The organism is Xanthomonas sp. 3075 (genome assembly GCF_014197275.1).
Taxonomy (GTDB): Bacteria; Pseudomonadota; Gammaproteobacteria; order Xanthomonadales; family Xanthomonadaceae; genus Xanthomonas; species Xanthomonas campestris_B.
Window position 1 is genome coordinate 112,134 of the sequence record NZ_JACIFI010000004.1, and the last position, 57,671, is coordinate 169,804.

Genomic DNA, 57,671 nt, shown 5'->3' on the forward strand with positions numbered 1-57,671 from the left:
ATGGAAGGACATCCCCCCAGCGCCGCAGACGTGCGCTCCGAGCAAGACAAAGCCGCTGCTAGTGCGGACAGGGCCGCAGACGAGGCCAGCCGGCGAGCCGCTCCCAATGCTGTGGTGTCGGGCGATTACCCACCACTGCCGCAAGGCCCAGCACTAACGTCAGATGCATTGGTCGAGGCCATCGTTCGAATGGCCAAATCTTTCGAAACCAGAGCAGACATGGCCCCGATGCATGTTGCGCAAGTGTCAGGGCTTGAGGTGACGCCAGACAGTCAAGGGCGGCGAACAGGGCTCCAGGGCACACTGGGTGCGGGGCACTATGAGTTCGCTGTGTGGAAGCCTTACGCGCGTCATCCCGGCCACACCATTGAGCTCACAGTGAGGCCTTCCGAGGCTTGTGACCTGTCGTTCAAATCGCTGCATGACCCATTGGTCGCAGGAGGGTTCGGCGTGACCAAGAACGCGGTGGGCTTCAAGCCGACGGTCTACTTTGAGCGAGCGCTCGCAGACGGGCTTGGCTTGTATGTAGTCGTCAGCACGGACAAGCACGACGACCCACGTTGCGTTTCGCGGGTCAAGCTCGAAATGGAGCCGCGTGATGGCTGATCAGCGCGACATTGAACGGTTGCTCCAGAACCTGGAGCAGCAGCCGGGCCTCCCCGAAGGCGCAGTGCGTGACCTTCGAGAGGCCATCGATACATCGCCTTATTTGACTTCGGTGATGACGCAAGCCATCGACCTAGGCACCTTGCGCCGGCTGGAAGTGTCCAACCAGCCGAACGAGGGCGGGCACTACGATGACAAGACCGGCACCGTCAGCATCAATACCTCGATTTTCGAGCCGTCCATTCGTTCCGACCGCTTGGACATGTTGTCGGGAACGGTGGGGCACGAGACCGGGCATGCGCTGATGGTGCCGTCGGCGCAGGTTTCCTTGAACACCTTTGTGTTCAAGCTTGATACCGCTCTCAAGGACGGCGTCCAATACGGTGAATCGGTTGTTGATGCGACGGCGCTGTCCAAGGAATACATGGCGTCCGCTCGGCAAAACGAAGCCTTGGCCGAGTTGGTGAGCATGAATGCCGTTGCGAGCCGAGTGACGACGACCACAGGCGAGTTCAATCAAGCCGAGTTTCTGCGTCGCGTCGAGCCGACAACCGCTTGCGTGAAAGACGGAAAGCTTGAGCCGGGCATTCACTTGGACGAGCGCGGACTTCAACGAACCGGAAACAGCATTTCCAGTCCTGCAGTGGAAGCGGTCGCCGTTTGTCACTTTGACCGAAGCGATAGCAGCATGGGCAGTCAGGGCACGTCCAATTACGCCGGCTACTACGCGGGCTATGCTGTGAGTGCGGGGGCTGCGTTGCTGAAAGAGCGCGCAGGTTCGACGACTCAGGCTTTGCCGCGCCTGGGTTACAACCTCGCAGAGCTAGGCACGGATACAGCCAAACTGGAGGGAGCCGGGCTGAACTTGGGCGGGCAGGGCAAGGCGTTCGGATTTGTCGATACCTCCCACGGTCAGCAGCGCGAGGTGGAAGTGCGCCAACTGGGCCCGGCCCAGCATCGCCCGGACATTGAGCCATCCTCGGTTCGGTCTCCTTCGCAGGTCTTGGCCAACGACCCAGCCCATCACGACTTCGCCACTTTTGACCGAATTCACCAGTGGGTGCGAGGCACCGGGAATTGGAACGAGGAGGAAAGCCAGAACGTATCCGCCTCCCTCTACAAGCAGCAGGCCGAAGATTCCCTCCTGCAGCGAGTGGACCGGGTGTCTGGAGGCTTGGGAGACAATGGCGCCCAGAACGTCTTCGCCGTCTACGCGCCCTTCGGAGACAAAGGGCCGTTCTTCCATGCTCATGTCGACGGGCGCGAGGCCTCCCAGCAGCCAGCGCAGCAAAACCTCCAGCAGGCGGAGGTCATTAAGCAGGACCAGATGCGACAGCAGCAGATGGAGCAGACTCAACAGCATACTCAGCAACACGAGTCGGGACCGAGGATGACTACGTAGCCCTGCCTTGGGTTAAACTGTGCTTGCTCTGGCGATAGGCTTTCCGCCTGTCCCTCTATTCGTCACCAAGTGACTTACTCGACTCCGCATGTCTCTATTCGGTGGTCGCCGTTGGTTAAGTGTCCATGCGCCCTGCGCTAGGCAAGCCGGAGCTAAGAATAGAGGAGAGATCTTATGAAGAAATTTATTCGTAAGACCCGCCTAGTTCATGCGTTGCTGTCGTTTGGGGGCGGATTTTTCCGTTTCCTGGCAGCGCTCATGAACATGGCATCTAACTACTCATGGGCTTCGCGATGAAGAGATGGGAACACCGCTTTGAGGTAAAGCCAGGGCGATGGGTGTATGTCCCTACTCCCATGGGTAAAGCTGCGGGCGAAAAAATTCGTTCATCTGTGGCAAAGGTGTGGTCCCGCCCCAAGTTCTACTTTCACCTTCGCAAGGGCGGGCATGTGGCGGCTCTCCGGCGACATTTGAAAAATCAATACTTCTTTCGCTGCGATCTCGACGACTTCTTTGGTCGCATCAATCAATCGAGAGTTACGCGCAGCTTAAAGGAAAATTTTTCCTACGTTGATGCCAGGAAGATGGCGAGCGACAGCGTGGTCATCCGTCCTGGCACCGGCAAGACCATGCTGCCGTATGGGTATGTGCAGTCTCCGATACTGGCATCCTTCGCGCTTGACCGCAGTCGAGTAGGACGGTTTCTAAAGAAGTGCGAATCTTCCGAGGACGTGACTGTCAGTGTTTACATGGATGACATCGTCTTGTCGTCCAATGACGAAGCGCGCCTTTATGTCGCAGCCGCTGAGCTTGCCCAACTCGCGACAGATGCAGGCCTGCCACTTAATGCTGGTAAGACAATTGGACCCGCCTCGACAGTGACGGCCTTTAACGTTGAGCTCTCACATGGTCTGTTGTCTGTGACGAAAGAGAGAATTGATCGCTTCCGTGAGTCGTATGCCACAGCAAGCTCATTGCACGTCGAACTTGGAATAGTGAACTACGTGCATTCGATTAATTCCACGCAGGTTGCCGCTGTGACAACGTGACGTAACCTGTTGCGATGAGATTAGTGTGCATCGTCCGTCGTTGGTGACCTCGCTGGATTCTTTATCTTGATAGCTCCAAGCATGCGAGCTTCAACTTGGATTTCCTGAGCATGTCGCCGCTTAGCATGAAGCAGTAAGGCCCCCACGAGTTCCGCATCATCCAACTTTTGAACTCCGGCCAAGAAGACTAGGTCCGCCACGCGCTGCCGTTGTTTGATTTCCTCCCGCCTCGCTGTTTCTTGCTCCTTCGCTTCGCGGCGCTGGTTGGCTAAAAGCTCTTTCGCTTGCAGCTGTGCTAAGCGCTCGGTGGCCCGCTGAATTTGGTCTCGGTAGTGATTCGTTGCGGTCATGCGTTTCTCCTGTCGCTTGGAAATGAGTCAAGCAGGAAAACGGCCCGCGTCAAGCGTTGGGGCGGTCTCGAATTTCGTCCACCGCGAGACCCGAAAGATCTAAAAAACAAGAGCCTTCAAGAACAAGCAAGAGCGCACCTAGGTGTCACTGCGTGACACGTGCGCAAGGGTCTTCGCCCCTTGAACCCCAAGTGCTTTCAGCCCTTGCGAAAATCTGAATCCACGGCATAAACGAAGCGAACTCAACCGCTTCGGGACCCATGCTTCATGGCCATCTACCACGCCAACGTCAAAACCTTCAGTCGCGCCAAAGGGCATTCCTCGATCGCAGCGGCCGCTTACCGCGCCGGCCTGCTGCTTGAGGACGCCATCACTGGCATGCGCCACGACTACCGCCGCCGGGACGGCGTGGTCGAAACGCGCTGCATTGCTCCCGAGGACGCGCCCGATTGGGCTCTGGTCCCCGCTGAGCTCTGGCCGGCGGCAGAGGCGGCTGAGCGTCGCAAAGATTCGACGGTCGCGCGCGAGTTCGAGTTCGCGTTGCCGCACGAACTCGACGATATTCAGCGCTCCGAGCTGGCCGTGGAAGTCACCCGTGCGCTTGTCGCGCGCTATGGGTTCGCGGCCCAGGCCAGTATCCACAGTCCCGGCTCCAAGCATGGGCTGAACTGGCACGTCCACGTGCTGGCAACGACGCGGCGCATGGGGCCGGACGGCCTCACGGACAAAACCAAGGAACTGGACGGCGGGCCTTCGGGACGTGTTGAAGTGCAGTGGGTGCGCGAACTCATCGCTTCCACCATCAATGCCCACCTTGAGAAAGCTGCGCTTGAGATTCGGGTGGACCACCGCCGACTTGAGGTCCAAGCCGAAGATGCACTGGCGCGCGGCGACTTGGCCGCCGCTGCCGTGCTGTCCCGGGAGCCGGCCAAGCACGTCGGCAAGAACGGCACCGCCCTGGCCCGGCGGGGCCAGCCGTCGGAGCGTTCGGACGCAAACCGTCGAATCGAAGAAACCAACGAAGAGACCTTCCAAAAAATCATCGCCGTGTTCGAGCAAGAAGGACGCGCCATGCCGGTGCCCGACGGTCACAGCCAGGCCCAGGCCGAGCGCGAGGCTCGCCAACCTTCTGATGCGCTGTCCTTGCCGCTCAGGCGCGGGGCAGGGCACATCGAGGTGTCCCGCAGCATGGCGACCATTGCTCGCGGGCTGGGACTGATGGAGGCAGAGGAGGCCAAACCGTCGCGCGCGCCACGTTCAGTCGAGGAGCTCGCAGAGGAGGCCAGCGACGAATGGGGCGTGGCTGTTCAAGCGGATCCCCGCTTGGCTCAAACACTCCAAGCAACGCTGGACCTAATGCAGTGGATCAAGGAACGCGTGACTGCCTTCGCCGACGAGGCCCGGCTGCGTCCGGACCTCAACGAGCTGCTGCGTCGGCTGCGGCGCTTCAAGGCCGCCGCCATGAAGTTCGCCCGGCGGCTATTGGCGGTGCGCCGAGCGGAGAAGCTGCACCACATGGCCGAGAACTCATGGAACGACTTCGTTGCAAACAACCCCGAGCCCGGTCCGTCGTGGATGCAGGGGGACTGGACGCAGCGGCGTGGTCGCCGACTCAGCACCCTGGAAAGCCGGACCGCAGAGCTTGCAGATGCAAGGACCAAGGTGACCCCGGAGGAGCAAGCCCTCTGCGAGAAAGACGCGTCGGCCAGCGCGGCGCACCTGGAGGTGTGGAGCCGAGACATGCTCCAGCGCTATCCCGTCCAGCTCGACATGGCGGCCAAACCGGATGAGCAGCGCCCAAGTCCTGCCATCTCCGCTCCTCCTGCGCCTGCCCATGTTCCCAAGCCGCCGCGCTTCCACTGAAACCAAAGAGCCCCGCGGTGCGGGGCTCAATCGTCATCGCGCTCTCCGGCTCAGTGCAGGGTCGGACGCTTCTTGCTGCGGACTGGATCCAACTGTGCGTCTTTCTTCTTCCGGCCCGCTCGCCATTCCTCCACTGACGGAAGCTCTCGAACGATGAAGGCTTCCCGTGTGCGCACCGGTTGGAAGGGATGCGGAGGGGCGTGATCCAACGATTGAGCGGCGCCGCCTCCGCCTGGCGGCTTCTTCTGGCTGTAGACGATCAGTTCGCCAGCAGAGGCCCAGGCATTGCAGACATTTCGCTGGCGCACCAGCGGCTCGTCAGAGAGCGTTTGGCTCATCAGCCCGGCTAGCAGATGGCCGGCGATTTCGAGTTGCTGAGGGTGGGTGGTCATGAAAACTCCTGCGTGTGTGGGGAAGTCCTCATCCAACCAAGAATCGCCACTTCCGCAAGAGCTCGCTTCGAGCCCTGTTTCACAAATTTGAATACGGGTCAAAATTTGATGGCTGCTATGTCATAAGGAAGCAGTTAAGCCGAGTCGGGCAGTTCGGGCTTGTGTGCGCTTCAACCGTCGGTTTCCCTCTGCTGTGACAGGCGATTCTGTCAAAGTAGCTTAGCTCAAGGTGATTTCGTCGGATGAATCAGAGAAAGGGGGGAACACCAATCCCTATCTTGCTTGACAAGTCCCAAAATGGGACTATGATTGCGGCATGAGAGTCATCGCCATTGCCACGCTTAGGGACTACTGGGAGGCGAACCCCCCAGCCGAACAACCCTTGAAGGCGTGGTATGACGAAGCGAAGGCGGCCACTTGGAAGTCACCGCAGGACATCAAAAACGCTTACCGAAATGCAAGCTTCATTGCCAACAACCGAGTGGTGTTCAACATCAAAGGCAATGATTACCGATTGATCGTGGCGGTGGCTTACCGAGTCCGCATTGTTTACGTGAAGTTTATTGGCACACACGCCGAATACGATCAGATAGACGCCGTAACCATAGAGGTTGACTGACATGAACATCACCCCCATCCGCACCCCCAGTGATTACAAGGCTGCATTGAGGTCGATCTCCAAGCTGGTGGAGGCTGACCCCGCGCCCGATAGCCCGGAAGGCGAATACCTGGACGTGATGGCTACGCTCATTGAGGCGTATGAAGCCAAGCAGTTCCCCATAGATGCGCCGGATCCGATCCAGGCAATCAAGTTCAGAATGGAGCAGGCCGGTCTTGAGCCAAAGGATCTCGCCGCCTCCATTGGCAAGCCCAACCGCGTGTATGAAGTGCTCAACGGGAAGCGTGGTTTGTCCATTGAGATGATCCGAAACCTTCGCAAAAACCTGGGCATCCCTGCGGAAAGTTTGATTGGCGCCTAATCCTTAGCCCCCGCTTCGGCGGGGGCTTTTCTTTCGGACTAATTGGTGTCGAAAGACGACCGTCTGCTTGGCGTGCTCCATAATGTCGGTCGGCACGTTGTCGCAATCTACCAGCACAGCGACGTGAGATTCGTGCGGAAGTCCAGGTGTGCTCATGTGGATTGCTTCCTTGGCTTGGAAGGTTTCTTGCTCTGTGGTGGTTCTTCTAGCAAAGGGAGAAGAGTGTCCAGGCTGAGTCCATAGGCCAACACCGACAGCCCAGGCGACACGCCCCGGAGCCCGTCCAGCTTCTCCTGAGCTGTGAACGCCCTGCTATAGGTCACGTGGTGCTCGTCGTCCAGCTCGTGGCCGACCAACTGGGCGCGGAGCTCAGACACCACGCCCGCGCCTTGCAACTCTTGGATCAGGGTTTTGCGCAGCGAGTGGAAGCCTCGCTTGGCCGTGGGCCAGTTCTTGCCCACCTCGGCCAGGTGCCGGCTGAAGGCTTTGGAGATCCAGTTCCCCTGGCCGTTCTTGGCATCGGCTTTGGCCGCCGGGAACAAACGCTCCTGCCCTTTGTCCCGCGCCTGCTGGAACCAGTCCAGGAAGCCCAGGGCGAGCAGGTCGGGGTGAATCGGCACCGTCCTCAAGCTCACGTCTGTCTTCACTTTTTGGTGTTCGCCCTCGTCCGAAATCTGGATGCAGGGAAGGCCGCCGTCCTCGACCACGTCGGAGGTCAGCAGTTGGCCGACCTCTGAGGCACGGGCACCGGTATACAGGCCAATGAGGGACGCCCACCGCGCGGCGAGGGGCAGGCCCTCGAAGGCTGCGGGCGCGAACAAGGCCTGGACCTGGTGGGCGTCGTAGGCTTTGAAGCCGAACTTGCGCCGGGCGCGCTTCTCGCGAGTGGAGTAGCTCACGTGCCCGGATGCGGGATTGTCTCCACGGGGAAAGTGGCCCGAGGCCTGGGCCCATTCGAAGAACCCGCCTTTGCCGCCGATGTAGGACTGCTTGTTGGTCAGGGTCGGGGTGGAGGCGCCTTTGTCGCGCATGTCTTGATACCACCGGGCCAAGTCCGAGCGGGTAATCGTGTGTAGCTTTGTCTTCTCGCCCAGGAAGCTGGTCAGCAGTTCGACAGCGGTCCGCTTGATGGTCCAGGTCTTGGGCAGTGTGCTGCCCTTGAGGCTGTTCAGCCAGGCGTCTCGGGCCTTCCCAAGCGTGATTGATTCGAGGGAGGGTTTGGTTACCCGCTTCGGCGTGGGGAGAGGCGGCACGTGCTGTTGAATCAGCTCCCCCAACGCACTGGGCTGCGGGGTAGTGAGCGCCATGAGTTGCTGGAAGAGCGTGACGTCTCCAGGTGTGTCGATCTGCCACTGCTCGGTGATCGACCCATCCGCCGAGCGCGTCCGATTCAGCGTCAACTCCTGCGGACGTTCGGTGTCGGTCAGGCGCGCCAGAAGCGCGTCCAGGTCGTCGTCTTGGCTTTGCATGCGTCGGTCCCTCAACACAGTGAAGACCTGAGCATACCGGGCAGCAAGGGTCAACGCGCGCAGTCGGGCCTCCCGCATATCGTAAGTGTGGAGGGTGCGTTTGAAGGTCTGCCGACCCACGACGGGCTGCAAATCGACAGGCACACGCTGCCGATACGACCAGAGGCCGGAGGGGGCTCGAACGAGATGATGAGGGATGCGCATGGGTGTCGTGTGTTCCGACTTGCGCAGCTGCAGCCAGTTTTTACGCTAACAAAAAACCCCTGATTTCTCAGGGGTTTGCGTATTCTGGCGGAGAGAGGGGGATTCGAACCCCCGAAGCGCGGTTTAGACGCTTACACACTTTCCAGGCGTGCTCCTTCAACCACTCGGACACCTCTCCGTGCCTGCCGTCCGACTGGGTCGGCGGCAGGAGCGGGATTCTAGCCGCCGCGGGCGCGGTTAACAAGGCGAACGATCTCTGCGGTCGGGAGCCTGCCGCCGATGCAGGTCCTCAGGTTAAGCAAATGCGCTTGCCGGACGACCTTGGTCAGCGGGGACGGCCGGGCACCACTGCTGAACGATCAAGCTGGCGCGCCATGGCACAATATCGGTTCAGAGGAAGCTGGTTGCCCGATGTCTTATCTTGTTCTCGCCCGCAAGTGGCGCCCGAAGCGTTTTGCCGAACTCGTGGGCCAGGAACACGTGGTCCGCGCGCTCAGTAATGCGCTCGACAGTGGGCGCGTGCACCACGCGTTTCTGTTCACCGGCACCCGCGGCGTGGGCAAGACCACCATTGCGCGCATCTTCGCCAAGTCGCTGAACTGCGAGACCGGCACCAGTGCCGATCCGTGCGGCACCTGTCCGGCCTGTCTGGACATCGATGCCGGCCGCTATATCGACCTGCTGGAGATCGACGCCGCGTCCAATACCGGCGTGGACGACGTGCGCGAGGTGATCGAAAACGCGCAGTACATGCCCTCGCGCGGCAAGTTCAAGGTGTACCTGATCGACGAAGTGCACATGCTGTCCAAGGCCGCGTTCAATGCGCTGCTGAAGACGCTGGAAGAACCGCCCGAGCACGTGAAGTTCCTGCTGGCCACCACCGACCCGCAGAAGTTGCCGGTGACGGTGCTGTCGCGCTGCCTGCAGTTCAACCTCAAGCGACTGGACGAGGACCAGATCCAGGGCCAGATGACCCGGATCCTGGCCGCCGAGCAGATCGAATCGGATCCATCGGCGATCGTGCAGCTGTCCAAGGCCGCCGACGGCTCGCTGCGCGATGGCCTGTCGCTGCTCGACCAGGCCATTGCCTATGCCGGCGGCGCGCTGCGCGAGGACGTGGTGCGCACCATGCTCGGCACGGTCGATCGCACCCAGGTCGGGGCGATGCTGCAGTCATTGGCCGATGGCGATGGCGCGCGCCTGATGCAGGTGGTCGCTGCCCTGGCCGAATTTTCGCCCGACTGGAGCGGCGTGCTGGAGGCCCTGGCCGAGGCCTTGCACCGCATCCAGGTACAGCAGTTGGTGCCGTCGGTGGCGTTTGTCGGCGATGGCATCGACCCGACCGCGTATGCCGCGCAGCTGCGGCCGGAAGTGGTGCAACTGTGGTACCAGATGGCGCTCAACGGGCGTCGTGATCTGTATCTGGCGCCCAGCCCGCGCGCCGGTTTCGAGATGGCGGTGCTGCGCATGCTGGCCTTCCGTCCTGCGGCGACGGTGCCCGCCGGTGGTAGTGACGATGGACGCGGCGCCAGCACCGGCGGCGGTGCGCGATCTGCGGCAGCTGGCGTGCAGGCAGCTGCGTCGGTGACCGCCGCGCCTGCGCCCGCAGCGGTGGCGAAGCCGGCCGAGGTCGTGGAAGCGACGCCTGCTGCCGGTGCGGCAGTTCCGGTGCCGGCGCCATCGCCTGTCGTTGTGCTTCCCAGCTCGGACGCAGCGTCAGATCGTCGCGCGTCGTCAGCATCTGCGCGCAACGACGAGACGCCGCCGTGGGCAATGGATGACGCGCCGGTGCGTGCGCAAGCTGCGCCCATCTCCGAACAGGCCGCTGTTCTCGCGCCGGAGGCGGCAATGGCACCGCCCGCCGCCGCAAGCGACTCTGCAGCCCTGGTCGAGGCTGCACCCGACGCAGCGCTGGCCCCTCCCGCAGCTGTCATGGCTCCCGCACCTGCGGAACTGGCAGTGGAGCCCCCCGCTGCGGCCGTGCCGTCTACATCTGCACCGGCAACCGATTCGTCGGTTGCGCGCGATGACGGCCATATCGCCGATGCCGAGCACTGGTTGGATCTGGTCACGCGTAGCGGCTTGAACGGCCCGTCGCGACAGCTCGCTGCCAATGCTGCCTTTATCGGCCATCGCGACGGCGTGCTGCGCCTGGCGCTGGCGCCAGGCTTCGAATATCTGAATTCCGAGCGCTCCATCGCCAATCTCGCGCAGGCGCTCGCGCCGGTGTTGGGTGAAACGCCGCGCATCGTCATCGAAACCGGCAGTGCCGATGTCGAAACCTTGCACGAGCGGGCCAACCGGCAGAAAGGCGAGCGCCAGAGCGCGGCCGAAACCGCATTTATGAACGACCCGAATGTGCAGCAGCTGATTCAGCAGCAGGGCGCGCGGGTCGTCCCCGATTCCATCCGCCCTTACGACGAGTAACGACACATGCGTGGGAACATTGCCCAATTGATGCAGCAGGCGCAGAAGATGCAGGAAAACCTGCAGCGCGCCCAGGAAGAACTGGCCAAGCTGGAAGTCACCGGCACCGCCGGCGGCGGCATGGTCAGCGTGACGCTGACTGGCGCCAAGGAGTGCCGCAAGGTGCGGATCGACCCAAGCATCCTCTCCGACCAGGAGATGGCCGAGGACCTGATCGCCGCCGCCTTCAACGATGCGTCCAACAAGATCGACGCCGAATCCAAGGACCGCATGGGCTCGGCCACCGCCGGCATGCAGTTGCCGCCGGGCATGAAGCTGCCGTTCTGAGAGGCGGGGAATCGGGAGTAGGGAATCGGGAATCGTAAGAGCCAGATCGTCTTTGCCTTTGCGATTCCCCAATCCCGATTCCCGATTCCCGACCCAATGTCCTCTCTTCTCGAACAACTGATCGAGGCCTTCCGGGTATTGCCGGGTGTGGGCCAGAAATCGGCGCAGCGCATGGCCTACCACGTGCTCGAACGCGAGCGCGAGGGTGGGCGTCGTCTGGCCGCGACGTTGGCCGATGCAGTGGAGAAGGTTGGCCATTGCGCGCAATGCCGCGACTTCACCGAGTCGGACATCTGTGCGATCTGCGCCAACGCCAGTCGCGACCGGCAGCAGCTGTGCGTGGTGGAATCGCCGGCCGACCGTCTGGCGATCGAACACGCCACCGGGTATCGCGGGCTGTATTTCATTCTGCAGGGACGGCTGTCGCCGCTGGACGGCATCGGTCCGCGCGAGCTGGGGTTGGACCGGCTCAGCGAGCGTCTGGCCGCCGGTGAAGTCACCGAAATGATCATCGCCACCAATGCCACCGTGGAGGGCGAGGCGACCGCGCATTATCTGGCACAGCTTGCCCGCCAGCACGCGGTACGCCCGAGCCGGCTCGCGCAAGGCATGCCGCTGGGCGGCGAGCTGGAGTACGTGGATCGCGGCACCTTGTCGCATGCCTTTGGCACCCGCAGCGAGGTGCTTTAGAGCGGGGATTGGGGCGTCGGGATTTGGGATTCGTAGAAGCGAAAAGCGGAGGCATGCGCGGTAAGCTCTTGCCAATCCCTAATGACCAATCCCTAATCCCCAGCCATGACCGACACCATCTTCGGCAAGATCATTCGTCGCGAAATCCCGGCCAACATCGTCTACGAAGACGACGAGGTACTGGGTTTTCAGGACATCGCACCGCAGGCGCCGGTGCATGTGCTGTTTATTCCCAAGCAGCACGCCATTCCCACCTTGGACGATGTGCCGCCGGAGCAGGCGCTGCTGGTCGGCAAACTTGCACTGGCCGCAGCGTCTTATGCACGCGAGCAGGGCCTGGCCCAGGACGGCTATCGCATCGTGATGAATTGCCGCGAGCATGCGGGCCAGACGGTGTTTCATATCCATCTGCACCTGCTGGCCGGCGCGCCGCTGGGACGTTTCGGGACGCCGTGAGCGTTGCTCGGCCAGGTGCCTGAGTGCATGACGCGGCTGACCCAGTCGTCGAATCGCAGATACAAAAACGCCGCTCCCTGCGAGCGGCGTTTTTGCGTGTCACTGACGCAGGTGCCGAGTTACCACCAGCCGCCGCGACCCCAGCCCCAGCCGCCGCCCCAGCGCGGACCCCACGGGTCGCCCCACGGACCGTACGGGTAGGCCGGTACCACATCCACTTCGCGCACGACCGGCCACAGGTAGACCACGTCGGCCGCCACCTTGGGCAGCTTGTAGTCGTACTCGCCGATCTTGGTGGTTTCATAGCCTTCGATCTTGCCGATGAAGGTCACTTCGCGGCCCGGCTCGAACACCGCCGGATCGTAAAAGCCCGAACGGCAGGCCAGGAAGCGGCCATCGCTGGCATCGACGGCACTGCGGTCGGGGCGGCCACTGGCATTGAGCGGGCGCGAGATCAATTCAAAGCAGGTCTGGCCCTGGCCGGGTTTGGTCTGAATGATCTTGCCGCCCCAGCGCACGGATGTGCCGATCTGGGCGCTGGCGGTGGAATCGCTCGGACTGACCGTAGGGAACTGGCCCTGCAGCGGCTTGGGCGCCGTGGCGCAGGCTGCGAGCCCGAGCACGGCAACGATGGGAACAAGAAAACGGGTACTCATAAGAAGCTCCGGTTCACGGGCGATGCTGCAGCAAGTCTTTCAAGAGAGGGGCGCTGTCCGAATCCGCGCCAGCGTAGCGCGCGTCAGCGAAACGTTGGCTGAGTGCCAACAATGCCGTATTGGGGTGTGAACGGGCGACACGTTGCGCCCAGGCAATGGCCGGTTCGTGCGGCTCGCGAGCGAGGCCAAGCTTGCCGTAGCGACGGCCGAGCCGATGCCAGGCACGCAGCAGCGGGTCGCGCTCGCGTTCGCCGCGCGCCAGCAGCCAGCCCATCCATGCCAGGGCGCTGACCGCGAAAATGCCGAAGATGGCGGCCAGTTGCGAGGTGTCCAGGCGATCGATGCCGAACGGTTGCAACAGCCGTTGCTGGCGCTCGGCATCGAAGGACAGCACCAGATCGTTCCAGCCGCGTCGCAGCAGGTCGCTGACCTGGCCCAGGCTGGCCCACATGCCGAGTTGGGCGAAGTTGGTGCCGCCACCGGTCTGCAGCCGATCTTCCAGGGTGTCGTAGATGCGTTCCGGTGCCACGGCTGCGGTGGGGTCCACGCGTACCCAGCCGCGCCCGGCCAGCCAGACTTCGGTCCAGGCGTGCGCGTCCATGCGCCGCACCACCCAGTAATTGCCCAGCCCGTTGTAGGTGCCGCCGGCATAGCCGGTGACCACGCGTGCCGGGATGCCGGCCGCGCGCATCAGCACCACGAACGAAGAGCTGAAATGCTCACAGAAACCGGCCTTCTGCTGGAACAGGAATTCGTCGACGCTGTTGCGGCCGAGCAGTGGCGTATCCAGGGTGTAGGCGAATTCGCGGGTGATCCACTGCAGCGCGCGCTGCACCACGGCGTCGTCGTTGCTGCCGGCCTCGCTGCGCCATCGCCGTGCCAGCGTGAGCGTGCGTGGATTGAAGCCCGGCGGCAGCGCGAGGGCGCGCTTGCGCAGCTGGTCGGGGAGGTCGGTGTCGAAGCGTGCCGGTGGTGCCGATTGCAGCTCCCAGCGGGTCAGCGCACTCAACGGCCGCTGCGCGAACAGTTCGTAGTCGGGCGATAGCTCTGCGTTTGCCACGGCTTGCGTGGGGAGATCCAGCGACACCAGTTGGCGACGATCGGTGGGCTCGTAATCCAGACGGTAGCGATAGCTCTGTGGCCCGGCAGTGACCGATGCGGGTTGGCCGCGACCGGTCCAGCGCGCGCGCTGCCAGGTGCGGCCGTCGAAGTCCCACATCACCGGCCCGCGCCAGTAGCGTTGCTGCGGCGGTGGCGCCTTGCCGGTGAACTGCACGCGCAGGGCCGGGCTGTCGTCGGCCATCAGGTCGATCCATTCGCCCGGCGCCATGTTGTCCGACAAGCCAGGCCGCGACAGCGCGCGTTCGGGCACGCCCCATAGCGGAGCGCTCAGGCGCGGCAGCAACCAGAACGTGGCCAGGGCCAAGGGCACGCCGATGGCGACCAGCTTGCCGATGCCGCGTAATTGCAGGCGCAGTGCCGGCGTGGCGGTGCGATGCTCCTCGTCGGCAAGTCGTTGCATGGCAAGCAAGGCGCTGAGTACGGCCAGCAGCGCCAGGCCCATCGTTGCCGGACCTTGATCGAGCAGAAACGCGGCAAACGGGGCGAACAACGCGAAACCCAGCAGGCTGCGCGCATCGCGCAAGGTGCGCAGCTCCGAGGCCTTGATCGCCAGCATTGCCGCCAGCACCGCGCAGCCGGTGTCGCGGCCGAAGCGCATGCCGATCTGCCAGTACACCGCCGCCAGCATCGCCACCACCAGCAATAGCCGCACCGGCACCATCAGTGTGCCGCGCCAGCTCAGCACGACCACCAACACCGCAGCGAAGGCGACAGTTGCGGCAAGCAGGCCCGGCAGTTGCAGCAGCAACGGCGCCAGCGCCAGCCAGCTGGTGGCCAGCACCCAGCCGCGGCTGGCCTGGCTGATCGGGAGGGACGGCTCAGTCATGGGCAAGCAGGGCCAGGGCGCGCAGACACAGGTGATGGTGCGAGGGGCCTTGCGCTGGTCCCAACGGTGGCTGGCCCGGCAGCAGTAGCCGGTAGCGGCGCCCCTCGCGCTCGGCCAACGCGACCCAGCGCGCCAGCCGCGCGATGCGGCGTTCGTAGGGCAGCGCGTTGAGCGCGCGCCAGTCCAGCGTGACGTCGACGCCCAGCGGCTGCTCGTATTCGCGTACCAGCAAGCTGTCGCGGCGGGCGGAGTGTTTCCAGGAAATGGTGCGTGGCGCATCGCCGGCGCGATATGGACGCAGCTGATGCAGCTCTTCGCCTTGCGCGTGCAGACGGGTCTGGTTGGGTGAGCCGGCGCCTTCCGGCAGCGGTGGGCCGTGTTCTTCGGGCTTGGGATAGGCCAGCAGCGGTGTCTCCGGCCACACCCAGGACCAGGCGCGGACCAGGCCGAGCGGCTGGGTGCTGGACAGGCGGATGCGCTCGATGTCCTGCCAGCCGCGCTGTTGGGTGGGTACCCATAGATCGACGTCGGCATTGTCGTGCGCGATCAACGAGCAGAAGCTGCGGCTGTCCAGGTGATCCAGGCGCAACCCGCGCCGCAGGCGGGCATCGCGACGTGCCAACGACACCCGCATGCGCAGGGGCTCGCCGGCGACCACCGGCTCGGCCGACACCGCCTCGATGCGCAGCGCCGACAACTGCAGGTGCGCCACGATGCTGCTGGCAATTGCGGCGGTGGCCAGCAGCAGCGCCAGCAGGAGCGCCGGATTGTTGTTGTAGTTCAGCGCGCCCAGCAGCATCGCCAGCAGCAAGGCGGCGACGAATAGCCCGAAGCGGGTCGGCAGCACGTAGATGCGGCGGCGGTCCAGCACGATCGGCAAAGCCTCCGGCCCACGCGGACGCGCCAGCAGGCTGAGCCGGTGACCGATGCTGCGCAACGGCGCCCGCATCGGCCTCAGTCCACCGGCACGCTGTGCAAAAGCGCCTTGGCCAGCGCCGGCCCGGACGAGGATTCGGCTTCCGGCACCAGGCGATGACCAGCCACCGCCACGAACAGTGCCTGCACGTCTTCGGGTAGCACGTGCTCGCGCCCAAGCAGCAGCGCGTAGGCCTTGGCGGCGCGCAGCAACGCGATGCCGGCGCGCGGCGACAGGCCGACGCGCACCCCGGCATGTTGGCGGCTGCGCAGCAGCAAGGCCTGCACATAGCCGATCAATGCGTCGCTGGTATGGATCTGGCTGACCCCTGCGCGCAACGCGACCACATCGGCATCGCTGAGTTGTGGTGCGGCCTGGGCGATCAATTCGCGGCGGTCCACGCCGGAGAGCAACGCGCGCTCGGCATCGGCGCTGGGATAGCCCAGGCTGAGCCGTAGCAGGAAGCGGTCCAGTTGCGAATCCGGCAACGGAAACGTGCCGGACAGATCGACCGGATTCTGCGTGGCGATCACGAAGAACGGCTCCGGTAACGCATGGGTGACGCCATCGAGCGTGACCTGCTGTTCGGCCATGGCTTCGAGCAGCGAGCTTTGGGTCCGTGGCGGCGCGCGATTGATTTCGTCGGCCAGCAGTACGTTGGTGAAGACCGGGCCGGGATGGAACTGAAATTGACGCGAGGCGGCGTCGTACACCGACACGCCCAGCACATCGGCCGGCAGCAGGTCGGAGGTGAACTGCACGCGTTGAAAGCCAAGCCCCAGGCTGGACGCCATCGCGTGGGCGAGGGTGGTCTTGCCCAGGCCCGGCAGATCCTCGATCAACAAATGTCCGCCGGACAGCAGGGCCACGAACGCCAGCCGCACCTCCTGCGCCTTGCCCAGCAGCAGCGAGTTGACCTGGTCTTGTGCGCGCCGCAGCGATTGGCGCAGCGCATCGGTTAGCATTTCCGTGGAACGCAGCGGTGTCGACATCACAATTCCGTAGGTGAAGAGAAAAGTGCACAGGGCAATGCAAGCGGACCAACGGGCACATCGCACCTTCGTGATCCTGTGGACACTGGCGACGGCCGTCAAGCTGTTGATTGCGGCGCGGCTGCCGCTGTTCGTGGACGAGGCGTTTTATTGGCAGGAAGGTCAGCACCTGGCTGCGGCGTACTCGGATCTGCCGGGCATGACTGCCTGGCTGGCGCGGCTGGGCGTGGAAGCCGGCGGGCATCATCTGCTGGCCTTGCGCCTGCCGTTCTTGGCCATTTCTGCGCTGATTCCGTGGTTGATCGCGCATATCGCCACGCGCTGGTTCGGCTCCACGCTGGGCTGGCAGGCGGGCAGTCTGACGCTGTTGATGCCGTTGTCGGCCACGCTCGGCATCCTGGCGGTGCCGGATGTGCCGATGGCACTGGCGGCGGTGTTGTGCATGGATGCCGGCGCGCGGCTGCTGCGCGAGGTCGATGCCACCAGCGCGCTTGAGCTCGCCATCGGGTTGGTGATCGGTGCGCTCAGCCACTACCGCTTCGTCGGGGTGATCGGCATGGGCTGCATTGCGCTGCTGTGCATCCCGCAAGGGCGCGCGGTGCTGCGCGACCCGAGGATCTGGATGGCGCTGACGGTGGGCGCGGTGAGCTGGCTACCGCTGCTGTTCTGGAATACCGACCATGATGATGCGGGGCTGCGCTTCCAGTTGGTGGATCGGCACCCGTGGCGCTTTCAGGTCACAGGGCTGTGGTTCCTGCTGATCCAGACGGTGCTGGTGACGCCTTTACTGGCCTGGGCGATGGTCAAGGTCGGTCTGGCCGGCATGCGTGCCGGCGGCGGATCGCGTGTGCAATGGCGATATTTCGGATTGCTGGGTGGCATTTCGACCGTGGTGATCTTCGTGCTCGGCTTTTACAGCGACGCCGAGCGGATCAGCTTCCACTGGCCGTTGCCCGGCTATCTGGCCTTGCTGGTCGCGGTGCCGGTGATCCTGATGCGTTGGCCGCATGGCCTGCGTCGCGCCGCCTGGGTGATGGCATTGCTCGGCACGTTGGGCGCATACGGCTATTACCTGGCGGTGTCGGCGCCGTCGATTCGCGCGCATGCGGCCGGCGAAAAATACTATCCGCGCAACTTCGCCGGTTGGAACGATCTGGCGCGCGCGGTCAAGATCAAGCTGGCGCAAATGCCGCCGGGCACGCGCGTGCTGGCAGAAAACTTCAAGGTCGGCGCCGAGCTCGGCTTCCAGTTGCGCGACGCCAATATCCAGGTGCTGCGGGCCGACTTGAACGACAAGCACGGGCGTAGCGCGCAGCTGCTGCAGTGGGGGTTGCTCAGTGATGGCACGCGTACCGGTCCGCAGTTGTTGGTGCTCTCGCCCAGCGATCAGCGCTACCGCGATCTATTGAAGCGTTACCACGAAATCTGCGACATCGTCGGGCCGTTGCCGCCACCGACCGTGGTCTCGACCGATCACGGCTCTCAGCGCTTCCTGTTGTTTGCGTTGCCTGCGCAGCGCCAGCCTGGCCCGTGCGTCGCGCCGGCGATGGCGTGGATCGATACACCGCTGCCGAAAGTAAGCGTGTCCGGACAGGTGCAGGTACGCGGCTGGGCGTTCAAGGACGGGGTCGGCCTGTCGCATGTGGAACTGCTGCTCGACGGTCGTCCGGTCGCGCAGGCCGATTACGGCACGCCGCTCGATGTGCGTCCCTACTGGAAAATATCCACCGATCCGCAGCATCCGCGCGTCGGCTTCACCGCCACCCTCGACACCCACGCATTGCCACCGGGCACGCATTGGTTGGGGCTACGCCTGCACGGCCACGACGGCAGCGTCGAAGATTGGTCGGAGCAGCCGCTTGCTGTCCAATGATGTCGGGCAGTGGCGTTCGAGTGCCGAGTGGAGTGGTTTGTTCGGGTCGTTGCATCGATCAGCTGGCTGGCCAACGATGATGGTGGTGATCCTGTTTTTGGGTGGAATTCAGCTGACCGCGTTAGGCATGATTGGAGAGTATCTCGGTCGTCTGTATGACGAAGCCAAGCAAAGGCCGTTGTATCTGGTCCAGGACGTCCTTGACCAGCGATGCGATCAGTGGATTGAGAGGCAATGATCGGACCATGTCTGCCTGCTTCCGCCGCCGTGGCGCGACCGGTCATGCTGGACAGAAAAAAAGGACAAGCAATTGCAACAGACGCATAAGCATTTGGCGCGCGATACCGGTAACGGCCCTCGGGAAAGCCAAGCCCGGTATACGCTGCCGGCGGTGCTGCTGGTCGGTGCCAAGTGGATCTACCTTGTCATCGGCGTGTTGGCGATGGTGGTGCTGTCGCCGAAGGTGCTTTATGCCGATCCATGGCGCTATGCGAAAAACCTCCTGAGCCAGCCTTGGCCCTGGAACGTACTGACGGTGGATAACGGACATCGGGAGGTCCTGCCAAACCTGCTGCGTCTGGCCGAACTCAGATGGTTCGATGGCAATCAATGGTTGCAGATATCGGCAGGTGTGGCGCTGGCGTTGCTGACCGTGTGGATGTTGCATCGTCTGGTGCGTGCAGAGCGGTTGAGTGTCTCGGCGCAGGCTGCCGCTGGCCTGGTTTGTACGATGGGCATTTTCTGGCTGGGAAGCGAGCGGGCATTGGCACATGCGAATGAGTCGGTGCACGTCTATCTGATCACCATGTTTCTGGTCGCCGGTTGTTGGTTGCTTGGTCATGGCAGCAGTGTGTGGCGTGCCGTGCTGGCAACACTCTGTGGGTTTGCGGCCACCTTCTGTTTCGGTGCCGGTATTGCCACGTTCGTCGCGTTGCTGGCGATGTTGCTGCTACGCAGGGCGTCATGGGCCTGGTGGTGCATTGTGCTATCGGGCTTTGCGGTGTCGTTGCTGCTGGTCATTGGTTTTGGCGATACGCACATACACGGGGCGCGCATCATCGCGCCCATTGCGCAGCTGGATCTTGTGTTGCGTTGGCTGTCTGCGCCGTTTATCTATGCCTGTCTGCCGCTGGTCGACGTGCATGTCGCAGCGCAATTGCCAGTCGAATCGTTGAGGACGGTTGCGGTTGCGATTTCCGGTGCCTACACATCGGTGTTCGGCCCGGTCATGGTCTCGGCTTGGCCGCACAGGCTGATAGGGTTCCTGGGGGTGGGGTGTCTGATGGGCATCACCTACGCATGCTGGCGTCGGCGCGCGGAATCGGTGACGGAGCGGGTCGCGATCTCGATTGCCTGGTTCGCCCTTGCCGTCGGAGGGGTGATCGCCTTGGCGCGCCTTGTCTATTTCCAGTCTTTTCCCGAGCAATTGTTTGCCGGGCGCTATCAGCCGTGGCCGGTCCTGTTCTGGAGCGGTCTGTTGTTGTGGGTGTTCGTTCGGCACGGCAGGCTGCGCCCGCGTCGTGTCGCAGTGGCTGGTATGGCGCTGGCGTGTTGCCTGTTGCCAAGTACGGTCTGGATGGCATTGCTTGCCCAGCGCATGCAGACCGCTGCCAACATGACGGCAACCGCCGCAGCGGCAGGAGTGATCGATGTCGACGCCGTGCATGGAGAAACCGTTCTTGCGGAAGTCGCGGACGCACTGCCTGTGTTGAAAGCCGCACAGACGTCTATCTTTACGTGGCCGGAAACACGTTATCTGGAGGGCGCGCGGATGGCTGCCGACCCCGTTGCGATCGCCAATGTCGCTGCAACACCGGTGCGGAATCTGTTGCATGATGGCTCGGCGATGCGATTCGATTTCAACGCACAGACACCGGCGTCGCGCATGGTGCTGATGTGCGATAACGCCCCTGTGGGAGTGGCGACTCGTCTGGGATGGGGGGCGCAGTGGGTGGGGTGGTCGCCACGAACGGTTGCGCCGTCCTGTTTGCGCGCTTTCAGGGTAAGCGGCAGTGCCCGGTTTTAGCTTGGTCGTCGTGCTCGGCGTGGCTGGTAACCGGCGCGCGTCTCGGCACCTGGCTGCATCGCGGATGAGGTCTTGCTGGCTCCTCGATCACTGGCAATCGCGCTCAAGGCAGTTCAAACCCCGCCTGCCGCAATAGCCGCGCGAGCGCGATCAGTGGCAGGCCGACCAGTGCGGTGGGATCTTCCGAGCGAATGCTATCGAACAAGGCGATCCCCAGGCCTTCGCACTTGAAGCTGCCGGCGCAGTCCAGCGCTGGCTCGGCGGCCAGATAACGCTCGATGTCGGTCGGCGTCAGCGCTCGCAACTGCACTTCGGTCAGGTCCAGCGCATGCAGTGAATGCCCCGGGCCGGCCAGGGTCACCGCCGTATGGAAGCGCACCCTGCGGCCGGACATCGCGGTCAGCTGCGCATGCGCGTGCTCCAGCGTTCCGGGCTTGCCCAAGGCCTGTCCGTCCAGGTCGGCCACCTGGTCCGAGCCGATCACCCAGGTGTCCGGCATCCGAGCGGCCACCGCCGCTGCTTTTTCGGCGGCAAGTCGGCTGGCCAAGGCTGCTGGCATCTCGCCAGGGTGGGCTTGCTCATCGACCTGTGGCCGGGCGGTGGTGAAGTCCAATTGCAGGCGGCCGAGCAGCTCGCGTCGGTAGCCGGAGGTGGAGGCAAGAATCAGGCGTGGCATCATGGGCGCTGCGTAAGGCGGGCAGGGGAGTCTGCCAGCCTTGCCGCGGCGCGGGGTATGTGAATGCGGGGATTTGACAGGGCGTCGGCGGGTCTTTAACATTCTGCGGCTTATGTCCGCGAACGTACCCGAAATGCTGGATGCTTGGCGGATGGTCGCAGCGCGCAGGCGCTTCGATGGCCGCATCCCGCTATCTGCGATGACCCGTCTGCAAGGGAGCTTGGTCGATACCGAGGGCGAGTGTGTCTATTCGCTCCAATTCGATCAGGACGATCTGCTGAAGGTCGCTTATGTCGAACTCAGTATCGATGTGGAGCTTCCGCTGGCCTGCCAGCGCAGCCTGCAACGTTTCCTGTATCCGGTGCAAATCAGACAGCGTCTTGGTTTGATCCGTGACGAAGCCGACGAAGCTGCATTGCCAGCCGAGTACGAAGCGTTGTTGGTGCCGGAAGATGGCATGCTGCGGGCCGTGGATATGGTCGAGGACGAACTGGTGTTGTCGGTACCGGTGGTGCCGATGGCCCCAGGTAGCGAGGCCGTCGAGGCCGAGTGGGTTCCGACCCAGGAAGAGCAAGACAAGGCCAGTCCGTTCGCGGCGCTGGCAGCGTTGAAGAAACAGTAACCGCCGCTGTTAAGGGCGGAAAGACAGGTCGACGCGGGCGTAGAGCGTGCTGTTCGACTCAACAGACAAGTTATCGAACTAAAGTTGGAGCAATCCCATGGCTGTGCAGAAATCCCGAGTCACCCCGTCCCGTCGCGGCCAGCGTCGTTCGCACGATGCCCTCACCGCCAAGCAGCTGTCGACCGACCCGACCAGCGGCGAGATCCATCTGCGCCACCACATCACCGCTGACGGTTACTACCGCGGCAAGAAGGTGATTGCGACCAAGTCGTCGGCCGTCCAAGAAGATTGATTCGCGGTGCCCGCCGCGCGTCGCGCGGCCGGGTGACCCTCGCTTCTTCCGGAGCCGCCGGTCACTGCGGCTCTTGCAACAGGAAACAGTATGAGCAAGCGGATCTATTCCAGAATCGCGGGCACGGGTAGCTATTTGCCCGAAAAGGTGTTGACCAATGACGATATGTCCAAGATCGTCGACACCAGCGATGAATGGATCTTCTCGCGCACTGGCATCCGTGAGCGTCACATCGTCGCCGACGACCAGACCACCAGCGATCTGGCGTATTTCGCCTCGCTGAAGGCGATGGAAGCGGCCGGTGTCACCGCCGACGAGATCGACCTGATCGTCATCGGCACCACCACCCCCGACCTGATCTTCCCGTCCACGGCCTGTCTGCTGCAGGCGCGGCTGGGCAATGTCGGTTGCGGTGCGATGGACGTCAACGCCGCCTGCTCGGGTTTTGTCTACGCGCTGAGCGTGGCCGACAAGTTCGTGCGCAGCGGCGATGCCAAGACCGTGCTGGTGGTGGGGGCGGAAACCCTGACCCGTATCGTCGACTGGACCGATCGCACCACCTGCGTGTTGTTCGGCGACGGTGCCGGCGCGGTGATCCTCAAGGCCGACGAAGAGACCGGCATCCTCAGCACGCATCTGCATGCCGACGGCAGCAAGAAAGAGCTGTTGTGGGACCCGGTGGGCGTGTCGGTGGGCTTCGGCGAAGGCAAGAATGGCGGCGGTGCGTTGCTGATGAAGGGCAACGACGTCTTCAAATATGCAGTCAAGGCGCTGGATTCGGTGGTCGATGAGACCCTGGCGGCCAACGGCTATGACAAGCACGATCTGGATTGGCTGATCCCGCATCAGGCCAATCTGCGCATCATCGAAGCCACCGCCAAGCGGCTGGATTTGCCGATGGAGCAGGTGGTGGTCACCGTGGATCGCCACGGCAACACCTCCTCGGCCTCGGTGCCGCTCGCGCTGGACGAAGCGGTCCGCTCGGGGCGCGTGCAGCGCGGCCAGTTGCTGCTGCTGGAAGCGTTCGGCGGTGGATTTACCTGGGGCTCGGCGCTGCTGCGTTACTGACGTTTGCCTGCCTCGCACTGCAGTCCGTGCGCAGACGTTTGCGTGCAAGACCGGTGCGTGCAAGCCAGGGTCGCATCGTTGCTCGGTGCGCATGGTGCAGGGATGCGGCACCCCTGTTATTTGCCGCAGCATCGCCATTGATGCCCTTCAGCGCGCGGTGATGTCGCCGGCGGTCGAATGATCGCCTGGTTCGTTTGCTGCGCCCGGCCTACGCACTGATTCGCGACGCCATGCCGCCGGGCAGATAAGGTCACCGCATGCGCTACAAGGATGATCCAGCATTCTTCGCCTTGCTGACCGGAAGTTTCTTTCGTGTGGTCGGCCGCCAGCTCGTTGCCGACCCCGGTATTGGAGCGGATTGGCTCTATACGCAGGCGCCGTTTGCGCTGCTCGCCCACGATAAGCGCCCGGATCCGGTGTTCGTCTACGCCAATCGGGCGGCCCAGCGGGCTTTCGGTTACGGCTGGGAGGAGTTCATCGGCATGCCCTCGCGTCTGTCGGCGGAATTGCTCGATCGACCGGAGCGTCAGCGACTGCTCGATGCGGTTGCCCGCAACGGTTTCGTGACGGACTACGCAGGCATCCGTATCGCCAAGGATGGGGCGCGTTTCCCGATCGCCGACGGGGTGGTCTGGCAACTCATCGACGCCGCCGGGGAGCTGCGCGGGCAGGCGGCCGCCTTCCCGCTGTCCGCTGATGGCACTTATGCCGTTTGAGGCCCGGATCAGCACCTCATCGATGCGCGGCAGTCGCACCCTGGCCGCGACTGCCGCAGCTGTCAGGCCATTCGGGGCGACTGTCTCCGGAGTCCAGGCGCGGCCCGTCGCTGCGGCTGACATGCCGGCATTGCAAATGCTTCCGTAGGGTGCGCTGGAAATCCGGGCGTTGTCAGGCAGTCCTTGCATACGCGGCAGTACAGACGGCAGGGCGATTTCGCACGTATCATCCCGGCTCGATTTTTGCTGGCAGCAACGCGTGACCGAATCCACTCTCGCCTTCGTCTTCCCCGGCCAGGGCTCGCAGTCCCTGGGCATGCTGGCTGAACTGGCCGAGCTGCATCCGCAGATCCGCGACACATTCGCCGAAGCCTCCGAAGGCGCGGGCGTCGACCTGTGGGCGCTGTCCCAGGGCGGCCCGGAAGAGATGCTCAACCGCACTGAGTACACCCAGCCGGCCTTGCTGGCTGCGGGCGTGGCGGTGTGGCGGCTGTGGACTGCGCAGCGCGGGCAGCGTCCGGCCCTGCTGGCCGGGCACAGCCTGGGCGAATACACCGCGCTGGTCGCTGCCGGCGCCTTGTCGCTGCACGACGGTGCGCACCTGGTGCGGCTGCGCGGCCAGTTCATGCAGGCCGCTGCGCCGGCCGGGGTCGGGGCGATGGCGGCGGTGCTGGGCGCCGAAGATGCGTTGGTGCTGGAGGTCTGCGCCGAGGCGGCAGGCAGCCAGGTGGTGGTGCCGGCCAATTTCAATTCGCCCGGCCAGATCGTGATTGGCGGCGACGCGGCCGCCGTGGATCGTGCGCTGGCCTTGCTGGCCGAGCGCGGCGTGCGCAAGGCGGTCAAGCTGGCGGTGAGCGTGCCTTCGCACACCCCGCTGATGCGCGATGCGGCCAACCAGCTCGCCGAAGCGATGGCAGGACTGAGCTGGCAGACCCCGCAGATCCCGGTGGTGCAGAACGTCGATGCGTCCGTGCACACCGGCAGCGAAGCGATTCGTCAGGCGCTGGCCGAGCAACTGTACCTGCCGGTGCAGTGGACCGGTTGCGTGCAGGCGCTGGCCGCCCAGGGCATTACCCGGATCGCCGAGTGCGGCCCCGGCAAGGTGCTCAGCGGGCTGGCCAAGCGCATCGACAAGCGTCTGGACGCGCGTCCGTTGGCCACGCCTGCCGATTACGCTGGCGCGCTCGAGGCCTGGACGCACTGATTCCGACGCACCCCGGTCATCCCGATTCCCTCACTGTCCGCGGCTGCGGTCACGACGTCCCCCTTCGAGGAACAGCATCCATGAGCAAATCTTTGCAGGGCGAGATCGCCCTCGTCACCGGTGCCAGCCGCGGGATCGGCGCGTCCATTGCCGACACGCTGGCCGCCCAGGGCGCCACCGTGATCGGTACCGCTACGTCTGCGTCCGGCGCTGCAGCGATCGGCGAGCGTCTGGCCGCCCACGGCGGTCACGGCCGTGAGCTCAACGTCACCGACGCTGCGGCGGTCGAGGGCCTGATCGATGCGATCGGCAAGGAGTTCGGCGCGATCTCGATCCTGGTCAACAATGCCGGCATCACCCGCGACAACCTGTTGATGCGGATGAAGGAAGAGGACTGGCAGGCGATCATCGACACCAATCTGACCAGCGTGTTCCGCACCTCCAAGGCGGTGATGCGCGGCATGATGAAGGCGCGCAAGGGTCGCATCATCAACATCGCCTCGGTGGTGGGCGTGACCGGCAACCCCGGCCAGACCAACTACGCTGCGGCCAAGGCCGGCATCATCGCGTTCTCCAAGTCGCTGGCCAAGGAAATCGGCTCGCGCGGGGTCACCGTGAATGTGGTGGCGCCCGGTTTCATCGATACCGACATGACCAAGGCGCTGCCGGACGAGGCCAGGACCGGCTTGTTGCAGCAGATCGCGCTGGGCCACCTGGGCCAGCCGGAAGACATCGCCAACGCGGTGGCGTTCCTGGCCGGCCCGACCGCCCGTTACATCACCGGTGAGACCCTGCACGTCAACGGCGGCATGTACATGCCGTGAGCGTGCGGCGCCGGGAGGCGCTAAGTGGCTGATCGGCGGGGAGTTGTGATGCAATGCAACGCCCGGTCGCTTCCACTACACTATCCAACGCGGCCATCGCATCCTGATGGCGTTTTTTTCGTACCACCACTACTCCATCTGGAGCGATATCCCAAATGAGCACCATCGAAGAACGCGTCAAGAAAATCGTCGTCGAACAACTCGGCGTCAAGGAAGAGGAAGTCACCACCAGCGCATCGTTTGTCGATGACCTGGGTGCCGACTCGCTGGACACCGTCGAGCTGGTGATGGCGCTGGAAGAAGAGTTCGAGTGCGAGATCCCGGACGAAGAGGCCGAGAAGATCACCTCGGTCCAGCAGGCGATCGATTACGTCAAGTCTCACGTCAAGAGCTGATGCGTTTTCCTGACGGCGGCGGCGTGACTTAAGCCTCTGCTGTGTCAGACATTCCATGGGGCCGCTGATGCGGCCCTGTGTTTTTCAGCGTCAATCGCAAACCGCAAGCACCGTCCGTCGCGCGGTGAGGAGATCTGCAATGAGTCGTCGTGTTGTCGTTACCGGCATGGGCATGGTGTCGCCGCTGGGCAATGATCTGGCTACCAGCTGGGATGGAATCATCCACGGGCGCTCAGGCATCGGCCCGATCACGCAGATCGATTCCTCGCAGTTCACCACCAAGATCGCCGGCGAGATCAAGAATTTCGACCCCACGCTTTTTGTGTCCGCCAAGGACGTCAAGAAGATGGATTCGTTCATCCACTACGGTGTCGGCGCCTCGTTCATGGCGCTGGACGATTCCGGGCTGGAGATCGACGACAGCAATGCCGAACGCGTGGGCGCCATTCTCGGCTCCGGCATCGGCGGGCTGCTCGGTATCGAAGAGCAGACCATCAAATTCCATGAGGGCGGCGCGCGCAAGATTTCGCCGTTCTATGTGCCCAGCACCATCATCAACATGTTGCCGGGCCAGGTAAGCCTGATCAAAGGCCTCAAAGGCCCGACCTTCTCTGCGGTGTCGGCCTGCGCCACCTCCAACCATTCGATCGGCACCGCGATGCGCATGATCCAGCACGGCGACGCCGACGTGATGCTGGCCGGCGGCGCCGAGCGCGGCTCCTCGCCGAGTTCGGTGGGCGGCTTCTGCGCGATGAAGGCGATGTCCACCCGCAACGACGACCCGACCGGCGCCTCGCGTCCGTGGGACAAGCAGCGCGACGGCTTCGTGCTGGGCGACGGTGCCGGCGTGCTGGTGCTGGAAGAATACGAACACGCCAAGGCGCGTGGCGCGCGCATCTATGCGGAATTGGTCGGCTTCGGCGCCAGCTCCGATGCCTTCCACATGACCGCTCCCAGCGAAGACGGCGAAGGCGCGGCGCGCAGCATGGCCGCGGCGATGCGCGATGCCAAGCTCAATCCCGAGCAGATCGGCTACCTCAACGCGCACGGCACCTCCACGCCGCTGGGCGATCTGGCCGAGACGATGGCGATGAAGCGCGCGCTGGGCGACCACGCCTACAAGACCATGGTCAGCTCGACCAAGTCGATGACCGGTCACCTGCTCGGCGCGGCCGGCGGCGTGGAAGCGATCTTCTCGGTGATGGCGCTGCACACCGGCATCATTCCGCCGACCATCAATCTGGAAGAGCCCAGCGATGGCTGCGACCTGGATTACGTGCCCAACGTGGCGCGCGAAGTGCAGGTGGACGCGGTGATGTCCAACGGCTTCGGCTTCGGTGGCACCAACGGCACGCTGGTGTTCAAGCGCATCTGAGGTCGATGCGCGGGTGTTGCCGGTGGCCGCGAAGAATGTCTCGCGATCATCACTGCGCGCCAGTCGCTGGCCGCCGCGCGGGACACGTGCGCACGGCCACACCTCAAGCCGCGCCCTGATCCACCTCATCACGCGTGCCCTGCATCCACCGCAGGGCGACGCGCTTCAGCACCCCACGCCAAACCGGGCCGATGACGCTTACCAGACCCCTGCACGCGAACATCGACCTGCTGGCGCTGCATCGGCTGGCGCCGCAGCGCTATCCGGCACTGCTCGAATCCACTGCCTCGGGCACCGAGCACGGACGCTGGGACGTGCTGTTGCTTGCCGAAGGCGCCAGCCTGCGGCTTGATCCGGATGGGCGCACGCGCGACGGCAATGGATGCCTGCTGGACGGCGGATTTCTGCAGGCACTGGATGCCGCCTGGCAGGCCGCGCGCGTGCCGCACGATGCGACCAGTCCGTGGCCGTTTCGCGGTGGCTGGGCAGTGTTGCTGGATTACGAACTGGCCGCGCAGGTCGAACCGATTCTGCAGCTCCCCACGCGTACCGATGGCTTGCCGAGCGCGCTGGCCTTGCGCGCACCCGCCGCCGTGCTGCGCGATCGGGTGCAAGGCCGCTGCCTCGCGCTGGCCGAGCCGGGCCGCGAGGATTTGCTGGCCCGCATCGTCGAGGACATCGCCGCCTGCGGCGCATTGCTGCCGTTGCCTGAGTGGGTTGCGCCGGTAGCCATCGACGAAGACGCACCGGAGCGCTTCACCGATGCGGTCGAGCGCGTGCTCGATTATCTGCGCGCCGGCGATGTGTTCCAGGCCAATATCTCGCGCGCCTGGCAGGCCGCGTTTGCCGCTGCGGTCGATCCGGCTGCGCTGCATGCGCGCCTGCGCGCGGCCAATCCTGCCCCGTTTGCCGGCCTGTTCGTCGCGGCCGGGCGCGCGGTGGTGAGTTCCTCGCCGGAGCGGCTGGTATCGGTGCAGGGCGAGGTGGTGCAGACGCGCCCGATCGCCGGCACCCGCGCGCGCTTTGCCGGCGACGACGATGCCGCACGCATCCGCGAGCTGGTCGGGCATCCGAAGGAGCGCGCCGAGCACGTGATGCTGATCGACCTGGAACGCAACGACCTGGGGCGCATCTGCGCGCCGGGGACGGTGGAGGTGGACGAACTGATGGGCGTGGAAAGCTACGCGCACGTGCATCACATCGTCAGCAATGTGCGTGGTCGCCTGCGCGAAGGCGTCACCCCGGGCGAGGTGATTGCGGCGGTGTTTCCCGGCGGCACCATCACCGGCTGCCCGAAGGTGCGTTGCATGCAGATTATCGCCGAACTCGAGCGCACCGCGCGTGGCGCCTACACCGGCGCCTTCGGCTGGCTCAATCGCGACGGCGACATGGATCTGAACATCCTCATTCGCACCGCCGAGGTGGCGGGCGAGCAGGTGCGCTTCCGCACCGGCGCCGGCATCGTGGTGGATTCGGACCCGCAGCGCGAACTGGACGAAACCCGCGCCAAGGCGCGCGGCGTGCTGCGCGCCTTCGACCGGACATGAGCGCTTCAACGGGACATCACCGGCGCGCGGTATCCTGCGCGGCGCTGGGGCAATGACGAGGTGCATGTGGCGGTGACTGGCAAACGTGGATGTCTGGCCGTGCTGGGCACGGCACTGTTGCTCGTGGCGCTATTGGCGATTACGGGGCTGGTGGCGTGGCGGCATTACTTGCACTTCGCCGATACGCCGGTGACTGCGAGCGCGCCCAGCGTGGTCATCGCGCCCGGCGATTCGCTCAGGGCCACGCTGCGCAAATTGCGCGCCGCCGGCGTGGCGCACGGCACCGATCTGGAATGGCAGCTGCTCGCGCGCCAGGTCGATGCGGCCGGCAAACTCAAGGTGGGCGAATATGCGTTGGCGCCGGCCCTTTCGCCGCGCGAACTGCTCGCGCGCATGCGTCAGGGTCGGGTGATCCAGTACCGCTTCACCATCGTGGAGGGCTGGAACTTCCGCCAGCTACGCGCCGCGATCGCCACTGCCACGCCGCTGCAGCATTCCATCAGCGTCCTGGACGATGCGGCATTGATGGCGCGGCTGGGATTCGCCAACCAGCACCCGGAAGGGCGCTTCCTGCCGGAAACCTATGTCTATCAACGCGGCGACAGCGATCTGGATGTGCTCAAGCGCGCGCACGTCGCCATGGACAAAGCGTTGGCGCAGGCCTGGGAGCAGCGCGCCCCCGATCTGCCGCTCGGCTCGCCGGAGCAGGCATTGATCCTGGCCTCGATCATCGAGAAGGAAACCGCGCTGGGGTCCGAGCGCCCGCTGATTGCCGGCGTGTTCCTGCGCCGTCTGCAGCTGGGGATGAAGCTGCAGACCGACCCCACCGTGATCTACGGCATCGGCAGCAGCTACGACGGCAACATCCGCCGCCGCGACCTGACCACCGACACGCCCTACAACACCTACACGCGCACCGGCCTGACCCCGACCCCGATCGCCATGCCGGGCCGTGAGGCCTTGCTGGCGGCGGTACGCCCCGCGCCGGGGGATGCCTTGTACTTCGTCGCGGTGGGTGATGGCACCGGCGCGCATGTGTTCTCGGCCACGCTGGCCGAGCACAATGCGGCGGTGGCGCGTTATCTGCAGCGTCGCCGCCAGTCGCAATCGGAACCTGCCCCATGACCCCTGCATTTTCGCCCTGGCAGCAGCGCGGCTACGACCAGACCCTGGCCGCACTGGATGCCGGCCGGCTCGGGCATGGCTTGCTGATCTGCGGGCCGGATGGCCTGGGCAAGCGTGCGGTGGCGTTGGCGCTGGCCGAGCACGTGCTGGCCAGCTCGCCGGACCCGGCACTGGCGCAGCGCAGCCGGCAACTGATCGCGGCCGGGACCCACCCGGATCTGCAGCTGATCTCGTTTATTCCCAATCGCACCGGCGACAAGTTGCGCACCGAGATCGTGATCGAGCAGGTGCGCGAGATTTCGCAAAAGCTCTCGTTGACCCCGCAATACGGCATCGCCCAGGTGGTGATCGTCGACCCGGCCGATGCGATCAATCGCGCTGCCTGCAACGCCTTGCTCAAGACCCTGGAAGAACCCTCGCCAGGCCGCTATCTGTGGCTGATCAGCGCGCAGCCGGCACGCCTGCCGGCAACCATCCGCAGCCGCTGCCAGCGCCTGGAATTCAAGCTGCCGCCTGCGCACGAAGCGCTGGCCTGGCTGCTGTCGCAAGGTGTCAACGAGCGGGCTGCACAGGAAGCGCTGGACGCCGCACGCGGCCATCCCGGGCTCGCCGCGCAGTGGCTGCGCGAAGATGGCCTGGCGGTGCGTCGCGCGGTGGCGCAGGACCTGGAACAGATCGCCAGCGGACGTGCCGGTGCGGTGGAGGTCGCGCAGCGCTGGACCAACGATGGCCAGGCCGACCAACGGCTGCGCCACGCCGCCGACCTGGCGTTGGCGCAGGCCTCGGCCGGCTTGACCGATCCCTCGCGGTTGCACAAGCTGGCGACCTGGTTCGACGCCGCCAATCGCACCCGCGATCTGCTGCGCACCACCGTCCGCGCCGATCTGGCGGTGACGGAATTGTTGCTGTCCTGGCGCGAGGGAGAGCGTCCGGCACGTTCTAGGGGAACTCGATGAGTGCAATGAATGCACGCCAAGGCATTTTGTCGCTGGCGTTGAAGGACAAGCCGGCGCTCTACAGCGCGTACATGCCGTTCGTGAAAGGTGGCGGCATCTTCGTGCCCACGCCCAAACGCTACATGCTGGGCGACGAAGTGTTCCTGCTGCTGACCCTGCCGGACTCCAGCGAGCGCCTGCCGGTGGCCGGCAAGGTCGTCTGGACCACCCCGGCCGGCGCGCAGGGCAACCGCGCCGCCGGCATCGGCGTGCAGTTCCCCGATGGCCCGGAGGGCGAGGGCGTGCGCAACAAGATCGAGACGCTGCTGGCGGGCTTGACCACGTCGGATAAGCCGACGCATACGATGTGAGGCGCTCCAGTGCGCTGCGGTCGCGCGTCTGACTGCAGTCGTGTTGAAAGCGGCTGATCGAGGCGCGAATCGGACATTTGAACGGTGCGGGATTGATCGCCACGCCCTGGGTGCCAGGGCGGCAACGCCGCGTCCAGGCGCCGGAACGGGGGCGCTTTCGTCCGCGTCGTCGCCGTGCTGGATGAACCTGTTGACGATCGCCACAGCTGCCCTATAATGTGCGGCTCGCGTCATCGGGCGGTTAGCTCAGCGGTAGAGCATTGCCTTCACACGGCAAGGGTCACAAGTTCGAACCTTGTACCGCCCACCATCGAAACCCAGCAGCATCGAGGGTTCAGCGCGAGAAGAAAAGCCGGCCATGCGCCGGCTTTTTGTTGTCCTGCATCGTCCTGCAAGAGGGGCGAGAATGTCAGCTGGACTTTGCCTTTTGCCTATCCCGAGATGAAGTGACGCAGTTGGGTCGCACGCCGCAGCGCGCGCCAGTGGCATTCCTGCGTGAGAACGCACCAGCGACAGTGGCCCTCATTCGACCCCAAGTTGCCGACGCAACTCGGCGAGATAGGACCGCCCCACAGGCAGCTCCGCACCGCTCGTGAGTCCTAGCCAATACCGACTGCCAGAGCTGGAATGCAGCATGCGTAAATGCCGCATATTGACCAGATACGAGCGGTGGCAACGAACAAAATCTGCAGGCAGCAGTGCGGTCAGAGCCGTCAGCGATTTGTCGTGCAGCTCACTGCGGCCATCGACTAAACGCAGCTCACTGTAATCTCCATCCGCGCGTATCCACATTACATGCGCAAGCTCCACCAGCGCAGTGCCCTGCGCGCGCCAGATGCCAAGATAGCGTGCGCGTCCGGAGCGGTGGCGACCCGCATCCAGTAAACGCTCGAGCGCTTGGCCAAGTCGCTCGCGCGTGAATGGCTTTGGCACGAAATCAAGCACGCCATGCTCGAACGCCTGTACTGCGCGATCGCGATGAGCCGATACAACCACGCATTGGTAGCGTCCTGTCACCGCTTTCTGCAGCAACTCAAAGCCGTCCTCTCCACCCAGATTAAGGTCAAGCAGCAAGCCGTCGTAGACATTTCGCTGCAGCCTGTCGCCGGCTGACTCCAGATCGGCAGCGGCATCGAAACGCGCGCGCGTGCCAACCAGCTCACCGCATAGCCGTATGAGCCGTTGACGAATCAACGGTTCGTCTTCAACGATCAGGATGCGCATCGAAGCTCAATCCGGCTGCGCCAGTCGTTACCTTCAATGCCTTGGACGAACGTCCAATTGCCCGGAAATGCAGCCGCAAGACTTGCCTCGATGTAACGCGTACCAGTGCCTTGGCCGCGGCGCGGCGTATTTCCACACGCGCTGCGTAGTTCAAGAATCCACCATCCATTCTCACGCTGGACGCGTAGTCGAAAGGGCTGTCTGGCACAGGCCACGGCGCCCGCATGCGTCAGTGCGTTTTCTACCTGTGCATGCAGCACGCCTGGTGGAATCGATAGGGAGAGATTCGCGGCGTCAATGTTGAGTTCCATCGGGTGATCGAGCGCCAGGGCGATGATGTCCAGATGGTTGCGGCACAGCGCCAACTCTTGTTCCAACGGCACGCATTGATGGCGGCTGCTCTCGCGCAACCGATCAAACTGCTCGGCAAGCGATTCCACTAACCGACTCGCACGCGCTGGCGATTGGTCGATCAGTTCCTGCAGGCAGGTCAGCGTGTTCATCAGCCAATGCGGTTGGATACCTCGCTGCAGCAGCTGCAGTGAAAGCCGGGCGCCCTCTTCGCGCAGCCATGCGTTGTGCATGTCCAGTTCGCGCATGCGGGTTGCGTGGCGTACCAGCAGATAGCCCATCAGTACCGCCAACAGAAGGAAGTACGGGCCATCCAGAAACGCATTGCCCAGCAGTGGCATGGCCAGCGCGCCGGCCAGCAGCAGGGCCATGATCGGTCCGCGCTCCTCGCGCTCCGCGCGCGCGCGGAGCAATACCCAGGCAGAGGCCAGCAGGCTGAGCAACAGTAAAGCTGCGCCGCGGGCGTCGAAGCTGGGCAAAAACATGGCTGCTGACAAAAGCGCCAGATAACCCGCGCGGTATGCCACTGGGGCTGTCACCCTAAACTGGCGCGCAAGGTAAGCCGGCAGCAGCATGGCTGCCGTGAGGTGCAGTGCGAGCAGCATGAGCAATCGCGGGCCATGCCAGGGGTATGGATAGCCCAGCAAAGGACGCCATGCTTCGATGGCAGGCGTTGCCAGGCCAGTTGCGCAGAGGGCGAGCAGAAGCGATCCGGCACGGGAGCTTGCTCGCCCACGCAGTGCCAGGAAGTACAGGCAGGCCGCTGCGAGTGCGCCCATGGCAAATGCTGCGACTAGCCATGGCCAGACCAGATGCATGCCATGGTCCGCGAGCGATGTGATCTCCACCGACGCATCGGTCGCATACATCCTTGGCCACTGGTGGTGGCTAGACGCCAGCACGACCAGTTCATCCACGCCGCCGCTTGGCGACGGTGGCAGTACGCGGACGACATCGATCAGGCCGGGCTGCTCCTGGTCAGCCGTTTGGCCCACGATGCCATTTGCGGCTAAGGGCCGACCGTTCCAGTACAGCTGACTGGCTGCCCGCAGTGATAGCCGCAGCACGCGGCTGGCGCCGTCCGCTGGCTGCGCAAAGCGCCAGCGCAGCCAGTAAGGCCCCTGCCAGCCCGCCAGCACGTGTGCATCGAGTGGTTGCCAGTCCAGATTGCCCGGCGGCATTGCCAGTTCTTCTCTGAATTCTGCCGGTGGCGCCTGTGCCATCTCTGAAGTCAGCACCCGTGCCCTGGTCGTGGGCGGCGTTGATGTTGCCAGCCACGCCACAATCGTGAGTAGCAGGACGGTTAGCGCAGTCAGGGTCCTGGTGGTCGGCATGGCGCCATCATAGTGGTGCCCAGGAGACGCTGGACCCCCGACTGGAGACGTTGGCAGGACTGGCACGGGTAGCATGCTGTGCTCGCGCACATGCTGCTGTCTCCTTGACCGTTTCTTCGGAACCGGAGCCCATCATGTCAACCTTCCTCGCGCTCATGTTTCGCCTTCGTCGATGGCTTGTCATCGGCCTTGTGCTCTGCGGCGCAGCGCCCCCGTATTGTCATGCGGAACCGGCACCGTTCGCGTTCGTGCCCTATGAGTTTGAGACCGAACACCACGGTGCGTTTGCAGCCGAAGTCGCTTTCCTGGAGGTGCCGCGCCGGCACGCGGACCCGACCGGTCCGCTTCTTCGGCTACGCGTCGTGCGCCTGCGGGCGACCATGGGCAAGGCTGATGCCGCCCCGGTGATCTACCTGGCGGGTGGGCCGGGCGGTTCCGGCGTCGGCACGGCGCGTGGCGCGCGTTGGCCGGTATTTGATCAGGTGCGGCAGCATGCCGATGTTCTGCTGCTCGATCAGCGTGGCACCGGTCTCTCAGAGGTTCCACCGGCATGCCCGCACCAGCACCGGTTTGACGACGCACAGCCTCTGCAGCGCGATGCCGCGCTTGCTGCGCTCCGTGCCACGGTGGCTCGCTGCATCGGATATTGGCGGGCAAACGGGGTCGATCTGGGCGCATACACCACACGAGAGAGCGCTGACGATATCGAAGATCTGCGGCGTGCCCTGGGTGTACCGCATGTCAGTCTGTGGGGCATGAGCTATGGCACCCACCTGGCCCTGGCGGGTGTCCGGCAGCATGGCGAGCGCATCAGCCGGGTGGTACTGATGGGGGCAGAAGGGCCCGACGACACGCTGAAATTACCGCTGGCGGCGGATGCCTTGCTCGCGGATCTGGGCGGGTACGCCAGGCAGGATGGCTTCGATGATCTGTCTGGCAGTGCCGTGCGCGTGGTGACGGCGTTACGCCAGAAGCCCGCGCTGGGCCGTAGTTTCATGCACCGTGGCAGGCAGGTGATGATCGGCACTTATGATGTGCAGCTGGCAATTGCAGCCTCACTTGGGCGCCGCTCCACTCAGCAGATGCTGCCACTGGCGCTGCGCAACGCAGAGGAAGGGAATTATGACCTGTTGGCAACCCTTGCGCTGGCGATTCGCGAGGAGCTTGGCGAGTTCAAGGCCATGCCGCTGGCGATGGAAGCTGCATCCGGAGCGAGCGTCCAGCGGCGAAACCTGGCCGCCAAGCAGGCCGGCGAGAGTTTGTTTGACGACGCTCTGAATTTTCCTTTCGCTGTTGTCGACAATTCCGGGCTGCTGGATCTTGGTGATAGCTTTCGAGCGCCTGTGCAGAGCAAGGTCCCGGTCCTGCTTATCGCTGGCACCCTTGATGGGCGGACACCGCTCGCGAACACCGAGAAACTGTTGCCTGGCTTTCCTCATGCCTCGCGTCTGCTGATCCACGACGCCAGCCATGACGATGAGCTATGGCTGGGCAATCCACGGATTGCTGCAGGGATTGCTGACTTTCTTGCTGGCGGTCAGGTAGCCAGTGCTGAGCTCAGTGTTGCTCCACCAGTATTTGCCAAGAATAGTGTCGATCTGCTTGCGCTGGCCATCGGCGTTACGCCACGTGTGGTGTGGGCGGTTATTGGGAGTGGGGCGACGGTGCTACTGGGCGCGCTGGTCTGGCTTTTGCGATGGCGTCGCAGGGCAAAGCTCCGCCGCCTAGCGGCCCAGAGGTGATAGCCCATTCCGTCGCGCGTGCCTGCTGGCGACAGGATTTCGCGGTGCAAGGAATTCTTGAGTTTATATGCCAGGGCGCGAGGGGAATCGACTTCAGACTGGTGTTGAAATCGCGTTTGCAGTTTTTCTCATCTTGCTTGGTCTTCCGGCCGAAGATACCCGTGCCCCGCTGTCGCTGAGCTCGCCCTGGTTGGTTTGGTCATGTGTCCAATATCGGGAACATCATCTAGACGTTGGCCTCGCGCGGCAGGTGCGCCTGCTAGGGGCGGCGCGACCAAGCGCGCAACCGGTGCGCTGCGTATATTTGCGTCTGGTTGTGCTTGCTTGTTGCGGGTTTGGCGAGGACTTGCCATCCTGCAATACCCCCGCGTTGAAGAAGGAGTGGCGATGAAAATGCTGCTTGGAAGTGCTCTGGTTGCGATGTTGCTGATGGCCGGCTGTGCCCGCGATGTGGGCGAGCAGTACGTGGGCAAGTGGGTCAATGTGAAGTCGCAGAAGAACGTGCTGAGCATCGAGCACAATGGCGAGAGCTTCATCATTCGGGATACCACGCCGGAGCTGCTCGGCGGTGGCGTCAGGACGAAGAATCATCCCGCAATCTTGAACAAGGGTGTGCTGCAGGTGTCCAGCGCGGATGGCACCGTCAATTACGCGATTGATCAGGCGACCGGCCATTTGAGCACGGGCGATAGCGAGTACACGCGGGTCAAGTGATCGCTACGCGATCGCTCAACGTGCGTGCGCTGGATCAAGCTGCGTTGCATGGGCGACGTGATCGCATCACCAACGTAGCAACGACTGGGTCGTGTGGAATGTGTCGTTAGTTTTGTGACCGTTGACTGCGAGTCTTGCGTTCTCAAAGACTCGCTGCAGAAGCCCAGCGTTTGTGTCCTGAGCAAGCGATGCCATAGCCCGCAGCTGCGTCTTAAGCACACGAAGCCGAAGCGTGCGTTTGCATCTCAAGCACGTGATGCCAAGGCCTGCGCCTGCATCCAGCGCCACAAGGTGGTGCGCGACACGCCAAGTGCTTGTGCGGCGATGGCGCGATTGCCGTTTGCTCGATCGAGCGCTGCACTGACTGCTGTTGCAGTGAGTTGCATGCGTGAGGTTGCGAGATCGGTGTGTCCGGGCGCCGTTGTGCTGCCGCCAAGGTGCATGTCGAATAGCTCTGGCGCCCAGCTTTCCAATTGATCCGGGCTCAGGTGGTCGTTTGGCTGTGCCTTCCAGTGGATACACAGGCGTTCGACCAGATTGCGTAGCTCGCGCACGTTGCCCGGCCAGGCATGCTGCTGCAATCGCTGCAAGGCGGCGGGGGACAGCGGCAATGCGATGTTGCCCAGTTGCTGGAAATAATGGGTAAGCAACAGTGCGATGTCGTCCGGGCGATTGCGCAACGGTGGCAGCGCGATGCGCAGCGCGGCCAGTCGATAGAACAGATCGCGCCGGAAGCGCCCTTGCTCGACCAGCGCCTGCAGCTGCTGCAGGCTGGCGGCGACCACGCGCACGTCCACGGCGATCGGCGTTGTGGCTCCCACACGCAGCACTTCGCGCTCCTCCAGTACGCGCAGTAAGCGTGTCTGCAGCGGCATCGGCAGTTCGCCGATTTCGTCGAGAAACAAGGTGCCGTGCTGTGCGGCTTCGATCAGGCCGGTATGGCCGCCACGGCGTGCGCCGGTGAAGGCGCCGTCGCTGTAACCGAACAGTTCCGCTTCCAGCAGCGATTCAGTGAGGGCGCCGCAATTGATGGCGACGAAGCGGCCGCGCCGACGGCTGCCGGAATGCAGCTGGCGCGCGACCAGTTCCTTGCCGGTACCGGTCTCGCCGCTGATCAGGACCGTGCCGGGATGTGGTGCATATAGCTGCACCAACGCGCGCACTTGCGCCATTGCGTTGTCTTCGCCAAGCAATGCATCGGTGCGGCGAGCGCGACGTGTGCCGGTGCGGCCGGTAGGGCGATCGTTACTGGGCGCGGTGCCCAAGGCGATGGCCTGTTCGAGCGCTAGGCGTACCGAATCTGCCGAGTACAGCAGCACACCGGGCAAGCCCGCCTGCTCGGCGAAATCGATCGCCATGCCGGTGCCGACGATGACCTGGATGCCGCTGGCGCGCAGGTCGGCGATGCAGTCGCGTGCGTCTTCGGCGGTGACGAAGCGGCGGTGTGTGATGTCCAGGTCGAAACTGTGCTGAAAGGCGCTGAACGAGGGCACGTCGGTGGCATGGGTGACCACGCCGATGCGCGGCGCGATGCGGCGTGCGCGCGCCAGCGCTTCCATTAGGTCGAATCCGGTGGCCTGGATCGGCGCCAGCGGCAGCGCGAGCCGGCTGCGTAGATACGCGGCGTTGGAGCCGCCAGCGACCAGGACGTCGCAACGCTCGCGGCGCAGGCGTTGGCCGATGACCTCCACCGCTTCGGCAAAGCCGAGGTTGATCTGCTCGATGCGCGCGCGCTGGTCGAACTCGGGGATGACATCGGCAAGCAGCACGGTCAGGCGAGACACGCTGACGGTCCAGATCACCGGCGGGGACGTGTCTGTCGGCTCGGATAACGAAGGGCTGCGCATCTGCGTGCTACGTTGCAACGGTGTTGCATAATGATCCATATGTTGCATATTTGCAACGTAGTGACGTAAGTAGGTGTAATAAAATCAGTGGGTTGCCGTTGGCATGCCATTTGCGCTTACTCGGTTATCCCAACCCAGGAATCGCCATGACGTCTTCGTCCACCTCTTCTGCCGGCACGCGCTTCCGCACGGCGCTGGCTGCCGAATCGCCGCTGCAGGTGATCGGCGCGATCAACGCCAATCATGCGCTGCTGGCCCAGCGCGCCGGCTATCAGGCGATCTACCTGTCTGGTGGTGGCGTGGCGGCTGGCTCATTGGGCTTGCCGGACCTGGGGATCAATACGCTGGAAGACGTGCTGGTCGATGTGCGCCGCATCACCGATGTCTGCGCGCTGCCGCTGCTGGTGGACGTGGACACCGGCTTCGGGCCGAGCGCGTTCAACATCGAGCGCACCATCAAATCGTTGATCAAGGCGGGCGCGGCCGGCTGCCATATCGAAGATCAGGTCGGCGCCAAGCGCTGCGGGCATCGGCCGGGCAAGGAGATCGTCAGTCAGGGCGAGATGGTGGACCGGGTCAAGGCGGCCGCCGATGCCAAGACCGACCCGGCGTTCTTCTTGATCGCGCGGACCGATGCCATCCAGATGGAAGGCGTGGATGCGGCGATCGAGCGTGCCATCGCCTGCGTGGAAGCAGGCGCCGACGGCATCTTTGCCGAGGCCGCCTACGACCTGGACACCTACAAACGCTTCGTCGATGCGGTGGGCGTGCCGGTGCTGGCCAATATCACCGAGTTCGGCAAGACGCCGCTGTTTACGCGCGACCAGCTGGCCGCTGCGGGCGTGGCGATCCAGTTGTTTCCGCTGTCGGCGTTCCGTGCGGCGAACAAGGCGGCCGAAGCCGTCTACACGGCAATTCGCCGCGATGGCCACCAACAAGCGGTGCTGGAAACGATGCAGACGCGTGAAGAGCTGTACGAACGCATCGGCTACCACGACTACGAACAACGCCTGGATGCACTGTTTGCGCGCAAAGGCGCATGATCGCCGCTTGCTGCGTCCACCTGGTCAATCCTCAGTGACACCGCAACACGCCACAGCTTGGGAGCTCACCGCATGAACGACACCACCATTCCCGGTTTCAAGCCAAAAAAATCCGTTGCCTTGTCCGGCACTGCTGCAGGCAACACTGCGCTGTGCACCGTGGGGCGCAGCGGCAACGACCTGCATTATCGCGGTTACGACATTCTGGATCTGGCCACCACCAGCGAGTTCGAGGAAATTGCGTATCTGCTGGTGCACGGCAAACTGCCCAATAGCGGCGAATTGCGTGGTTACAAGGCCAAGTTGCGCTCGTTGCGTGGGGTGCCGGCCGCAGTGAAAGCGGCGCTGGAGCAACTGCCGCCGTCGGCCCATCCGATGGATGTGATGCGTACCGGCGTGTCGGTGCTCGGCTGCCTGCAGCCGGAAAAGGACGACCACAATCACCCAGGTGCGCGCGATATCGCCGACAAGCTCATGGCCTCGTTGGGCTCGATGCTGCTGTACTGGTATCACTACAGCCACAACGGCAAGCGCATCGAGGTGGAAACCGATGACGATTCGATCGGTGGGCACTTCCTGCATTTGCTGCACGGGTTTGCACCCAAGGATTCGTGGGTACGTGCAATGCACACCAGTCTGATCCTGTACGCCGAACACGAGTTCAATGCCTCCACGTTTGCATGCCGTGTTATTGCCGGCACCGGCAGCGATATGTACAGCGCCATCGCCGGTGGCATCGGCGCGCTGCGCGGACCCAAGCATGGCGGCGCCAACGAAGTGGCTTTCGAAGTGCAAAAGCGCTACGACACGCCGGACGAGGCCGAAGCCGACATCAAGGCGCGGGTGGAGCGCAAGGAAGTGGTGATCGGCTTCGGGCATCCCGTCTATACCGTGTCCGATCCGCGCAACAAGGTGATCAAGGAGGTGGCGCGCGACCTCTCCGACGAGCAGGGCAGCCGCAAGATGTACGACATTGCCGAGCGTCTGGAGACGGTGATGTGGGACATCAAGAAGATGTTCCCGAACCTGGATTGGTTCAGTGCGGTGAGCTACCACATGATGGGCGTGCCGACGGCGATGTTTACGCCGCTGTTCGTGCTGGCGCGCACTGCCGGGTGGAGCGCGCACATCATCGAGCAACGCGTGGACGGCAAGATCATTCGTCCATCCGCCAATTACACCGGGCCGGAAGATCAGGTGTTTGTGCCGCTGGATCAGCGTCCCTGAGTTGGCGTGGGGCTGTGCTGGCCCTCATCCGCCCTTTGGGCACCTTCTCCCGCTTGCGGGAGAAGGGCAAAGCAACAGCACAGCAACAGCAGAGCAACAGCAGAGCAACAGCAGAGCAACAGCAGAGCAACAGCAGAGCAACAGCAGAGCAACAGCAGAGCAAAGCAATAGCAGTAGTGCCGCAGTAGCAACAAAACCTCGCCCGCTTCGTGATATCGCCCGCCATGAACAGCCAGTACCGCACGCCCTTGCCGGGCACCTCGTTGGAGTATTTCGATGCACGCGCCGCCGTCGATGCGCTGCAGCCCGGTGCCTATGCAACGCTGCCGTATACCGCGCGCGTGCATGCCGAAAACCTGGTGCGGCGTGCGCAGCCACAGATGCTGGAGGCGTACCTGCGCCAGCTGATCGAGCGCAAGCGCGACCTGGATTTCCCATGGTTTCCGGCGCGCGTGGTCTGCCACGACATTCTTGGACAGACCGCGTTGGTTGACTTGGCCGGCTTGCGTGATGCGATCGCCGAGCAAGGGGGCGATCCGGCGCAGGTCAATCCGGTGGTGCCGGTACAATTGATCGTCGACCACTCGTTGGCGGTCGAATACGCCGGGTTCGACAAGCAGGCCTTTGCCAAGAACCGCAGCGTGGAAGATCGTCGCAATGCCGATCGCTTCCATTTCATCGAGTGGACCAAACGCGCATTCGAGAACATGGAAGTGATTCCGCCGGGCAACGGGATCATGCATCAGATCAATCTGGAGAAGATGTCGCCGGTGATCTACACGCTCGACGGCGTGGCGTTCCCGGATACCTGCGTGGGCACCGACAGCCACACCCCGCATGTGGATGCGCTGGGGGTGATCGCAGTGGGCGTTGGCGGTCTGGAAGCAGAGAACGTGATGCTGGGGCGCGCGTCGTGGATGCGTCTGCCCGACATCATCGGCGTGGAATTGCTCGGCCGGCCAGCACCCGGCATCACCGCCACCGACATCGTGTTGGCATTGACCGAGTTCCTGCGTCAGCAACGGGTGGTCGGTGCGTATCTTGAGTTCTATGGCGCCGGTGCCAGTGCGCTGACCATCGGCGACCGTGCGACCATTTCCAATATGACGCCGGAATTCGGTGCCACTGCGGCGATGTTCTATATCGACCAGCAGACGCTCGATTACCTTCGCCTGACCGGGCGCGAAGAGACGCAGATTGCGCTGGTGGACACCTACGCACGCCACACGGGGCTGTGGGCGGACGACCTTGTCACCGCACAGTACGAGCGCGTGCTGCAGTTCGATCTGTCGAGTGTGGTGCGCAACATGGCCGGCCCGTCCAACCCGCACAAGCGGGTGGCAACCACCGAGCTGGCAAGCAGCGGCATCGCCGCTGCGTGGGAAGACGTACCGGGGCAGATGCCCGATGGTGCAGTAATCATCGCGGCGATCACCTCGTGCACCAATACCTCCAATCCACGCAACGTCATCGCGGCCGGGCTGTTGGCGCGCAATGCGAATGCACGCGGATTGACGCGCAAGCCGTGGGTGAAAAGTTCGCTGGCGCCCGGCTCCAGGGCGGTGCAGTTGTATCTGGAAGACGCCGGCTTGTTGAGCGAGCTGGAACAACTGGGCTTCGGCATCGTCGCGTTCGCGTGCACCACCTGCAATGGCATGAGCGGTGCGCTGGACCCGGTGATCCAGCAAGAGATCATCGACCGCGATCTGTATGCCACGGCGGTGTTGTCGGGCAATCGCAATTTCGACGGGCGTATCCATCCGTATGCCAAACAGGCGTTTCTGGCATCGCCGCCGCTGGTGATCGCTTATGCCATCGCCGGCACGGTGCGCTTCGATATCGAAAAAGACGTGCTGGGCATCGATGCCGATGGCGTGGCGGTGACGCTCAAGGATCTGTGGCCGACCGATGCGGAGATCGATGCGGTGGTGGCGCGCAGCGTCAAACCGGAACATTTCCGCAGCGTCTACGACCCGATGTTCAAGCGCAGCGTCGGCCAGGGCATCCGCGTCAGCCCGCTCTACGACTGGCGCCCGACCAGTACCTATATTCGCCGTCCGCCGTACTGGGAGGGTGCGCTTGCCGGCGTACGCAGTCTGCAGGGCATGCGGCCGTTGGCGGTGCTGGGCGACAACATCACCACCGATCATCTATCGCCGTCCAATGCGATCCAGGCCGGCAGCGCGGCCGGCGAATACCTGGCGCAGATGGGCGTGCCGGAAGAGGACTTCAATTCCTACGCCACCCATCGCGGCGATCACCTCACCGCGCAGCGTGCCACGTTCGCCAACCCCAAACTGGTCAACGAAATCGCAGTGGTCGATGGGCAGGTCAAAGCCGGCTCGCTGACGCGCCTGGAACCGGAAGGGCAGGTGCTGCGCATGTGGGAGGCGATCGAGACCTACATGACGCGCAAGCAGCCGCTGATCATCATTGCCGGTGCCGATTACGGGCAGGGGTCCTCGCGCGATTGGGCGGCCAAAGGCGTGCGCCTGGCGGGTGTGGAAGTGATCGTGGCCGAGGGTTTCGAGCGGATTCACCGCACCAATCTGATCGGCATGGGCGTGTTGCCGCTGGAGTTCAAGCCCGGCACCGATCGCAAGACGCTGGGCATCGACGGCAGCGAAACCTTCGATGTGGTCGGCGAGCGCACCCCGGGTGCCACGCTGACGCTGTCGATCCATCGCCGGAATGGCGAGCAGTTGCAGGTACCGGTGACCTGTCGTTTGGATACCGCCGAGGAAGTGTCCATCTACGCAGCGGGCGGCGTGCTGCAACGGTTTGCGCAGGATTTTCTTGAGAGCCGGGAATCGGGAGTCGGGAATCGAGATGCGTTAAAAGCAGGATCGGCACCGCAAGCGCACTAACCTCAATGGTGCCTGCCGTCGTACCGCCGCCCCACTCTCTAATCCCCAATCCCGGCCTTTCACCCATGACCCATCTCCCCCAGCTCCGCATCCCCGCCACCTACATGCGCGGCGGCACCAGCAAGGGCGTGTTCTTTCGCCTGCAGGATCTGCCCGTTGCCGCGCAGCAGCCCGGGCCTGCGCGCGATGCGCTGCTGTTGCGGGTGATCGGGAGTCCCGATCCGTATGGCAAGCAGATCGATGGCATGGGCGGTGCGACCTCGAGCACCAGCAAGAGCGTGATCGTGTCTGCCAGCGCACGTGCCGGGCACGATGTGGACTATCTGTTCGGCCAGGTTTCCATCGACAGTGCGTTCGTGGACTGGAGCGGCAATTGCGGCAATCTGTCTGCGGCGGTAGGGCCGTTTGCGATCGCCAATGGCCTGGTCGATGCCGCCCGCGTGCCGCGCGATGGCGTGGCGACGGTGCGGATCTGGCAGGCCAACATCGGCAAGACCATCATCGCGCATGTGCCGATGCGCGATGGTCAGGTGCAGGAAGCCGGCGACTTCGAACTGGATGGGGTGACGTTTCCGGCCGCCGAGGTGCAGCTGGAATTCCTCGATCCGGCCGATGACGCCGAAGGCGAGGGCGGGGCAATGTTCCCCACCGGCAATCTGATCGACCCGCTGGAGATTCCCGGCCTGGGCACGATCGCGGCGACGCTGATCAATGCCGGTATCCCGACCATCTTCGTCAATGCGCGCGATCTGGGTTACACCGGCACCGAACTGCAGGACGCGATCAATGGCGACCCGCGTGCGCTGACGATGTTCGAAACGCTGCGTGCGCACGGTGCGGTGCGGATGGGATTGATCGCACAGGTGGAAGACGCTGCCACGCGGCAGCACACGCCGAAGGTGGCCTTCGTCGCGCCGCCGGCCGATTACACCGCGTCCAGCGGCAAGCCGGTCCACGCGGTCGAGATCGACCTGCTGGTCCGTGCGATGTCGATGGGCAAATTGCACCACGCAATGATGGGCACTGCGGCAGTTGCGATCGGTACCGCCGCTGCCGTACCTGGAACATTGGTGAACCTGGCCGCTGGCGGCGCGGCGCGTTCGGCGGTGCGCTTCGGGCATCCGTCCGGCAGCTTGCGCGTCGGGGCGGAGGCGACACTGGTCGACGGGCAGTGGCAGGTGACCAAGGCGCTGATGAGCCGCAGTGCGCGCGTGCTGATGGACGGCTCGGTGCGGGTGCCGGCGCACGTCGTCGAGAGTGACTGACTGGCTCAGCCGGGGATGCGTGTGGGGTTTCCCGGATGGCTGACGAGTCGTCGCATGCAGTGCTCCGGCTCATGCACGACGCCGGTGGTTGGGCCCGGGTCGATCGACGTCGCGCGTTTGCAGGGGACGGCAGTGTGTGTCCCCATCGCTGCCATCATCACTCGATGGAGGTGTTGCTGACCGCTGTGCGCCTGGTTGGTCCTGCTCACGACGCGAGGCCGCCGCGCGGCATCGGTCTCGGAGATCCCGCCTGCAACGCGGACCGCGCTGTCGTGTTGCATTAATTAGAACGCCTTGGCGAATTTAGCTAACTTTTTCGTACGAGCTCTGCCATATTTGTGTAAATCGTGTTAATTCTGTTGCAACGCGGCATGCAGGCCTGGCCGCCCCGCCAACAGAATTCGGAGTCTTCCCCCATGTCCGCCAGCCGGTCGCTCAAGATCAGCGCGCTCGCCGTCGCCGTCGCTTCCCTTCTTCCGTTCCATGCCGCTGCCCAGCAAGCGCCCAGCGACGGCGGTGTGGTCCGTCTGGACGCGGTCAAGGTCACCGTCGAGCGCCGCTCGGAAGACTCCAAGGACGTGCCGGTGTCGGCCTCGGTGCTGCGCCCGGAGTATCTGGATGCGATCTCCACCAGCGGTTCGGATATCCGCGTGCTGGCCGGCAAGGCGCCCAGCCTCAACATCGAGTCGTCCAACGGCCGTGTGTTCCCGCGCGTCTATATCCGCGGCTACGGCAACACCGACTTCAACACCTACGCCTCGCAGCCGGTGTCGTTGATCTATGACGACGTGGTGCAGGAAAACGCGTTTCTGAAGGGCTTCCCGATCTTCGATCTGGAAGGTCTGGAAGTGCTGCGCGGCCCGCAGGGCACCCTGTTCGGGCGCAACACCCCGGCCGGCGTGGTCAAGTTCAACTCGGTCAAGCCGAGCATCGGCGCCAATGACGGCTATGCCAGCCTGTCTTACGGCACCTACGGCACGATGACGCTGGAAAGCGGCCTGAGCATCGCGATGGGCGACCATTGGGCGGCGCGTCTGTCCACGCTGGGCCAGCGCCGCGACGACTGGGTGGAAAACCGCGACGGTCGCGACCTGGAAGGCTACACCGACTCGGCCGTGCGTCTGCAGCTGTTGTATCAGGCCAGCGACGATTTCAGCGCGCTGTTCAACGCGCATGCGCGTCACCTGGACGGCACCGCGCGGTTGTTCCGCGCCAACATCATCCAGCCGGGCACCAACCAGTTGGTGGACGGTTTCGATGCGGAGAAGTCCTTCATCGACGGCGGTAACGCGCAGGAGCTGCAGACCTACGGCGGCAGCGCCAACCTGACCTGGGACCTGGGCGATATCGCGCTGCACTCGATCACCGCCTACGAAGGCATCGGCAAGTACTACAGCCGTGGCGACATCGACGGTGGCTTCGGCGCGGTGTTCGCACCGCCGTCCGGCCCGGGCGTGATTCCGTTCCCGGTGGAAACCGCCGGCGGCATCAAGAGCCTGGACCAGTACAGCCAGGAACTGCGTGCCGAATCGCAGTACGAAGGCCCGCTCAACTGGCAGGCCGGCCTGTATTACTTCCACGACGAAGTGCAGGGCGAGAACTACACCTACGACACGTTCGGCGGCGGCGATCTGAGCAGCTACCAGCTGACCCGTCAGCGCAACACCTCGTGGGCAGCGTTCGGGTCGTTGAACTACGCGGCCACCGATCGTTTGAACCTGCGCGCCGGCATCCGCTACACCTACGACAAGAAGACCTTCGACGTGCTGGCGCTGGACCGTGTCACGTTGATCGAGCCGTCCAGCGGCGAAACCGATAATTCCAAGGTCACCGGCGATGTGGCGGCGACGTTTGCCATCAACGACGACGTCAACGTCTACGCGCGTGCGGCACGCGGCTTCCGTGGCGCCAGCTTCGGCGTGCCCTCGGGCACCGCGCCGCTGACCGTGGCCGAGCCGGAGACGGTGGATTCGTTCGAGATCGGCATCAAGTCCGACCTGTTCGACAACCGCGCACGTCTGAGCTTTGACATCTACGATTTCCAGGTGAAGAAGCAACAGCTCACTGCGGTCGGTGGCGCGTCCAACGATATCCGTCTGCTCAATGCCGACAGGACCAAGGCGCGTGGCGCCGAGTTCGACTTCGAAGCGCTGCTCACCCAGAACCTGCGGGTGACGGCCGGTGGTGCCTACAACTGGACCCGTATCGACGACCCCAGCCTGTCGGTGGGCGTGTGCCGCACCTGCACCGTGACCGATCCGCTCAATGCCGCCGGCAATGCCATCATCGACGGCAACGACCTGCCGCAGGCCGCCAAGTGGATGGCCAACGCCACCCTGCGTTACGGCATCCCGATGGGCGACGACGGCGAGCTGTTCTTCTACACCGACTGGTCCTACCGCAGCGAAGTGAACTTCTTCCTGTACGACTCCAAGGAGTTCACCGGCCAGCCGCTGGTCGAAGGCGGCGCGAAGATCGGCTACACCTGGGACGCGGGTGCCTACGAGGTGTCGGTGTTCTGCCGCAACTGCACCAATCAGGTCCGCGTGACCGGTGCGATCGACTTCAACAACCTCACCGGCTTCATCAACGATCCGCGCATCGTTGGCGCGCAGTTCCGCGCCAATTTCTGATCGGCGCTGTGGTGTAGCACTATCGAACCGCCGGCTATCATGCCGGCGGTTTTTTTATGGCAGCAGGAGTGGGTGCATGCAGCGGAGATGGACAAGTGCGTGGGGGGTGGCGGTGATGTGGTGGGTGTCTGCAGCAGCGTGGGCGCAGGCGCCGATGAGCGCAGCGCCGGCTGCGCAAACGGCCACGCCCACCGAGATGCTGGTGGTCTCCACCGATATCGGCGACGACATCGACGATGCGTTCGCACTCGGTCTGTTGCTGCGTAGCCCGCAGTTGCAGGTGCTGGGCATCGCATCGGCGTGGGGTGACACCACGCTGCGTGCGCAATTGTTGCAGCGCCTGGTGCAGCAGGCTGGTCGCAGCGAGATTCCGCTGGCAGTGGGCGCACCCACCACCAGCACGATCCCTTTCAGTCAGGCGCGTTGGGCCGCAAAGGGGCAACTGCCAGGCAGGCTGCCGGATGCGGCGCAGATGATCCTGCAGCAGGCACGTCGGCATCCGGGCGAAGTCACCTTGTTGGTGCTGGGGCCGATGACCGACGCTGCGCTTGCGCAACAGCGCGATCCGGCCGGCTTTGCCAAGCTCAAGCGCATCGTGGCGATGGGCGGTTCGGTACGGGTGGGCTATGGCAAGTCGGCTTACCGCCCCGCCAGCGCGCCAGTGCCGGAGTACAACATCCTTGCCGACGTGCCGGCGGCGCAGCGTGTGTTCGCGGCCGGCGTGCCGATCGTGTTGCTGCCGTTGGACGCGACCCAGATCACGCTGGAAGAACCCGAGCGGATTGCGTTGTTTGCGCACGGCGACGGGCTGACCGACGCGCTCACGCAACTGTATTACCAGTGGCGCAATACCGACCAGCCCTGGGCCAGCGCCACGCCGACGCTGTTCGACGCAGTGCCGGTGGCCTGGCTGCTGCAGCCTGCGTTGTGCCCGACCGCGCCGCTGCATCTGGAGGTCGATGCGCAGGGTTATACCCGCGAGCACCCGGGCACGCCGAACGTGCAGGCCTGCCTGGGTCTGGACAAAGCGGGGTTGATTGGGCTGTACATGCAGCAATTGCTGCGTTGAAGGCGCTTGGCGCGCGCATACGCAGGTGAATCTGTCTCGCTCAGGCGCGCTGCACAGGTAGTCCTTCTCCCGCCTGCGGGAGAAGGTAGCGCGCAGCGCCGGATGAGGGGGGAGCGGGGCGACAGGTTTGAGCCTGCCCCCATCCGCCCTTCGGGCCCCTTCCCCCGCGGGCGGGGGAAGGGAGCTGTTTTCGCGGTGGTCGGGCTGTTGGCGTGCGCCGTGCTCATGTCCCTGCAACCCACCACCAATCCCTTCTCCCGCCCGCGGGAGAAGGTGGCGCGCAGCGCCGGATGAGGGTGAGTGGTGAGTGGTGAGTGGGGCGACAGGTTTGAGCCTGCCCCCATCCGCCCTTCGGGCACCTTCCCCCGCAGGCGGGGGAAGGGAGCTGTTTTCGCGTTCGTCGGGCTGTTGGCGTGCGCCGCGCTCATGTCCCTGCAACCCACTACCAATCCCTTCTCCCGCCTGCGGGAGAAGGTGGCGCGCAGCGCCGGATGAGGGGGGCGCGCATTTCTGGTGCCGCGCAGCGCGGATAGTAGGATCCGCCTAGCTATACTCGCCTCCTCAGTCATGGGGTAGCGCAATGGACAGTCAGGAATCAAGGATGACGTGGTCGGGCACACGGCGCATGTTGCTATGGGTGCTGCTGCTGACCGTGGCGATCGGCGGGGTGGCGTGCAAGCGCAACGAAAGCGGCCAATTGCCCGCCGCCAGCGGTGAGGCGATCAATGCCGAAAAACAGGCCGTCACCGGCTTCGCTCTGGCGCGCGCCTATCCCGACCAGACCGGCGATGGGCTGTCGCTGGCGCTGGAATTCTCGCGGCCGCTGGTCGGCACGCAGGATTTCGATGCGCTGGTGCGTTTCGAGGAAAAGGTCGGCACCGGCGACAGCAGCTGGACGCTGTCAGACGACGGCAAGACGCTGCGCTACCCGTACGTGGAGGCGGCCAAGGACTACACCGTGCTGGTCGACGCCAATCTGCTGGCCGCCGATGGCAGCCGCCTGGGCAAGCCGCTCAAGCAGAAGGTCTATACCGGCGAGCTCAAGCCGGTGGTCGGGTTCGCCTCGCAGGGCAGCGTGCTGCCGGCGCGCGAGAGCCGTGGTCTGCCGGTGGTGTCGGTGAACGTGCCGGAGGTGGACGTCGAATTCCTGCGTGTGCGCGAAAAATCGCTGCCGGCATTCTTCCAACAGTTCCAGCGCGGCGGTCGTCGCGGCAGCTGGGAGTTGGAGAGCGACTACCGCAACAAGACGCCGCTGTCCAAGCTGGCCGACCCGGTGTACGTCAATCGTTTCATTCTCGGCGGCAAGCAGAACGAGCGCGTGCTGACCTATCTCCCCACGCAGGACATCAAGGAACTGCAGGAGCCAGGTCTGTACTTCGCGGTGATGAAGCGCGCCGGCAGTTTTGAAAACGAGCACGAGACCGCGTTCTTCACCGTCAGCGATATCGGCCTGCATACGCGCGCCTACAAGGACAAGCTGTTCGTGCACACCGCTTCGCTGGAGAGCGGGGCGCCGATCAAGAACGTGGACGTGCGCATCCTCGATGCCAAGGGCGAGCTGTTTCTCAAGGGCGCCACCGACGGCAACGGCAATGCGTTGCTCAACTACACGCTCGACGCCGGCCATGTGCTGGTGGCGCGCAGCAAGACCGATATCTCGGTGCTGCCGTTCAACCAGCCGGCGCTGGATCTGAGCGAATTCGCGGTGGCGGGGCGCGAAAGCGCGTGGTTCGACGTGTTCGCCTGGGCCGGCCGTGATCTGTATCGCCCCGGCGAAACCATGCGCGTGTCGGCGATCCTGCGCGATAACGATGGCAAGCCGACCAAGCCGCAACCGGTGTTTCTGCGCCTGAAGCAGCCGGACGGCAAGACCTTCCGCGAAACCAAATTGCAGCCCGGCGAGCAGGGCTATTTCGAGTTCACCCAGCAGATTCCGGCCGATGCGCCGACCGGCCGCTGGCAGGTGGAATTCCGCACCGATCCGGCCAGCAAGGATGCCGTGCAGGGCATGACGGTGCGGGTGGAAGAATTCCTGCCCGAGCGCATGAAGCTGGATCTGGACAGCACGCAGAAAACCCTCAGCGCCGGCCAGCCGTTCAAACTGGTCGCCAATGCCGCCTATCTGTATGGGGCACCGGCGGACGGCAACCGCTTTACCGCCAAGCTCGCGGTCAGCGTCGAGCAGCACCCGCTTGAATCGTTGCCGGGCTGGTTCTTCGGCGACCCCACGCTGGAACTGCCGCGCGAAGCCAAGGACGTGATCGATACCGAGTTCGGCAGCGACGGCATCCTGCGCGAAGACATCGCGTTGCCCGCCGAAGCCAAGCCGGTCAGCACGATCGCCGCAGTGGTCTCCGGCAGCGTCTACGAGACCGGCGGGCGCACGGTCACGCGCACGGTCAAGCGCGTGCTGTGGCCGGCCAAGGCGCTGGTCGGCGTGCGTCCGCTGTTCGACGACAAGGACGGCGCCGATGCCAATGGCAACGCGCGCTTCGAACTCACCCGGGTGGATGCCGACGGTAAGCCGCAGCCGGCCAAGGGGCTGAAGGCCACGCTGGTGCGCGAGCTTCGTGACTACCACTGGAACTACACCGACGACCATTGGGACTACGACTTCACCCGCCGCTTCGAGAACAAGGACACGCGCACGCTCGACGTGGCCGGCGGCAACGCCAAGCTCGATTTCCCGGTGGAGTGGGGCGAGTACCGCCTGGACGTGTTTGACCCGGCCACCGGGCTGACCACGCGCTACCCGTTCCGTGCCGGCTGGAGCTGGAACGACGAAAACCGCGGCCTGGACGCGCGCCCGGACAAGGTCAAGCTGGCGCTGGACAAGACCGGCTACCGTGCCGGCGACACGCTCACCGTCACGCTCACCCCGCCGCATGCCGGCAAGGGCGTGCTGCTGGTGGAAAGCGACAAGCTGCTCTACGTGCAGGACATCGACGTCAAGCCGGGCAGCACCTTCGAAATTCCGGTCACCGAAGGCTGGGAGCGCCACGACGTCTACGTCACCGCGCTGGTGTTCCGTGGCGGTACTGCGCCGAGCAAGATCACCCCCGCGCGTGCGGTGGGCGTGGCGCATGTGCCGATGGATCGCAAGGCGCGGCGTGTGGCGGTGGGCCTGTCCGCGCCCAAGCAGATGCGCCCGGAGCAATCGCTGCCGGTGACGGTGAGCGTGCCGGAACTGGCCGGCAAGGCGGCGCACGTCACCATCTCGGCGGTGGACGTGGGCATCCTCAACATCACCCGCTTCCCTGTGCCCGATGCCAATGCGCAATTCTTCGCGCAGCGGCGCCTGGGTACCGATGCCTATGACATTTATGGCCGCGTGATCGAAAGTTTCGAAGGCGCCAGCGGCAAGCTCAAGTTCGGCGGCGACATGGCGTTGGAGGCCTTGCCGCAGGCCAAGCGCCCGACTGCGCGCGTGCAGACCGTGGATCTGTTCTCCGGGTCGGTGACGCTCGATGCAAAGGGCAACGCACGCGTGCAGCTGCCGGTGCCCGATTTCAACGGCACCTTGCGGGTGTCGGCGTTGGTGTATTCGGACACGCGCTACGGCAACCGCGATATGGAAACGGTGGTGCGCGCGCCGATCCTGGCCGAGGCCAGCATGCCGCGCGTGATGGCGCCGGGCGACCGCAGCACGGTGACGCTGGACGTGCAGAATTTCACCGGCAAGCCGGGCGAGTTCAACGTGCGTGTGGACGGCATCGGCCCGTTGTCGATTGCCGAGGCGGCGCGCAGCATCAAGCTGGGCGTGGATGCCAAGCAGACGCTGAGCTTCCCGCTGACAGCCACCGAAGGCTATAGCGTGGCCAAGGTGCGCGTGCGCGTGGACGGCAACGGCTTCAAGGCCGATCGCAGCTACGACTTGCCGGTACGCGCCGGCTGGCCGCAGGTGTTGCGTGCGCAGACGCGTGTGCTCGATCCGCTGGCGCCGATCACCCTGGACAGCGGCTTTGCCGATGGTCTGATGGCCGACTCGGTGACCGCGCGCATGGTGGTCAGCCCGCTGCCGCCGATCCCGTTCGCCAGCGCCTTGCAGGGGGCGTTGGAGTACCCGTACGGCTGCGCCGAGCAGACCACCAGCAAGGGCTATGCGGCGCTATTGCTCGACGATGCCACTGCCAAGGCGCTCGGCACCAAGGGCTTGGATGCGGCCACGCGGCGCGAGCGCATGGAAGGCGCGTTCGGTCGCCTGGCGTCGATGCAGATCGCCAGCGGGCACTTCTCGATGTGGGGCGACGATGGCTACGTCAATGCAGGCCTGACGCCGTACATCGCCGAGTTCCTGCTCGATGCCAAGGATGCCGGTTTTGCGGTGCCCGACAACGTGCTGCAGAAGGCGCTCAACCGCCTCAGCGAAGATCTGTTGTCCGGTGGCAGCGAGTTCTACGGGCAGGATCGCCGCGAAAACCTGAAGTTCGCCAATCAGGCCTGGTCCGGTTATGTGCTGGCTCGCGTCAACCGCGCGCCGCTGGGCACGTTGCGTGCGCTGTACGACAACCAGCGCAGCAAGGCGCTGACCGGGTTGTCGCTGGTGCATCTGGGTGCGGCGTTGTCGCTGCAGGGTGACACCAAGCGTGGCGAGGCGGCGATCAAGGCCGGCTTTGCCAAGGACAGCAGCGAGCGTCCGCCGTATTTCGCCGATTACGGCAGTGCGATCCGCGACGACGCCTTGATGATGGCGCTGCTGCACGAACGTGGGCTTTCCAAGCCCGAGTACGACACGCGCGTGGTCGCGCTGGGGCAGGCACTGGATGCACGCCGTGCCGGTGGCCCGCTGTGGCTGAGCACGCAGGAGCAGGTGGCGCTTGCGCGCCTGGGCAAGGCGTTGATGGTCGCGCAGGGCAAGCAGGTGTCCGGTACCTTGACGGTAGGCGGCCAGGCGCAGGAAATCGCACCGGCCCGTCTGTTCGGGCGCAGTTTCGACAGCGCGGCATTGGCCCGCGGCGTGCAGTTCGCCCCGCAGGGCGAGGCGCCGATGTATGCCAGCCTGGAAGTGGCCGGCATCCCGCGCAGCGCACCGGAGCCGGATGCGCGTCACCTCAAGGTGGAGCGCAGCTGGTACACCACCGACGGCAAACCGTGGACACCGCGTCCGTTGAAAGAGGGCGAAGCACTGATCGTGCGGGTCAGCATCGTTGCCAACGCCACGATGCCGGACGCATTGCTGACCGATCTGTTGCCGGCCGGTCTGGAGATCGAGAACTTCAATCTTGGCGATGCCAAGCAATGGGCCGATGTGGTGGTGGACGGCATCAGTCTCAGCGAGCGTTCCAGCGCCGCCGAGATCAAGCACGAAGAGTTCCGCGACGACCGTTACGTGGCCGCGCTTGCGCTGTCTTCGGGGAGCGTGGCGCAGGTGTATTACCTGGTGCGTGCGGTGACGCCGGGCACCTACACGGTGCCGCCGTCGTTGGTGGAGGACATGTATCGCCCGGAGCTGCGCGGTGTGGGGCGCAGTACGCCGGCGACGATGACGGTGGTGCAGCCGTAGGATGGCGTTGGCGCTTCTCGCGTAGGGCATACGCCTGGGGGAGAAGAGGCCTCGCAGGGGTGGAGCGGGGCGTGCGCGAAGCCTCCCCTCACCCCAACCCCTCTCCCGCAAGCGGGAGAGGGGTTAACAGCGGCGATCAACAGCCCCACTGCGACCCACTGCCTTCCTTCTCCCGCGTGCGGGGGAAGGGCTCAACGGCGGCGATCAACAGCCCCACTGCGACCCACTACCTTCCTTTTCCCGCGTGCGGGGGAAGGTGCCCGAAGGGCGGATGGGGGGCGTTTGAAGCCCCGCACGGAAGGTTTTTGCCAATCGCCGGCTGCCTGCTTCGCATGCCACGACATCGCTGCGCATTGTCTTTTCGATGCGATACGCACGACACGCAAAAGTCATTTTTACCCAATACGGTGGCGTGCTCTTACCAGCCGCGGCATCCTGCTGCGCGACCCACGGGATTCCATGCAGCGCTCCGATTCTTACCGTTTGCACGTGTCTGTTCTCGCCGTAGCCATTGCGGCATGTTCGCCAGCGCTACAGGCGCAGACCATCGATCCTGCCGCCGGCACAGAGCAACCCGCTCCAGCCTCGCCGGCCGTTGCTGTCGCTGCCACGGCAGCACCGGATGACGCACCCACCGGTGCCACACCGGCCACCCCTGCCAAGGCCGGCGTACAAACGCTCGATGCCATGCAGGTCACCGGCGTGCGGCGTGCCAACGCCGCCGCAGTGGAAAGCAAGCGCGCAGCGACCAATATCACCGATGTCATCAGCGCCACCGACGTGCGCGCCTTGCCCGACAGCACCATCGTCGAAGCCTTGCGCCGCGTGCCTGGCTTGTCGGTATTGCCGGCCACCGATAACGAACATCCGCGCGACGAAGCGGCGACGCCGGTACTGCGTGGCCTGGGTCCGTCCTACAACAACGTCACCATCGATGGGCTGACCATTGCCTCGCCCGGGACGCCGAATGGCACGCTCGGTTCGATCACGCGCGGCGTACGTCTGGACTTGCTGCCGGCGTCGATGGTCAGCGAACTGCAGGTCATCAAGACCTTTACGCCCGATCTGGATCCCAACGCCACTGGCGGTGCGATCAACCTCAAGACGCGCAGCGCGTTCGAAAACGGCGGCAAGCCGTTCTTCAGCGCCGAAGCCGCGCTCGGTCACGCCAACGATGTCGGCAAGCCGCGCGATCAGGACGACCCCGGTTATCGCTTGAATGCCACCGGTAGCCGCACCTTCGGCAGCGAGCAGCAATATGGATTCACGCTGTCGGCCAACTACCAGACACTGAGCAGTTACACCGAAACCCATATGACCACCGATACGGTGCATTACGGGTTCTACGACAACAACGGCGTGCTGCAGACCGGCGCCAATCTCGGCAATGGCTGGGCAGTGCCGCAGCAGGACAAGTACTGGTACGTGCAGAATCAGCGCGACCGCTATGGCGTCACCGGCAAGTTCGAAATGCGGCCCAGCGCCGCGCTCGAAGCCTATGCGATGGCCGGCTACTACTATTTCAAGGACAACATGGAGCGCAACGAGGTCATCATCGACCCGCGCAACCGCAACCAGGTGTTCAATCAGACCGCCACCTCCGGCAGTTATCCGGGAGGCGACATCGAGGTGGGATATTCCAACCAGATCGTCACCACGCGCACCAAGGTTGCGCAGCTGGGCACGATCTGGCGGCCGACCGATCGTCAGCAGTTTTCCGCGCGCGGTTCCTGGTCGGATGCGACCTACGACGAGCCGATCCGCATGGTCAAGTATGCCACCGGCATCACCCGCCCAGCGCCGGTGCCGGTGGGCCAGACCGGCAGTGGCGTCACCGTCAATGCCACGCCCAATTACGCGTTCAACTACGACACTTCGAATCTCGACCAGCGTTTCGGGGTGTCACCGCAGGCCTATAACAATCTCGACAACTACAGCCTGTCGTACTGGCGGCCGGACTACAAACGCACGGCGGCCGATCGCATTCTCACCGGGCGGCTCGATTACGGGTTCAACCAGGGCGAGAGCGACCAGGGCATCGGGTTTGCGGCGGGCGTGTCGTATACCACCGACAAGCCGTCCTACGATATCTATCGCGTCGAGTATCAGCCCAATTCCAGCGCGCCCGCCCTGGGCCTGGCCGATGTGGTGGGCAGCGGCAGTGCGCCGATGCGCTATGCCGGTTTGAACCTGCTCAGCATCGATCCGAACAAGGCCAACCGCGTGCTTGCGGCAACGCCGCTGAGTGCGTTCAACAGTACCGACCAGCAGGCCTTCAGCAACCAGGACAACTTCACCCATACCGAAAAGATCTTCGGCAGCTACGGGCTGGTCAGCTATCGCAGCGATCGCTTCAACGTACAGGCGGGTCTGCATTTCGACAGCACCAAGCTCGATACGGTGGGGCGCCAGCGTCAGCTGGATACCGCGACCAATCACTATGTGTACGTCGACAACCCGACCAATGCCAATTACGACTACCTGCTGCCGTCGGCGGTAATGACCTACCACCTGACCGACGCGCTGGACCTGCGCGCCGGGGCAAGCCGCACACTCGGCCGCCCGCCGTACGATGCATACGCAGCCCGCACCTCGATCGGCTTCGTCAACACCGCCGACGCCGGCAACCCGAACGCGCAAGGCGTCACCGTCACCGTCGGCAACCCGGACATCAAGCCGCGCGTGTCCAACAATCTGGATCTGTCGCTGGAGTGGCGTTTGCCCGGTGACTTCGATGCGTTCGCATCTGCGGCGGTGTTCGACAAGCGCATCCAGGACGAGATCTTTACGCTCTCGCGCACCGACAGCTTCACCTTCGACGGCACCACCTACGCCAATGCACTCATTAGCACGCCGGCCAACGCAGCCAAGGCGCGCATCCGCGGCGTGGAATTCAACGGCATCGTCAACACCTTGGCGCCGATCGCGCCGTGGCTGAGCGGTGTCGGCTTCAGCGCGAATGTCGCGCTGCTGGATGGCAGCCTGGATGTTCCCTACAGCGTCGGCAGCGGCAGCAACGTGAGTCAGCGCGAGCGCAAGCTCGACAACCTGGTCGGCCAGCCGGACTACACCGCCA

Annotated in this window: 45 protein-coding genes, 2 tRNA genes and 1 pseudogene (2 of these 48 cut by a window edge); 36 read left to right on the forward strand and 12 right to left on the reverse strand. The window is 64.2% G+C overall.

Annotation, left to right across the window (positions count from 1 at the left end; all coding sequences use genetic code 11):
• The 3 genes from GGR62_RS05505 to GGR62_RS05515 form a co-directional block, all read left to right on the forward strand.
• Positions 1-606, forward strand: the 3' portion of a protein-coding gene (locus tag GGR62_RS05505; protein WP_184406929.1) for a hypothetical protein. It extends 102 nt beyond the left edge of the window; 606 of the gene's 708 nt are visible here — the last part of the coding sequence; the start codon falls outside the window, past its left edge; its stop codon occupies positions 604-606.
• Positions 599-2,008: an XVIPCD domain-containing protein gene (locus GGR62_RS05510; protein ID WP_184406930.1), complete on the forward strand. Its 1,410-nt coding sequence runs from the start codon at positions 599-601 to the stop codon at positions 2,006-2,008. The genes GGR62_RS05505 and GGR62_RS05510 overlap by 8 nt, the downstream gene beginning before the upstream one ends.
• Before the next feature lie 356 nt (positions 2,009-2,364).
• Complete coding sequence (locus GGR62_RS05515) at positions 2,365-3,057, forward strand: reverse transcriptase domain-containing protein (protein WP_184406931.1); 693 nt, start codon at positions 2,365-2,367, stop codon at positions 3,055-3,057.
• Positions 3,058-3,077: 20 nt separating this feature from the next.
• On the opposite strand, the gene traD is transcribed toward GGR62_RS05515, so the two are convergent.
• A complete protein-coding gene (gene traD, locus GGR62_RS05520; protein ID WP_039512360.1) occupies positions 3,078-3,407 on the reverse strand; it encodes a conjugal transfer protein TraD in 330 nt (109 codons plus the stop codon).
• 267 nt (positions 3,408-3,674) lie between these two features.
• Here traD and GGR62_RS05525 point away from each other — a divergent pair, with 267 nt between their 5' ends.
• Entirely contained in the window at positions 3,675-5,270 is a 1,596-nt protein-coding gene (locus GGR62_RS05525) for a MobA/MobL family protein (RefSeq protein WP_184406932.1), read from the forward strand.
• Positions 5,271-5,320: 50 nt separating this feature from the next.
• Here GGR62_RS05525 and GGR62_RS05530 read toward each other — a convergent pair whose 3' ends face one another.
• Entirely contained in the window at positions 5,321-5,662 is a 342-nt protein-coding gene (locus GGR62_RS05530) for a hypothetical protein (protein ID WP_184406933.1), read from the reverse strand.
• Between the two features lie 316 nt (positions 5,663-5,978).
• Here GGR62_RS05530 and GGR62_RS05535 point away from each other — a divergent pair, with 316 nt between their 5' ends.
• Both GGR62_RS05535 and GGR62_RS05540 read left to right on the forward strand, forming a co-directional pair.
• Positions 5,979-6,281, forward strand: coding sequence for a type II toxin-antitoxin system HigB family toxin (locus tag GGR62_RS05535; protein ID WP_008574518.1), 303 nt, complete (start codon positions 5,979-5,981; stop codon positions 6,279-6,281).
• Between the two features lies 1 nt (position 6,282).
• Positions 6,283-6,642: a helix-turn-helix domain-containing protein gene (locus tag GGR62_RS05540; protein WP_008574516.1), complete on the forward strand. Its 360-nt coding sequence runs from the start codon at positions 6,283-6,285 to the stop codon at positions 6,640-6,642.
• A 152-nt stretch (positions 6,643-6,794) separates the two neighbouring features.
• Here the strand turns inward: GGR62_RS05540 and GGR62_RS05545 are convergent, their stop codons facing one another.
• Entirely contained in the window at positions 6,795-8,315 is a 1,521-nt protein-coding gene (locus tag GGR62_RS05545; protein ID WP_184406934.1) for a site-specific integrase, read from the reverse strand.
• A gap of 85 nt (positions 8,316-8,400) precedes the next feature.
• Positions 8,401-8,493, reverse strand: a tRNA-Ser gene (locus GGR62_RS05550).
• 233 nt (positions 8,494-8,726) lie between these two features.
• Here GGR62_RS05550 and dnaX point away from each other — a divergent pair.
• The 4 genes from dnaX to GGR62_RS05570 all read left to right on the forward strand — a co-directional run bounded on the left by dnaX (position 8,727) and on the right by GGR62_RS05570 (position 12,215).
• Positions 8,727-10,742: a DNA polymerase III subunit gamma/tau gene (dnaX, locus tag GGR62_RS05555; protein ID WP_184406935.1), complete on the forward strand. Its 2,016-nt coding sequence runs from the start codon at positions 8,727-8,729 to the stop codon at positions 10,740-10,742.
• A gap of 6 nt (positions 10,743-10,748) precedes the next feature.
• Positions 10,749-11,069, forward strand: coding sequence for a YbaB/EbfC family nucleoid-associated protein (locus GGR62_RS05560; RefSeq protein WP_005913896.1), 321 nt, complete (start codon positions 10,749-10,751; stop codon positions 11,067-11,069).
• A 96-nt stretch (positions 11,070-11,165) separates the two neighbouring features.
• Positions 11,166-11,759, forward strand: coding sequence for a recombination mediator RecR (gene recR / locus GGR62_RS05565; RefSeq protein ID WP_184406936.1), 594 nt, complete (start codon positions 11,166-11,168; stop codon positions 11,757-11,759).
• Positions 11,760-11,864: 105 nt separating this feature from the next.
• A complete protein-coding gene (locus tag GGR62_RS05570) occupies positions 11,865-12,215 on the forward strand; it encodes a histidine triad nucleotide-binding protein (RefSeq protein WP_006448425.1) in 351 nt (116 codons plus the stop codon).
• A gap of 119 nt (positions 12,216-12,334) precedes the next feature.
• On the opposite strand, the gene GGR62_RS05575 is transcribed toward GGR62_RS05570, so the two are convergent.
• Genes GGR62_RS05575 through GGR62_RS05590 form a run of 4 tightly spaced genes read right to left on the reverse strand, consistent with a single transcriptional unit; the run spans position 12,335 to position 16,727 of the window.
• Entirely contained in the window at positions 12,335-12,871 is a 537-nt protein-coding gene (locus GGR62_RS05575) for a Slp family lipoprotein (protein ID WP_184406937.1), read from the reverse strand.
• A gap of 13 nt (positions 12,872-12,884) precedes the next feature.
• Positions 12,885-14,819, reverse strand: coding sequence for a DUF3488 and transglutaminase-like domain-containing protein (locus tag GGR62_RS05580; RefSeq protein ID WP_184406938.1), 1,935 nt, complete (start codon positions 14,817-14,819; stop codon positions 12,885-12,887).
• Positions 14,812-15,768, reverse strand: a complete 957-nt coding sequence (locus GGR62_RS05585; protein ID WP_184406939.1) for a DUF58 domain-containing protein — start codon at positions 15,766-15,768, stop codon at positions 14,812-14,814. The genes GGR62_RS05580 and GGR62_RS05585 overlap by 8 nt, the downstream gene beginning before the upstream one ends.
• A 5-nt stretch (positions 15,769-15,773) precedes the next feature.
• The gene (locus GGR62_RS05590; RefSeq protein WP_184406940.1) at positions 15,774-16,727 is read right to left on the reverse strand and encodes a MoxR family ATPase; all 954 of its coding nucleotides are present in this window, start codon (positions 16,725-16,727) and stop codon (positions 15,774-15,776) included.
• 37 nt (positions 16,728-16,764) lie between these two features.
• Between GGR62_RS05590 and GGR62_RS05595 the strand changes: the two genes are divergently transcribed.
• From GGR62_RS05595 to GGR62_RS05605, 3 genes and pseudogenes are all read left to right on the forward strand, one after another.
• The gene (locus GGR62_RS05595; RefSeq protein WP_184406941.1) at positions 16,765-18,600 is read left to right on the forward strand and encodes a glycosyltransferase family 39 protein; all 1,836 of its coding nucleotides are present in this window, start codon (positions 16,765-16,767) and stop codon (positions 18,598-18,600) included.
• A 61-nt stretch (positions 18,601-18,661) separates the two neighbouring features.
• Positions 18,662-18,790: pseudogene (locus tag GGR62_RS21375) on the forward strand (glycosyltransferase); the annotation flags it as partial.
• 120 nt (positions 18,791-18,910) lie between these two features.
• On the forward strand, positions 18,911-20,626 hold the full coding sequence (locus tag GGR62_RS05605) for a hypothetical protein (RefSeq protein WP_184406942.1): 1,716 nt from the start codon (positions 18,911-18,913) through the stop codon (positions 20,624-20,626).
• Positions 20,627-20,729: 103 nt separating this feature from the next.
• Here the strand turns inward: GGR62_RS05605 and GGR62_RS05610 are convergent, their stop codons facing one another.
• On the reverse strand, positions 20,730-21,305 hold the full coding sequence (locus GGR62_RS05610; RefSeq protein WP_184406943.1) for a nucleoside triphosphate pyrophosphatase: 576 nt from the start codon (positions 21,303-21,305) through the stop codon (positions 20,730-20,732).
• 109 nt (positions 21,306-21,414) lie between these two features.
• Here GGR62_RS05610 and GGR62_RS05615 point away from each other — a divergent pair, with 109 nt between their 5' ends.
• From GGR62_RS05615 to GGR62_RS05675, 13 genes are all read left to right on the forward strand, one after another.
• Complete coding sequence (locus GGR62_RS05615) at positions 21,415-21,924, forward strand: YceD family protein (protein ID WP_184407032.1); 510 nt, start codon at positions 21,415-21,417, stop codon at positions 21,922-21,924.
• A 97-nt stretch (positions 21,925-22,021) separates the two neighbouring features.
• Positions 22,022-22,216 (forward strand): 50S ribosomal protein L32, encoded by a 195-nt coding sequence (gene rpmF, locus GGR62_RS05620; protein WP_003483870.1) that lies wholly within the window; start codon positions 22,022-22,024, stop codon positions 22,214-22,216.
• Positions 22,217-22,306: 90 nt separating this feature from the next.
• A complete protein-coding gene (locus GGR62_RS05625; protein ID WP_005995227.1) occupies positions 22,307-23,284 on the forward strand; it encodes a beta-ketoacyl-ACP synthase III in 978 nt (325 codons plus the stop codon).
• Between the two features lie 257 nt (positions 23,285-23,541).
• Complete coding sequence (locus GGR62_RS05630) at positions 23,542-24,000, forward strand: MEKHLA domain-containing protein (protein ID WP_184406944.1); 459 nt, start codon at positions 23,542-23,544, stop codon at positions 23,998-24,000.
• 259 nt (positions 24,001-24,259) lie between these two features.
• Complete coding sequence (gene fabD, locus GGR62_RS05635; RefSeq protein ID WP_184406945.1) at positions 24,260-25,204, forward strand: ACP S-malonyltransferase; 945 nt, start codon at positions 24,260-24,262, stop codon at positions 25,202-25,204.
• 80 nt (positions 25,205-25,284) lie between these two features.
• Positions 25,285-26,028: a 3-oxoacyl-ACP reductase FabG gene (gene fabG / locus GGR62_RS05640; RefSeq protein ID WP_184406946.1), complete on the forward strand. Its 744-nt coding sequence runs from the start codon at positions 25,285-25,287 to the stop codon at positions 26,026-26,028.
• A gap of 155 nt (positions 26,029-26,183) precedes the next feature.
• The gene (gene acpP, locus GGR62_RS05645; RefSeq protein WP_010368407.1) at positions 26,184-26,423 is read left to right on the forward strand and encodes an acyl carrier protein; all 240 of its coding nucleotides are present in this window, start codon (positions 26,184-26,186) and stop codon (positions 26,421-26,423) included.
• A 139-nt stretch (positions 26,424-26,562) separates the two neighbouring features.
• Positions 26,563-27,798, forward strand: a complete 1,236-nt coding sequence (gene fabF, locus GGR62_RS05650) for a beta-ketoacyl-ACP synthase II (RefSeq protein ID WP_184406947.1) — start codon at positions 26,563-26,565, stop codon at positions 27,796-27,798.
• Between the two features lie 191 nt (positions 27,799-27,989).
• Complete coding sequence (locus GGR62_RS05655) at positions 27,990-29,345, forward strand: aminodeoxychorismate synthase component I (RefSeq protein WP_184406948.1); 1,356 nt, start codon at positions 27,990-27,992, stop codon at positions 29,343-29,345.
• Between the two features lie 60 nt (positions 29,346-29,405).
• Positions 29,406-30,470 carry an endolytic transglycosylase MltG gene (mltG, locus tag GGR62_RS05660; protein ID WP_184406949.1) on the forward strand — a complete coding sequence of 355 codons (1,065 nt, stop codon included), beginning with the start codon at positions 29,406-29,408 and terminating at the stop codon, positions 30,468-30,470.
• Positions 30,467-31,426 carry a DNA polymerase III subunit delta' gene (locus tag GGR62_RS05665; RefSeq protein WP_184406950.1) on the forward strand — a complete coding sequence of 320 codons (960 nt, stop codon included), beginning with the start codon at positions 30,467-30,469 and terminating at the stop codon, positions 31,424-31,426. The genes mltG and GGR62_RS05665 overlap by 4 nt, the downstream gene beginning before the upstream one ends.
• Complete coding sequence (locus tag GGR62_RS05670) at positions 31,423-31,776, forward strand: PilZ domain-containing protein (RefSeq protein ID WP_039523910.1); 354 nt, start codon at positions 31,423-31,425, stop codon at positions 31,774-31,776. Before GGR62_RS05665 ends, GGR62_RS05670 begins: the two co-directional genes overlap by 4 nt.
• Before the next feature lie 235 nt (positions 31,777-32,011).
• Positions 32,012-32,086 (forward strand) — tRNA-Val (locus GGR62_RS05675).
• A gap of 212 nt (positions 32,087-32,298) precedes the next feature.
• Here GGR62_RS05675 and GGR62_RS05680 read toward each other — a convergent pair.
• Positions 32,299-33,000 (reverse strand): LytTR family DNA-binding domain-containing protein, encoded by a 702-nt coding sequence (locus GGR62_RS05680; protein ID WP_184406951.1) that lies wholly within the window; start codon positions 32,998-33,000, stop codon positions 32,299-32,301.
• Positions 32,988-34,685 (reverse strand): sensor histidine kinase, encoded by a 1,698-nt coding sequence (locus GGR62_RS05685; protein ID WP_184406952.1) that lies wholly within the window; start codon positions 34,683-34,685, stop codon positions 32,988-32,990. The genes GGR62_RS05680 and GGR62_RS05685 overlap by 13 nt, the downstream gene beginning before the upstream one ends.
• A gap of 134 nt (positions 34,686-34,819) precedes the next feature.
• On the opposite strand from GGR62_RS05685, the gene GGR62_RS05690 reads away from it, so the two are divergent.
• Positions 34,820-36,427 (forward strand): alpha/beta hydrolase, encoded by a 1,608-nt coding sequence (locus tag GGR62_RS05690; protein WP_260305519.1) that lies wholly within the window; start codon positions 34,820-34,822, stop codon positions 36,425-36,427.
• Positions 36,428-36,814: 387 nt separating this feature from the next.
• Positions 36,815-37,141: a hypothetical protein gene (locus GGR62_RS05695; protein WP_184406953.1), complete on the forward strand. Its 327-nt coding sequence runs from the start codon at positions 36,815-36,817 to the stop codon at positions 37,139-37,141.
• 245 nt (positions 37,142-37,386) lie between these two features.
• Here the strand turns inward: GGR62_RS05695 and prpR are convergent, their stop codons facing one another.
• Positions 37,387-38,988: a propionate catabolism operon regulatory protein PrpR gene (prpR, locus tag GGR62_RS05700; protein ID WP_184406954.1), complete on the reverse strand. Its 1,602-nt coding sequence runs from the start codon at positions 38,986-38,988 to the stop codon at positions 37,387-37,389.
• 146 nt (positions 38,989-39,134) lie between these two features.
• On the opposite strand from prpR, the gene prpB reads away from it, so the two are divergent.
• The 8 genes from prpB to GGR62_RS05740 form a co-directional block, all read left to right on the forward strand.
• A complete protein-coding gene (gene prpB, locus GGR62_RS05705) occupies positions 39,135-40,031 on the forward strand; it encodes a methylisocitrate lyase (protein ID WP_184406955.1) in 897 nt (298 codons plus the stop codon).
• 72 nt (positions 40,032-40,103) lie between these two features.
• Complete coding sequence (gene prpC, locus GGR62_RS05710) at positions 40,104-41,258, forward strand: 2-methylcitrate synthase (RefSeq protein ID WP_184406956.1); 1,155 nt, start codon at positions 40,104-40,106, stop codon at positions 41,256-41,258.
• 224 nt (positions 41,259-41,482) lie between these two features.
• Positions 41,483-44,125 carry a Fe/S-dependent 2-methylisocitrate dehydratase AcnD gene (acnD, locus tag GGR62_RS05715; protein WP_184406957.1) on the forward strand — a complete coding sequence of 881 codons (2,643 nt, stop codon included), beginning with the start codon at positions 41,483-41,485 and terminating at the stop codon, positions 44,123-44,125.
• 65 nt (positions 44,126-44,190) lie between these two features.
• Entirely contained in the window at positions 44,191-45,390 is a 1,200-nt protein-coding gene (prpF, locus tag GGR62_RS05720; RefSeq protein WP_184406958.1) for a 2-methylaconitate cis-trans isomerase PrpF, read from the forward strand.
• Positions 45,391-45,806: 416 nt separating this feature from the next.
• Positions 45,807-48,023, forward strand: coding sequence for a TonB-dependent receptor (locus tag GGR62_RS05725; RefSeq protein ID WP_184406959.1), 2,217 nt, complete (start codon positions 45,807-45,809; stop codon positions 48,021-48,023).
• 76 nt (positions 48,024-48,099) lie between these two features.
• Complete coding sequence (locus GGR62_RS05730) at positions 48,100-49,092, forward strand: nucleoside hydrolase (protein ID WP_184406960.1); 993 nt, start codon at positions 48,100-48,102, stop codon at positions 49,090-49,092.
• A 601-nt stretch (positions 49,093-49,693) separates the two neighbouring features.
• The gene (locus tag GGR62_RS05735; RefSeq protein WP_184406961.1) at positions 49,694-54,595 is read left to right on the forward strand and encodes an alpha-2-macroglobulin; all 4,902 of its coding nucleotides are present in this window, start codon (positions 49,694-49,696) and stop codon (positions 54,593-54,595) included.
• A gap of 459 nt (positions 54,596-55,054) precedes the next feature.
• Positions 55,055-57,671: the 5' portion of a TonB-dependent receptor gene (locus GGR62_RS05740; RefSeq protein WP_184406962.1), read on the forward strand. It continues 305 nt past the right edge of the window; 2,617 of the gene's 2,922 nt are visible here — the first part of the coding sequence; the start codon lies at positions 55,055-55,057; the stop codon falls past the right edge of the window.

Bases quoted from the DNA above. Each gene is read 5' to 3' on its own strand.
- GGR62_RS05570 (WP_006448425.1), top strand. From the start codon at position 11,865: ATGACCGACACCATCTTCGGCAAGATCATTCGTCGCGAAATCCCGGCC.
- GGR62_RS05535 (WP_008574518.1), top strand. From the start codon at position 5,979: ATGAGAGTCATCGCCATTGCCACGCTTAGGGACTACTGGGAGGCGAAC.
- GGR62_RS05690 (WP_260305519.1), top strand. From the start codon at position 34,820: ATGTCAACCTTCCTCGCGCTCATGTTTCGCCTTCGTCGATGGCTTGTC.
- GGR62_RS05610 (WP_184406943.1), bottom strand. From the start codon at position 21,305: ATGATGCCACGCCTGATTCTTGCCTCCACCTCCGGCTACCGACGCGAG.
- prpF (WP_184406958.1), top strand. From the start codon at position 44,191: ATGACCCATCTCCCCCAGCTCCGCATCCCCGCCACCTACATGCGCGGC.
- GGR62_RS05680 (WP_184406951.1), bottom strand. From the start codon at position 33,000: ATGCGCATCCTGATCGTTGAAGACGAACCGTTGATTCGTCAACGGCTC.
- GGR62_RS05560 (WP_005913896.1), top strand. From the start codon at position 10,749: ATGCGTGGGAACATTGCCCAATTGATGCAGCAGGCGCAGAAGATGCAG.
- GGR62_RS05665 (WP_184406950.1), top strand. From the start codon at position 30,467: ATGACCCCTGCATTTTCGCCCTGGCAGCAGCGCGGCTACGACCAGACC.
- prpB (WP_184406955.1), top strand. From the start codon at position 39,135: ATGACGTCTTCGTCCACCTCTTCTGCCGGCACGCGCTTCCGCACGGCG.
- acpP (WP_010368407.1), top strand. From the start codon at position 26,184: ATGAGCACCATCGAAGAACGCGTCAAGAAAATCGTCGTCGAACAACTC.
- GGR62_RS05725 (WP_184406959.1), top strand. From the start codon at position 45,807: ATGTCCGCCAGCCGGTCGCTCAAGATCAGCGCGCTCGCCGTCGCCGTC.
- GGR62_RS05580 (WP_184406938.1), bottom strand. From the start codon at position 14,819: ATGACTGAGCCGTCCCTCCCGATCAGCCAGGCCAGCCGCGGCTGGGTG.
- fabG (WP_184406946.1), top strand. From the start codon at position 25,285: ATGAGCAAATCTTTGCAGGGCGAGATCGCCCTCGTCACCGGTGCCAGC.
- rpmF (WP_003483870.1), top strand. From the start codon at position 22,022: ATGGCTGTGCAGAAATCCCGAGTCACCCCGTCCCGTCGCGGCCAGCGT.
- recR (WP_184406936.1), top strand. From the start codon at position 11,166: ATGTCCTCTCTTCTCGAACAACTGATCGAGGCCTTCCGGGTATTGCCG.
- GGR62_RS05630 (WP_184406944.1), top strand. From the start codon at position 23,542: ATGCGCTACAAGGATGATCCAGCATTCTTCGCCTTGCTGACCGGAAGT.
- GGR62_RS05615 (WP_184407032.1), top strand. From the start codon at position 21,415: ATGTCCGCGAACGTACCCGAAATGCTGGATGCTTGGCGGATGGTCGCA.
- GGR62_RS05575 (WP_184406937.1), bottom strand. From the start codon at position 12,871: ATGAGTACCCGTTTTCTTGTTCCCATCGTTGCCGTGCTCGGGCTCGCA.
- GGR62_RS05515 (WP_184406931.1), top strand. From the start codon at position 2,365: ATGGGTAAAGCTGCGGGCGAAAAAATTCGTTCATCTGTGGCAAAGGTG.
- GGR62_RS05735 (WP_184406961.1), top strand. From the start codon at position 49,694: ATGACGTGGTCGGGCACACGGCGCATGTTGCTATGGGTGCTGCTGCTG.
- GGR62_RS05695 (WP_184406953.1), top strand. From the start codon at position 36,815: ATGAAAATGCTGCTTGGAAGTGCTCTGGTTGCGATGTTGCTGATGGCC.
- GGR62_RS05530 (WP_184406933.1), bottom strand. From the start codon at position 5,662: ATGACCACCCACCCTCAGCAACTCGAAATCGCCGGCCATCTGCTAGCC.
- fabF (WP_184406947.1), top strand. From the start codon at position 26,563: ATGAGTCGTCGTGTTGTCGTTACCGGCATGGGCATGGTGTCGCCGCTG.
- GGR62_RS05590 (WP_184406940.1), bottom strand. From the start codon at position 16,727: ATGTCGACACCGCTGCGTTCCACGGAAATGCTAACCGATGCGCTGCGC.
- GGR62_RS05670 (WP_039523910.1), top strand. From the start codon at position 31,423: ATGAGTGCAATGAATGCACGCCAAGGCATTTTGTCGCTGGCGTTGAAG.
- dnaX (WP_184406935.1), top strand. From the start codon at position 8,727: ATGTCTTATCTTGTTCTCGCCCGCAAGTGGCGCCCGAAGCGTTTTGCC.
- GGR62_RS05585 (WP_184406939.1), bottom strand. From the start codon at position 15,768: ATGCGGGCGCCGTTGCGCAGCATCGGTCACCGGCTCAGCCTGCTGGCG.
- GGR62_RS05595 (WP_184406941.1), top strand. From the start codon at position 16,765: ATGCAAGCGGACCAACGGGCACATCGCACCTTCGTGATCCTGTGGACA.
- GGR62_RS05540 (WP_008574516.1), top strand. From the start codon at position 6,283: ATGAACATCACCCCCATCCGCACCCCCAGTGATTACAAGGCTGCATTG.
- GGR62_RS05685 (WP_184406952.1), bottom strand. From the start codon at position 34,685: ATGCCGACCACCAGGACCCTGACTGCGCTAACCGTCCTGCTACTCACG.
- traD (WP_039512360.1), bottom strand. From the start codon at position 3,407: ATGACCGCAACGAATCACTACCGAGACCAAATTCAGCGGGCCACCGAG.
- prpC (WP_184406956.1), top strand. From the start codon at position 40,104: ATGAACGACACCACCATTCCCGGTTTCAAGCCAAAAAAATCCGTTGCC.
- GGR62_RS05525 (WP_184406932.1), top strand. From the start codon at position 3,675: ATGGCCATCTACCACGCCAACGTCAAAACCTTCAGTCGCGCCAAAGGG.
- GGR62_RS05655 (WP_184406948.1), top strand. From the start codon at position 27,990: ATGACGCTTACCAGACCCCTGCACGCGAACATCGACCTGCTGGCGCTG.
- GGR62_RS05545 (WP_184406934.1), bottom strand. From the start codon at position 8,315: ATGCGCATCCCTCATCATCTCGTTCGAGCCCCCTCCGGCCTCTGGTCG.
- acnD (WP_184406957.1), top strand. From the start codon at position 41,483: ATGAACAGCCAGTACCGCACGCCCTTGCCGGGCACCTCGTTGGAGTAT.
- GGR62_RS05510 (WP_184406930.1), top strand. From the start codon at position 599: ATGGCTGATCAGCGCGACATTGAACGGTTGCTCCAGAACCTGGAGCAG.
- GGR62_RS05625 (WP_005995227.1), top strand. From the start codon at position 22,307: ATGAGCAAGCGGATCTATTCCAGAATCGCGGGCACGGGTAGCTATTTG.
- GGR62_RS05730 (WP_184406960.1), top strand. From the start codon at position 48,100: ATGCAGCGGAGATGGACAAGTGCGTGGGGGGTGGCGGTGATGTGGTGG.
- prpR (WP_184406954.1), bottom strand. From the start codon at position 38,988: ATGCGCAGCCCTTCGTTATCCGAGCCGACAGACACGTCCCCGCCGGTG.